This is a genomic window from Synechococcus sp. W65.1 (genome assembly GCF_047461615.1).
Classification (GTDB): domain Bacteria; phylum Cyanobacteriota; class Cyanobacteriia; order Thermostichales; family Thermostichaceae; genus Thermostichus.
In genome coordinates, this window is record NZ_JANSHI010000003.1 from 1 (window position 1) to 54,502 (window position 54,502).

The 54,502-nt window shown below is 60.7% G+C and carries 58 protein-coding genes, 1 tRNA gene and 1 riboswitch; of the genes, 23 read left to right on the forward strand and 36 right to left on the reverse strand.

The genetic code is table 11. The features are described 5' to 3' along the window. The 9 genes from thiD to NW806_RS02360 all read right to left on the reverse strand — a co-directional run. Positions 1–657: bifunctional hydroxymethylpyrimidine kinase/phosphomethylpyrimidine kinase (gene thiD / locus NW806_RS02320; RefSeq protein WP_414409864.1), on the reverse strand; the 657-nt coding region annotated here is incomplete at its 3' end. A 98-nt stretch (positions 658–755) separates the two neighbouring features. Then, a complete protein-coding gene (locus tag NW806_RS02325; RefSeq protein ID WP_414409865.1) occupies positions 756–950 on the reverse strand; it encodes a hypothetical protein in 195 nt (64 codons plus the stop codon). A gap of 42 nt (positions 951–992) precedes the next feature. Continuing rightward, complete coding sequence (locus NW806_RS02330; RefSeq protein WP_414409966.1) at positions 993–1,298, reverse strand: 2Fe-2S iron-sulfur cluster-binding protein; 306 nt, start codon at positions 1,296–1,298, stop codon at positions 993–995. An 8-nt stretch (positions 1,299–1,306) separates the two neighbouring features. Then, a complete protein-coding gene (locus NW806_RS02335) occupies positions 1,307–1,564 on the reverse strand; it encodes a DUF1816 domain-containing protein (RefSeq protein WP_414409866.1) in 258 nt (85 codons plus the stop codon). A 64-nt stretch (positions 1,565–1,628) separates the two neighbouring features. After that, positions 1,629–2,489: a 23S rRNA (guanosine(2251)-2'-O)-methyltransferase RlmB gene (rlmB, locus tag NW806_RS02340; protein WP_414409867.1), complete on the reverse strand. Its 861-nt coding sequence runs from the start codon at positions 2,487–2,489 to the stop codon at positions 1,629–1,631. Positions 2,490–2,500: 11 nt separating this feature from the next. Beyond that, positions 2,501–2,923, reverse strand: a complete 423-nt coding sequence (locus tag NW806_RS02345) for a ribonuclease III domain-containing protein (RefSeq protein ID WP_414409868.1) — start codon at positions 2,921–2,923, stop codon at positions 2,501–2,503. A gap of 22 nt (positions 2,924–2,945) precedes the next feature. Continuing rightward, positions 2,946–3,422, reverse strand: coding sequence for a photosystem I reaction center subunit XI (locus NW806_RS02350; protein ID WP_414409869.1), 477 nt, complete (start codon positions 3,420–3,422; stop codon positions 2,946–2,948). Positions 3,423–3,493: 71 nt separating this feature from the next. Beyond that, a complete protein-coding gene (locus NW806_RS02355; protein ID WP_099812540.1) occupies positions 3,494–3,613 on the reverse strand; it encodes a Photosystem I reaction center subunit IX in 120 nt (39 codons plus the stop codon). 40 nt (positions 3,614–3,653) lie between these two features. Further along, positions 3,654–4,199: a Photosystem I reaction center subunit III gene (locus NW806_RS02360; protein WP_414409870.1), complete on the reverse strand. Its 546-nt coding sequence runs from the start codon at positions 4,197–4,199 to the stop codon at positions 3,654–3,656. Positions 4,200–4,365: 166 nt separating this feature from the next. Between NW806_RS02360 and tsaD the strand changes: the two genes are divergently transcribed. Then, complete coding sequence (tsaD, locus tag NW806_RS02365) at positions 4,366–5,463, forward strand: tRNA (adenosine(37)-N6)-threonylcarbamoyltransferase complex transferase subunit TsaD (RefSeq protein ID WP_414409871.1); 1,098 nt, start codon at positions 4,366–4,368, stop codon at positions 5,461–5,463. On the opposite strand, the gene mnmG is transcribed toward tsaD, so the two are convergent. Continuing rightward, the gene (gene mnmG, locus NW806_RS02370) at positions 5,424–7,358 is read right to left on the reverse strand and encodes a tRNA uridine-5-carboxymethylaminomethyl(34) synthesis enzyme MnmG (RefSeq protein ID WP_414409872.1); all 1,935 of its coding nucleotides are present in this window, start codon (positions 7,356–7,358) and stop codon (positions 5,424–5,426) included. The genes tsaD and mnmG overlap by 40 nt on opposite strands. A 295-nt stretch (positions 7,359–7,653) precedes the next feature. Between mnmG and thrC the strand changes: the two genes are divergently transcribed. The 3 genes from thrC (at position 7,654) to NW806_RS02385 (ending at position 10,014) form a co-directional block, all read left to right on the forward strand. Beyond that, positions 7,654–8,994 carry a threonine synthase gene (gene thrC, locus NW806_RS02375; RefSeq protein ID WP_414409873.1) on the forward strand — a complete coding sequence of 447 codons (1,341 nt, stop codon included), beginning with the start codon at positions 7,654–7,656 and terminating at the stop codon, positions 8,992–8,994. A gap of 139 nt (positions 8,995–9,133) precedes the next feature. After that, complete coding sequence (locus NW806_RS02380) at positions 9,134–9,409, forward strand: ubiquitin-like small modifier protein 1 (protein WP_414394685.1); 276 nt, start codon at positions 9,134–9,136, stop codon at positions 9,407–9,409. A gap of 17 nt (positions 9,410–9,426) precedes the next feature. Next, positions 9,427–10,014: a DNA-3-methyladenine glycosylase gene (locus NW806_RS02385; RefSeq protein ID WP_414409874.1), complete on the forward strand. Its 588-nt coding sequence runs from the start codon at positions 9,427–9,429 to the stop codon at positions 10,012–10,014. Here NW806_RS02385 and NW806_RS02390 read toward each other — a convergent pair. Further along, a complete protein-coding gene (locus NW806_RS02390) occupies positions 10,011–10,271 on the reverse strand; it encodes a hypothetical protein (protein ID WP_414409875.1) in 261 nt (86 codons plus the stop codon). The genes NW806_RS02385 and NW806_RS02390 overlap by 4 nt on opposite strands. Before the next feature lie 278 nt (positions 10,272–10,549). Between NW806_RS02390 and NW806_RS02395 the strand changes: the two genes are divergently transcribed. Further along, positions 10,550–12,445, forward strand: coding sequence for a hypothetical protein (locus tag NW806_RS02395; RefSeq protein ID WP_414409876.1), 1,896 nt, complete (start codon positions 10,550–10,552; stop codon positions 12,443–12,445). Here the strand turns inward: NW806_RS02395 and NW806_RS02400 are convergent. The 3 genes from NW806_RS02400 to NW806_RS02410 all read right to left on the reverse strand — a co-directional run bounded on the left by NW806_RS02400 (position 12,442) and on the right by NW806_RS02410 (position 14,581). Beyond that, positions 12,442–13,908 carry a DASH family cryptochrome gene (locus NW806_RS02400; RefSeq protein ID WP_414409877.1) on the reverse strand — a complete coding sequence of 489 codons (1,467 nt, stop codon included), beginning with the start codon at positions 13,906–13,908 and terminating at the stop codon, positions 12,442–12,444. The genes NW806_RS02395 and NW806_RS02400 overlap by 4 nt on opposite strands. Positions 13,909–13,930: 22 nt before the next feature. After that, on the reverse strand, positions 13,931–14,257 hold the full coding sequence (locus NW806_RS02405) for an HU family DNA-binding protein (RefSeq protein WP_414409878.1): 327 nt from the start codon (positions 14,255–14,257) through the stop codon (positions 13,931–13,933). A 96-nt stretch (positions 14,258–14,353) separates the two neighbouring features. Then, entirely contained in the window at positions 14,354–14,581 is a 228-nt protein-coding gene (locus tag NW806_RS02410; RefSeq protein WP_414405707.1) for a cytochrome b6f subunit family protein, read from the reverse strand. Between the two features lie 148 nt (positions 14,582–14,729). Here NW806_RS02410 and NW806_RS02415 point away from each other — a divergent pair, with 148 nt between their 5' ends. Next, on the forward strand, positions 14,730–15,173 hold the full coding sequence (locus tag NW806_RS02415; RefSeq protein WP_414409879.1) for an ATP-binding protein: 444 nt from the start codon (positions 14,730–14,732) through the stop codon (positions 15,171–15,173). Here NW806_RS02415 and NW806_RS02420 read toward each other — a convergent pair. Further along, positions 15,170–16,774 (reverse strand): DUF3352 domain-containing protein, encoded by a 1,605-nt coding sequence (locus tag NW806_RS02420; RefSeq protein WP_414409880.1) that lies wholly within the window; start codon positions 16,772–16,774, stop codon positions 15,170–15,172. The two genes, NW806_RS02415 and NW806_RS02420, sit on opposite strands and share 4 nt — an antisense overlap. Before the next feature lie 338 nt (positions 16,775–17,112). On the opposite strand from NW806_RS02420, the gene tatC reads away from it, so the two are divergent. From tatC to NW806_RS02435, 3 genes are all read left to right on the forward strand, one after another. After that, a complete protein-coding gene (gene tatC / locus NW806_RS02425) occupies positions 17,113–17,799 on the forward strand; it encodes a twin-arginine translocase subunit TatC (protein ID WP_414409967.1) in 687 nt (228 codons plus the stop codon). 610 nt (positions 17,800–18,409) lie between these two features. Beyond that, entirely contained in the window at positions 18,410–19,633 is a 1,224-nt protein-coding gene (locus tag NW806_RS02430; protein WP_414394673.1) for an NAD(P)/FAD-dependent oxidoreductase, read from the forward strand. Between the two features lie 125 nt (positions 19,634–19,758). Then, positions 19,759–20,613 (forward strand): DUF2993 domain-containing protein, encoded by an 855-nt coding sequence (locus NW806_RS02435; RefSeq protein ID WP_414409881.1) that lies wholly within the window; start codon positions 19,759–19,761, stop codon positions 20,611–20,613. A gap of 443 nt (positions 20,614–21,056) precedes the next feature. Here the strand turns inward: NW806_RS02435 and NW806_RS02440 are convergent, their stop codons facing one another. Beyond that, the gene (locus NW806_RS02440) at positions 21,057–22,931 is read right to left on the reverse strand and encodes a cation:proton antiporter (RefSeq protein ID WP_414409882.1); all 1,875 of its coding nucleotides are present in this window, start codon (positions 22,929–22,931) and stop codon (positions 21,057–21,059) included. Positions 22,932–23,129: 198 nt separating this feature from the next. Next, positions 23,130–23,209, forward strand: a riboswitch (Glutamine riboswitch). Positions 23,210–23,302: 93 nt separating this feature from the next. Here NW806_RS02440 and NW806_RS02445 point away from each other — a divergent pair. From NW806_RS02445 to NW806_RS02455, 3 genes are all read left to right on the forward strand, one after another. Further along, positions 23,303–23,755, forward strand: a complete 453-nt coding sequence (locus NW806_RS02445; RefSeq protein WP_414409883.1) for a DUF4278 domain-containing protein — start codon at positions 23,303–23,305, stop codon at positions 23,753–23,755. Positions 23,756–23,985: 230 nt separating this feature from the next. Next, positions 23,986–24,969, forward strand: a complete 984-nt coding sequence (locus NW806_RS02450) for a methyltransferase domain-containing protein (RefSeq protein ID WP_414409884.1) — start codon at positions 23,986–23,988, stop codon at positions 24,967–24,969. Between the two features lie 15 nt (positions 24,970–24,984). Further along, on the forward strand, positions 24,985–26,229 hold the full coding sequence (locus NW806_RS02455) for an FAD-dependent hydroxylase (protein ID WP_414409885.1): 1,245 nt from the start codon (positions 24,985–24,987) through the stop codon (positions 26,227–26,229). Here the strand turns inward: NW806_RS02455 and NW806_RS02460 are convergent. Beyond that, entirely contained in the window at positions 26,199–26,417 is a 219-nt protein-coding gene (locus NW806_RS02460) for a hypothetical protein (protein ID WP_414394663.1), read from the reverse strand. The two genes, NW806_RS02455 and NW806_RS02460, sit on opposite strands and share 31 nt — an antisense overlap. A gap of 500 nt (positions 26,418–26,917) precedes the next feature. Continuing rightward, the gene (locus NW806_RS02465) at positions 26,918–27,223 is read right to left on the reverse strand and encodes an AbrB family transcriptional regulator (RefSeq protein WP_414394661.1); all 306 of its coding nucleotides are present in this window, start codon (positions 27,221–27,223) and stop codon (positions 26,918–26,920) included. Positions 27,224–27,652: 429 nt separating this feature from the next. Between NW806_RS02465 and coaBC the strand changes: the two genes are divergently transcribed. Together coaBC and cax are read left to right on the forward strand one after the other, a co-directional pair. Beyond that, entirely contained in the window at positions 27,653–28,882 is a 1,230-nt protein-coding gene (gene coaBC, locus NW806_RS02470) for a bifunctional phosphopantothenoylcysteine decarboxylase/phosphopantothenate--cysteine ligase CoaBC (RefSeq protein WP_414409968.1), read from the forward strand. Between the two features lie 227 nt (positions 28,883–29,109). Then, a complete protein-coding gene (gene cax, locus NW806_RS02475; RefSeq protein ID WP_414409886.1) occupies positions 29,110–30,297 on the forward strand; it encodes a calcium/proton exchanger in 1,188 nt (395 codons plus the stop codon). A 57-nt stretch (positions 30,298–30,354) separates the two neighbouring features. Here cax and NW806_RS02480 read toward each other — a convergent pair whose 3' ends face one another. The 4 genes from NW806_RS02480 to NW806_RS02495 form a co-directional block, all read right to left on the reverse strand. Further along, a complete protein-coding gene (locus NW806_RS02480) occupies positions 30,355–30,594 on the reverse strand; it encodes a DNA-directed RNA polymerase subunit omega (RefSeq protein ID WP_414405696.1) in 240 nt (79 codons plus the stop codon). Positions 30,595–30,667: 73 nt separating this feature from the next. Further along, on the reverse strand, positions 30,668–31,573 hold the full coding sequence (locus NW806_RS02485; RefSeq protein WP_414409887.1) for a cell division protein FtsX: 906 nt from the start codon (positions 31,571–31,573) through the stop codon (positions 30,668–30,670). Positions 31,574–31,653: 80 nt separating this feature from the next. After that, on the reverse strand, positions 31,654–32,340 hold the full coding sequence (locus NW806_RS02490) for a cell division ATP-binding protein FtsE (protein WP_414409888.1): 687 nt from the start codon (positions 32,338–32,340) through the stop codon (positions 31,654–31,656). A 309-nt stretch (positions 32,341–32,649) separates the two neighbouring features. Further along, entirely contained in the window at positions 32,650–33,402 is a 753-nt protein-coding gene (locus tag NW806_RS02495) for a WecB/TagA/CpsF family glycosyltransferase (RefSeq protein ID WP_414409889.1), read from the reverse strand. A 72-nt stretch (positions 33,403–33,474) separates the two neighbouring features. On the opposite strand from NW806_RS02495, the gene NW806_RS02500 reads away from it, so the two are divergent. Beyond that, positions 33,475–34,395 carry an alpha/beta fold hydrolase gene (locus NW806_RS02500; RefSeq protein ID WP_414409969.1) on the forward strand — a complete coding sequence of 307 codons (921 nt, stop codon included), beginning with the start codon at positions 33,475–33,477 and terminating at the stop codon, positions 34,393–34,395. Here NW806_RS02500 and NW806_RS02505 read toward each other — a convergent pair. Then, positions 34,372–34,854 carry a pyridoxamine 5'-phosphate oxidase family protein gene (locus tag NW806_RS02505; RefSeq protein ID WP_414409890.1) on the reverse strand — a complete coding sequence of 161 codons (483 nt, stop codon included), beginning with the start codon at positions 34,852–34,854 and terminating at the stop codon, positions 34,372–34,374. The two genes, NW806_RS02500 and NW806_RS02505, sit on opposite strands and share 24 nt — an antisense overlap. Positions 34,855–35,085: 231 nt before the next feature. On the opposite strand from NW806_RS02505, the gene NW806_RS02510 reads away from it, so the two are divergent. Next, positions 35,086–35,307, forward strand: coding sequence for a high light inducible protein (locus tag NW806_RS02510; protein WP_414394644.1), 222 nt, complete (start codon positions 35,086–35,088; stop codon positions 35,305–35,307). Between the two features lie 76 nt (positions 35,308–35,383). Here NW806_RS02510 and NW806_RS02515 read toward each other — a convergent pair whose 3' ends face one another. Both NW806_RS02515 and NW806_RS02520 read right to left on the reverse strand, forming a co-directional pair. Beyond that, entirely contained in the window at positions 35,384–37,399 is a 2,016-nt protein-coding gene (locus NW806_RS02515) for a CHASE2 domain-containing protein (RefSeq protein WP_414409891.1), read from the reverse strand. A 43-nt stretch (positions 37,400–37,442) separates the two neighbouring features. Continuing rightward, the gene (locus tag NW806_RS02520; protein ID WP_414409892.1) at positions 37,443–39,581 is read right to left on the reverse strand and encodes a polyribonucleotide nucleotidyltransferase; all 2,139 of its coding nucleotides are present in this window, start codon (positions 39,579–39,581) and stop codon (positions 37,443–37,445) included. 310 nt (positions 39,582–39,891) lie between these two features. Here NW806_RS02520 and NW806_RS02525 point away from each other — a divergent pair, with 310 nt between their 5' ends. Continuing rightward, positions 39,892–41,541, forward strand: coding sequence for a 2-isopropylmalate synthase (locus NW806_RS02525; RefSeq protein WP_414394640.1), 1,650 nt, complete (start codon positions 39,892–39,894; stop codon positions 41,539–41,541). Positions 41,542–41,605: 64 nt separating this feature from the next. Here the strand turns inward: NW806_RS02525 and NW806_RS02530 are convergent, their stop codons facing one another. The 5 genes from NW806_RS02530 to NW806_RS02550 form a co-directional block, all read right to left on the reverse strand. Next, complete coding sequence (locus NW806_RS02530) at positions 41,606–42,613, reverse strand: ABC transporter ATP-binding protein (RefSeq protein WP_414409893.1); 1,008 nt, start codon at positions 42,611–42,613, stop codon at positions 41,606–41,608. A gap of 103 nt (positions 42,614–42,716) precedes the next feature. After that, positions 42,717–42,920: a phycobilisome linker polypeptide gene (locus NW806_RS02535; RefSeq protein ID WP_011431036.1), complete on the reverse strand. Its 204-nt coding sequence runs from the start codon at positions 42,918–42,920 to the stop codon at positions 42,717–42,719. Positions 42,921–43,077: 157 nt separating this feature from the next. Beyond that, entirely contained in the window at positions 43,078–43,563 is a 486-nt protein-coding gene (gene apcB, locus NW806_RS02540; RefSeq protein ID WP_414394636.1) for an allophycocyanin subunit beta, read from the reverse strand. 53 nt (positions 43,564–43,616) lie between these two features. Beyond that, positions 43,617–44,102, reverse strand: coding sequence for an allophycocyanin (locus tag NW806_RS02545; RefSeq protein WP_414359834.1), 486 nt, complete (start codon positions 44,100–44,102; stop codon positions 43,617–43,619). A 142-nt stretch (positions 44,103–44,244) separates the two neighbouring features. Continuing rightward, positions 44,245–44,937, reverse strand: a complete 693-nt coding sequence (locus NW806_RS02550; RefSeq protein ID WP_414409894.1) for a hypothetical protein — start codon at positions 44,935–44,937, stop codon at positions 44,245–44,247. A gap of 428 nt (positions 44,938–45,365) precedes the next feature. Between NW806_RS02550 and NW806_RS02555 the strand changes: the two genes are divergently transcribed. From NW806_RS02555 to NW806_RS02565, 3 genes are all read left to right on the forward strand, one after another. Continuing rightward, the gene (locus tag NW806_RS02555) at positions 45,366–46,469 is read left to right on the forward strand and encodes an HhoA/HhoB/HtrA family serine endopeptidase (protein ID WP_414409970.1); all 1,104 of its coding nucleotides are present in this window, start codon (positions 45,366–45,368) and stop codon (positions 46,467–46,469) included. 48 nt (positions 46,470–46,517) lie between these two features. Continuing rightward, the gene (locus NW806_RS02560; RefSeq protein WP_414409895.1) at positions 46,518–47,123 is read left to right on the forward strand and encodes a sigma-70 family RNA polymerase sigma factor; all 606 of its coding nucleotides are present in this window, start codon (positions 46,518–46,520) and stop codon (positions 47,121–47,123) included. A 368-nt stretch (positions 47,124–47,491) separates the two neighbouring features. Next, a complete protein-coding gene (locus NW806_RS02565) occupies positions 47,492–48,256 on the forward strand; it encodes an anti-sigma factor domain-containing protein (RefSeq protein ID WP_414409896.1) in 765 nt (254 codons plus the stop codon). On the opposite strand, the gene ubiE is transcribed toward NW806_RS02565, so the two are convergent. The 3 genes from ubiE to NW806_RS02580 form a co-directional block, all read right to left on the reverse strand. Next, positions 48,253–48,966: a bifunctional demethylmenaquinone methyltransferase/2-methoxy-6-polyprenyl-1,4-benzoquinol methylase UbiE gene (gene ubiE / locus NW806_RS02570; RefSeq protein ID WP_414409897.1), complete on the reverse strand. Its 714-nt coding sequence runs from the start codon at positions 48,964–48,966 to the stop codon at positions 48,253–48,255. The two genes, NW806_RS02565 and ubiE, sit on opposite strands and share 4 nt — an antisense overlap. Positions 48,967–48,997: 31 nt before the next feature. Next, positions 48,998–49,786 (reverse strand): hypothetical protein, encoded by a 789-nt coding sequence (locus tag NW806_RS02575; RefSeq protein ID WP_414409898.1) that lies wholly within the window; start codon positions 49,784–49,786, stop codon positions 48,998–49,000. A gap of 61 nt (positions 49,787–49,847) precedes the next feature. Beyond that, positions 49,848–50,120, reverse strand: a complete 273-nt coding sequence (locus NW806_RS02580; RefSeq protein WP_414409899.1) for a hypothetical protein — start codon at positions 50,118–50,120, stop codon at positions 49,848–49,850. A gap of 132 nt (positions 50,121–50,252) precedes the next feature. Here NW806_RS02580 and cobU point away from each other — a divergent pair, with 132 nt between their 5' ends. The 3 genes from cobU (at position 50,253) to NW806_RS02595 (ending at position 51,928) form a co-directional block, all read left to right on the forward strand. Beyond that, complete coding sequence (gene cobU / locus NW806_RS02585) at positions 50,253–50,816, forward strand: bifunctional adenosylcobinamide kinase/adenosylcobinamide-phosphate guanylyltransferase (RefSeq protein ID WP_414394623.1); 564 nt, start codon at positions 50,253–50,255, stop codon at positions 50,814–50,816. A gap of 69 nt (positions 50,817–50,885) precedes the next feature. After that, the gene (locus NW806_RS02590; RefSeq protein ID WP_414394621.1) at positions 50,886–51,374 is read left to right on the forward strand and encodes a CRR6 family NdhI maturation factor; all 489 of its coding nucleotides are present in this window, start codon (positions 50,886–50,888) and stop codon (positions 51,372–51,374) included. A 5-nt stretch (positions 51,375–51,379) separates the two neighbouring features. Next, complete coding sequence (locus NW806_RS02595) at positions 51,380–51,928, forward strand: hypothetical protein (protein ID WP_414409900.1); 549 nt, start codon at positions 51,380–51,382, stop codon at positions 51,926–51,928. Here NW806_RS02595 and NW806_RS02600 read toward each other — a convergent pair. The 3 genes from NW806_RS02600 to NW806_RS02610 all read right to left on the reverse strand — a co-directional run bounded on the left by NW806_RS02600 (position 51,904) and on the right by NW806_RS02610 (position 54,496). Next, positions 51,904–53,679 (reverse strand): YbhB/YbcL family Raf kinase inhibitor-like protein, encoded by a 1,776-nt coding sequence (locus NW806_RS02600; RefSeq protein WP_414409971.1) that lies wholly within the window; start codon positions 53,677–53,679, stop codon positions 51,904–51,906. The genes NW806_RS02595 and NW806_RS02600 overlap by 25 nt on opposite strands. A gap of 311 nt (positions 53,680–53,990) precedes the next feature. Further along, positions 53,991–54,075: transfer RNA gene (locus NW806_RS02605), tRNA-Ser, on the reverse strand. Between the two features lie 202 nt (positions 54,076–54,277). Then, entirely contained in the window at positions 54,278–54,496 is a 219-nt protein-coding gene (locus tag NW806_RS02610) for a DUF2358 domain-containing protein (RefSeq protein WP_414409901.1), read from the reverse strand. Positions 54,497–54,502: the final 6 nt, after the last annotated feature.

A 54,502-nucleotide genomic window follows, 5' to 3' on the forward strand; every position in this document is an offset into this window, starting at 1 on the left:
GGGGATCCGCTTGCTTTTGAGCACCTCGAGCCGCTCGCCGTCAAACCACACGTCCACCCCCTGCAGTTCTCCCGGCATGCCTCCCCCCTTGACAAGTACAGCCTTACAGCCTAGGGCGTGGATGCGGCGGGCCGCCGTCTCCATATCCGCCAGCGACTGCAGTTCCATCCCTGCCAAAATCTGGGCTTCGTAGCGGTTGGGGGTAACAACCTGAGCCAGGGGAATTAGCCGCTCGCGGATGGCCTGGATGGCCTCCTCCGCCAGCAGCTTGGCCCCCGTGCGGGAGACCATTACCGGATCTACCACCAGTGGCTGCAGCGCCCAGCGCTCCACTTGGCGGGCCACCTCGCGCACGATCTCAGCATTGAGCAACATGCCGGTTTTGATCCCTTGCACCCCAATGTCCTGCACCACCGCTTCAATTTGAGCAGCCACTGCCTCTGGCGGCAGCGCATCCACGCGGTTGACCCCCAGGGTATTTTGGGCAGTTACGCAGGTGAGGGCGGAAGTGCCATGAACCCGCTGGAAGGCAAAAGTGCGCAGATCCGCTTGAATGCCGGCTCCGCCGCCGCTATCGGATCCGGCAATGGTGAGGGCGACAGGGGGGCGCTGCTCGGCCAAAGTTGGAGCTGGTGAAGCTGGTTCAGATACAGACATTGGCTAAACGAGAAAAGCTAACGAGGGCACTGCTGGTAGCTATCAGCTTGCTGGCTCCCAACCCCCTAGAGGGGGCTAGAAGCTGGCTAAGCGTGAATCTAGTAGCCATTGTCGGTAGTAGCCACCACCTCTACCCAAACCCTATCCCCCTCCACCGCCGTCAGACTCCAGCGCAGGAGGCGGGCCGTTTGCCCCAGCTCTCGGGCGACTTGGTGGAGAAGGGATCCCTCCAGTTGAGCAGCAGAAAGCGGCAAACTCAGGGGCAAAGCTAGACGCAGAAAATGTAGCCTCACAGTCTTCTCACGCTGAACTCACGCCAACCAGGGAGGGCAGAGCTAGCGGCCAAACTGCAAACGATAGACTTCTTCCTCCTGATCTGTTTCCACCTCCAGATCGGAGGTAGGATAGGCCACGCACAGCAGGACAAACCCCTGAGCCTTGAGCTCGGGCCCGATCATGGCGTTAGGCTGGGCCACGGATCCCGACTTCAGTCGCCCTGCACAGGTGGTGCAGACACCTGCTTGGCAGGAAGAGGGCAGCTCTAAGCCGTGTTCAAGAGCCGCCTGTAAAACCGTCTGCTCCGCCGCCGCAGGAAAGCGGTAGGTTTGGCCCCGGTGGTGGACAGTTATCTGGTAAACCATGACGGCCCTCAAGAACCCGCCTGCGAAGAGGTGCGAGCCACTGTTAGCGTCTGCGGCTGGCGCATTTTCTTTATCTGAACCTCGATCTTCTGAACCCCTTCCGCCTTCAGGTCGGCGATATAGCTGCCTTTGTGCGCTTCTGCTTCTTCCAGGCTAGTGAAGGGGCCGTAATAGTAGGTGCAGTCGTCGGTGGCAATCTCGATCCAAACCGCTAAGCCGCGCAGCCTATCCAAGAGGCTGATCAACCTCTTCAGAAGACTAGTCAAAGGGTTGCTCACAGGATCGATCCCCCGCTAAGAAGTGCCAGCAAACATTCGGAACTGCCTGCAGTCACTTAGATTCTACTGCGTTTGTTGAGAATTTGTTGAGAAATGTTTCAGTGCGCTTGAGCTGGTGAGGGGAGCGCTGCCGGTGGATCTCGTAGAGGACGATGCCCGCTGCTACCGAAGCATTCAAGCTTTCCGTGCGGCCCGATAAGGGAATCGACAGCAGTTGGTCGCAGTGGCGCTGGGTAAGCAGGCTAATGCCTTCCCCTTCCGATCCAATCACCAAGGCGACGGGTCGGCGAAAGTCGGCGCTATAGACGGGGGCAGCTCCCTGGCTGGTGGTGCCATAGATCCAAAACCCTTGCTCTTTAAGGTACTCTAGAGCGCGATTTAAGTTCACCACCCGCGCCACGGGCAGGGTGGAGAGAGCGCCAGCTGCCACCTTCATCACTGTCGCGGTCACCCCTGCCGCCCGCCGCTGCGGGATCACCATCCCCTGCATGCCAAACGCCTCCACGCTACGGGCAATAGCTCCCAGGTTGTGGGGATCCTGAATCCCGTCTAGCACCACCAGCACCGGCTGGGGGCTAGCCTGGCGGCTGCGCTCCACCAGCTCTTCTAGATCCACGTATCGATAAGGGGTAGCCTGGGCGGCGATCCCCTGATGGTTGGCTCCACCCGTAAGGAGGTTTAGCCGCTGGGGAGAGACCTCATCAATAACCGTGCCGCGCGCTTTGGCCTCCTCCAAGAGCGACAAAAACTGGGGGCTATACCGTAGCCTCGGCACCACCCAAACCCGGTTGAGGGTAGCACCGCTCCGCAGGGCCGCAAGTAAAGTCTGGCGACCGTAGATGATCTCTTGTTCCGCTTCGGGCTTGGGCTCCATGGGTCGCCGCAACTTGCGTAGGCGAGAAGGCTTAGGCATGAGAGGAAGACCTAAATCATCTCAGCCAAAACATCGGTGAGGGCAAGAATGGAGCGCAAGCGGTCGGGATTGGTGAGGTAGAGGTAGCCCAGGATGGTTTCCAGGCCACTGGCATTTTGATAGTCGGCTAGGGGCAGATGCCGAGGTGGGCGACCGCAACCATTGCGGCCCCAGCAGACAATAGCCTGCTCTTCAGGGCTGAGATATGGTAGCAGCGCTAACAGCAGCTTGGCCTGAGCCGAGCCGCACACCCGCCTCACCACCCGCTGATGGTAGCGCTCTAAGCGATCTGGGGGAAACAACTGTTGCCGCCGCACGTGGAGTTCGTAAATGGCATCCCCCAAGTAAGCTAAGGCGGCCGGCGACAGGCGACGGATCTCGGTCGACGGCAATCTTTCGGAACTGGGATCAAGTCCAAGGAGTGGATCGCTCACGGCTGCTGACAAAAATTGGAAATTAGCGAAAGGGGGGAAACAGGAGATCGCCATTGAGCAAAAGCAGGTAGGCAACGATGGCTCCCCCCACTCCCCCTATTAAAAAGCCGGCAGCCAATTCGCTCCAGGCCTGGGATCCCTGGACTGGCCCGCCATGGCGCGGCGAGGAGACGGTGCCGTAGAGAGAGAGGGCCGCCGTCAGGATCAAAATGAGGCCACAGGCTCCCAAGAAGCCACTCAGCAGGCCAATAGGCTCGTTGCGCAAAGGCCCGAGCTTGGCAAAGGGCCCCACCAGCCAATAGCCGTGGGCCATACCAATTTCCAGACCCCGCCAGATAGGACTGGCTCCCGGTCGGTTGATCGGCAGCCAACTTAGGAAGAGACGAACGGCAGGCGCGTGGTTAATCGGTGTCTGGAGGTTGCCAATTTGCGGATCCCCTTCTGGGGCCGTGATGTATTCCTTGCCAGAGGGAGCAGTGTCGACAGGGGACTCAGGCATGAGGCAATCTTGTGTCCAGGCTAAGAGAAGCAGGGATCCCCGAGGCTCTGTGGGGATCCCTACCCCTTTATTTAGAACGTCAAAATGTCAGGGAAGAAGCGATTGATCTCAATAAACAGGGCAAGGAAGAAGCTGGAAAACAAAATGAGGGCTACCGGAGCGGTGGTGAGAAATTTGGTGAAGTCAGCCATATCGACCTCTCACAGGGAATGGGTTGACTCAGTTCCTTCCTCAGCGAGGAGAGACGGGAACAGCCTCCTCTGGGGCTTGAATTTCACCGCTGGCAATTTCCTTGAAAGCAGCGGCAGGCCAGGCCAAAGCCGTGAGGAAACAGCGCAGCGCCAAGGGAACGTCGATGATACTTTCTTTCATCTCCGGCTCCTCGCTATCGCGAACGGCAATTAGGTAGGAGCGGCCTGCCCAGCCCAACCAGCCGGCAAGGTAGAGGAAAAGTAAGCCAGGGATGAGAAACTCACCTGCATGGCTCCAGCGGCCATCGGTAACCAGGTGAGGCAAGCCTTCTTCGCCACAGAGCAGCTTGCTGTAGCGCTCAAAACGCTTTTCGGTTTGGACCAACTTTTGCTGGTAAAGGGGAGCCAACTCAGGGCTAGCGTTGCGGATTTTCTCTTCGAGGCTGCTCAGGCGCTGATCTCGTAGAGCCTGGAAAGCAGGAACTTCGCTACAAGGCTTCAAGCCAATCAAAGGCTCTGCCTGCACTGCCTGGGTAAAACCAAGCACTAGGCAAAGGGCCAAAAGGAGACTCAAAAGGGTTCGCATGGCAGGATGTGTCCTTGAGCTAGGGACTCAATGGGGAGGAATGCTCAGTGAAGCAACGAGCACCAAACGGTTAGTATCATACTCCTGAGCGCCTTATCCGGAGGGATCCCGGGTTTTAGCTCACACAATTCTTAAGGATCCTGAGGCATTCCCACCCCTTTTTCCCATGGCCTGTGTCCTTGCCATTGAAACCAGTTGCGACGAAACGGCTGTGGCGGTGGTGGAGGCGGAGCCAACCTGGCCAACCTTTGCCCCGCGGCAGCTCAGCTCGGTGGTAGCTAGCCAGATCGACCTCCATGCAGCCTACGGAGGTGTGGTGCCGGAGGTGGCCTCCCGCCGCCATGTGGAAACTTTGCCATTTGTACTGGAGTCAGCGCTGCAGCAGGCCGGGCTAGGCGTAGCCGAGGTGGATGCCATTGCCGTAACTTGTGCGCCGGGCCTGGTGGGATCCCTGCTGGTGGGGCTGATGGCGGCCAAGACCTTGGCGCTACTCTACGATAAGCCCTTGATTGGGGTACATCACCTGGAGGGCCATCTCTTCAGCGGCTTTTTGGCCACAACCGACTTGCAACCTCCCTGCCTGTGCCTTTTGGTTTCGGGAGGCCACACCAGCTTGATCTGGATGAAGGATTACGGAGAGTACCAGACGATGGGCCGCACCCGCGACGATGCTGCCGGCGAAGCCTTTGATAAGGTGGCGCGGCTGTTGGGGCTGGGCTACCCGGGGGGGCCCCAGATCGACCGCTGGGCGCAACAAGGGGATCCCCATCGCTTTCCCCTGCCGGAAGGCAAGCTAGACCGCCCCTACGACACCAGCTTCAGTGGCCTGAAGACGGCTGTGCTGCGCCTCGTCCAGCACTTGCAGCAGGAAGGCCAGGAGCTGCCCATTGCCGACATTGCCGCCAGCTTTCAGGCCTGCCTAACGCGCGTCCTCACGGAAAAAGCAGTGGCCTGCGCCGAAGCTCTTGGCCTCTCAACCCTGCTGCTGACTGGCGGGGTGGCTGCCAACCGGGAGCTGCGCGCTCGCCTTCTGGAAGCGGGTCAGCAAAAGGGCCTGCGGGTGGTGATCCCGCCTGTTGCCCTCTGTACCGACAACGCCGCCATGATTGGGGCAGCCGGCCTCTGTCACTGGCTGCGCGGGGAGGTCTCCCCCTTGGATTTGGGCGTGGCTTCGCGCATGGCGCTGGAGGAGATCCCTGCTCTCTACACGGCTGGGCGCAAAGATTACCGCGAGCTGCCAACAGGTTCTGCCGTCGCTCTCTGACGCTGTCTCACCTCGAGGTAGATGAGCAAGGCGTTGATGTCGGCAGGGTTGACGCCGCCAATGCGAGCGGCCTGGCCTACGGTCAGAGGCCGGACTGCTGCCAGTTTCTCCCGCGACTCTTTGGAGAGGGTGGGAATGGAGTGGTAGTCCAGATCGGGAGGAAGAGGGCGGTGGTACTGCTTGCTCACCTGCTCGATCTGGGCTTGTTGCCGCTGGATGTAGCCGCTGTATTTGACGGCAATTTCCGCTGCCTCCTGCTCAAAGGGATCCAGCTCCTCATTTCCCAACCCCAGCTCCAGCAGGTTGGCGTAGTGGATCTGGTTGCGGCGCAGGAGCTCAGCTAAGGTGGCGGATCCTTTGATCCCCTGGCCAGTCAGTTGGCTGAGGTGGATCCCGGCGGGGTCGTGGGCCTTAACCCGCTGGGTTTCCAGGCGCTCAATCTCGGCGGCAATACGAGCCTGTTTAGCCTGGAAGAGAGCCCAGCGGCGGTCGTCGATGAGGCCCAACTCTCGCCCTAAAGGAGTGAGGCGCTGGTCAGCGTTGTCGGCGCGCAGGATAAGGCGGTATTCGGAGCGGCTGGTGAGCATGCGGTAGGGCTCCCGCAGCTCTTTGGTGCAGAGGTCGTCGATAAGGGTGCCGATGTAGCTGGACTCGCGCGGCAGCGTGACTAAGGGTTTGCCTTGCACCAACCGGGCGGCGTTGATCCCGGCAATGAGCCCCTGGGCTGCTGCTTCTTCGTAGCCGGTGGTGCCGTTGATCTGGCCGGCGCAGAAGAGCCCCTGCACCTTCTTGGTCATCAGGGTGGGATAGAGCTGGGTGGCCGGCAGATAGTCGTATTCCACCGCGTAGGCAGGCCGCAGCATCACGCACCGCTCCAGGCCGGGCAAGGAGCGCAACATTTGGATCTGGATCTTCTCGGGCATCCCCGTCGAGAACCCTTGGATGTAGAGCTCCGGCAGATCCCGCCCCTCGGGTTCGATAAAGACAGGGTGTCTCTCCTTGTCGGCAAAGCGCACGATCTTGTCTTCAATGCTGGGGCAGTAGCGCGGCCCTTTGGCCTCCACCCATCCGCCGTAGACAGGAGTCTCGTGGAGGTTCTCCCGGATGATGCGGTGCGTCTCCGGCGTGGTGTAGGTGAGGTAGCAGTCCATCTGCTCCCGCGGCACCCACACTTCTGGGTCAAAGCTAAACCAGCGTAGGTCTGGATCCCCTGGCTGCCGCTCCATCACGGAGAAATCAACGCTGCGGCGATCCACGCGGGCAGGGGTGCCCGTCTTCAGCCGGCCTGTCTCAAAGCCCAGTTGGCGCAGGGTGTCAGTCAGGCCTTCGACGGCAAATTCCCCCGCACGTCCAGCAGGTTGCCAGTGGCGGCCAATCCAGATGCGCCCTCCCAGAAAGGTGCCCGTGGTCAGGATCACCGCCCGACAGCCGAAGACGCTGCCGAAATGGGTAACCACGCCCACCACTTCCTCGTTGAGCCCCAGCACCAGGTCGGTGACGGTGCCCTCTCGAAGAGTCAGGTTGGGCTGGTTTTCTACCACCGAGCGCATCACCCGCGCGTACTCCCGCTTGTCGGTTTGCGCCCGCAAGGCCCATACTGCTGGGCCCCGCGAGCGATTGAGCACCCGCTTTTGCAAATAGGTGCGGTCGGTAACTTTGCCCATCTCACCGCCGAGGGCGTCAATCTCATGCACCAGTTGCGACTTGGCCGGGCCACCCACGGCGGGGTTACAAGGCTGCCAGGCAATCTTGTCCAAGTTCAACGTCAGCATCAAGGTCCTACAGCCCAGTCGCGCTGACGCTAGGGCCGCTTCACAGCCGGCGTGCCCCCCACCCACGACGATCACGTCGTAGTGGTCAAGAAAGTCCACGTTGTCCCGTCCGACTTTGAGCATACGCTGGCTTCTGCTGGTGAGTACCGGGATCCCAAAGGGCATCAGATTGTTTCAGCTTGTTTTTCCAGTTTAGCGAGAGGGGCAACGCCTGAGATTGTGGGGGCCCTTGACCCCAGCAGCGCCAGCCAGTCCCTTGCTCGTCACTTGACACTCCAGGGTAGGAACCTTCCTGCCTCTTGGCCAGAGCCAAATCCAGACTATTTTAGTCGGGTTTGGTTGACGGGCTAGATCGCGGGTGATAGGATTGACCTCGGGCTGGGTAAGCCAGATCCATTTCTCCCGCTGAAGGCTTCCTATGACGCCAACCCTTTCCCAACGCCTGCTCGGCTCTGCTGATTTGCCCTCCAACTCTGCCTTGCGCAACCCGCAGGTGGGCTTTAGCCGTTTGCGCTGCCGCGAATGTGGGGCCGAGTACGAGCCGGTCGCCAAGCACGTGTGCGACCTGTGTTTTGGCCCCCTGGAAGTGGTCTACGACTACGACTGGCTCAAGAGCGTCGTCAGCCGGCAGAGCATCCAAGCCGGGCCGCTGTCTATCTGGCGCTATCGGCCTTTCCTGCCGGTGGTTTCGGAGCGCCCTATCGATGTCGGCACCGGCATGACTCCCCTAGTGAAAGCGGAGCGGCTGGGGCGGCGACTGGGGTTAAAAAACCTCTACCTCAAGAACGATGCCGTCAACATGCCCACCCTCAGCTTCAAGGATCGGGTGGTGTCGGTAGCCTTGACCCGCGCCAAGGAGCTGGGCTTTACCACGGTCTCTTGCGCCAGCACGGGCAATTTGGCCAACTCCACGGCTGCCATTGCCGCCCATGCCGGCCTGGAGTGCACTATCTTCATCCCGGCGGATCTGGAGGCAGGCAAGGTACTAGGGTCCCTCATCTACAGGCCCACCGTCATGGCCGTGGAGGGCAACTACGACCAGGTGAACCGCCTCTGCGCCGAGGTGGCGGATCGCTACGGCTGGGGCTTTGTCAACATCAACCTGCGCCCCTACTACGCAGAAGGCTCGAAAACCTTGGCCTACGAGGTGGCGGAGCAACTAGGTTGGCAACTGCCGGATCAGGTAGTGATCCCGCTGGCGTCGGGATCCCTGTACACTAAGGTTTACAAAGGTTTTCAGGAGTTCGTGAAGGTGGGCCTAGTGGCAGAAAAGCCGGTTATTTTCCACGGCGCCCAGGCCCGGGGCTGTGCGCCCATCGCCCAGGCCTTCCGCGAGGGGCGGGATTTTGTTACTCCCGTTAAGCCGAACACCATCGCCAAATCCATTGCCATCGGCAACCCCGCTGATGGCATCTACGCCCTGGAGATTGCCCGCAAGACCGGCGGCCAGATCGAGACGGCCACGGATCCCGAGATCATTGCCGGCATCAAGCTCCTGGCCGAGACTGAGGGCATCTTCACCGAGACGGCTGGCGGCACCACCATTGCCGTGCTCAAACGCCTGGCCGAAGCCGGCCAGCTCGATCCCGAGGCGATTACGGTAGCCTATATTACCGGTAATGGCTTGAAAACCCAGGAGGCGGTGCAGGCGCATGTGGGCCACCCGCTGGTAATTTCGCCCAAGCTGGAGAGCTTTGAACAGGCGCTGGAGCGGGCCCGCACCCTGGAGCGGCTGGACTGGCAGGAGGCCTCGGTTTGAAGAGGGGGGATCCCCCAAGAACTTTCCTGGTACAGACCCGCCTTCGGGTCAAGGGGGTCAACGTGAACAATTCACGGCATTGACAGGGTGCTGCTACCTTGGTCTTCTAATGTTGGTCGATGGACGAAGCACTGGGCTTATGGCAGTCAAGGTGTTAATTCCCACCACGCTGCGGGCGCTCACCCGGAACCAGGAGGTGGTGAGTTGCGAGGGATCCACCATCCGTGAACTGCTGGAGGCTCTGGAGCAAAGCTATCCAGGCATCAAGGCGCGGCTGTGCGATGAGAGGGGAGAATTGCGCCGCTTTGTCAATCTTTACGTTAACAGCGAAGACATTCGCTTCCTGAAGGGATCCGACACCCCTCTGCAGGATGGAGATGAGGTGAGCATTGTCCCTGCTGTGGCAGGGGGCTGAGGGCTAGTGAGCCTACGGTGGACGCTAGGGACTGGCTGAGCCAGCCGGCGCCGATGGTGGCGCCTGCTCTGCTGGGCATGGTGCTGGTGCGGCAATTTGCCGATGGGCTGCAGGTGCGGGCTCAGATTGTGGAAACAGAAGCCTATACAGCCGGGGATCCGGCCTGCCACGCCTATCGCCGTAAGACCCGCCGCAACCAGGTGATGTTTGGGCCGCCAGGGCATCTCTACGTCTATCGCATCTACGGCCTCTACCACTGCCTGAACATCGTCACCGACGCGGAGGGGATCGCGTCAGCCGTTCTAATCCGCGCAGCCCAGTTGGATTGCCTGCCGGAGTGGATCCCGGCCAATAAGCGCATGAAACCGGCGCGGGTGGCGGCGGGTCCGGGCCTACTCTGTCAGGCGTTGCGCATTGACGGATCCCACAACGGCTGGCGGCTGGAGCCGGTGGTAGTCGGCCAGGAAGGCATTTGGCTGGAGGGATCCCCTGCCTGGGAGGCACAGTTCCCCATTGTCCAGACCACCCGCATCGGCATTACCCGCGGGGTGGAGCTCCCGTGGCGCTGGTACATTAAGGGGCATCCGGCGGTATCTTGCTACTAGGAAGGCAAGATGAACCCAAGCCCTTCGCCGGTGGGGGAGCTTGTTGCTTCTGGCTGCTCTGCCGCTTGGGGCAGCCCCACCTCTTTGGCAGCAGAAACCTGGATTGCGCTAGGGGTGCCGGTAGTCCTCAGCTCTGCCTGGGGCGGAGGCAAGCTGGAGGGGTGTCGATCCCCAGAAGCGACGGCAGCGAAAGCTTCTGCTCGGGATCCCGTCTCTGACCGTTGGGCGAACAAAAACAGACCTGGCTTAGGAAGCATCAGATTGCAGCTGGCTTTTCGAAAGGGATTTGCGTAAGGATAGAGGGAGTGAGGGGTGCAACTCACCCTTGGGTGAGACAGGTTAAGCATGAATAGAGTTAGGGTTAAAGGCCCAGGACGGTGGTTCGGGGGCTTCTCCTTGCCCAATAGACGCTGGGGCGCGGCTGTCCAAAAGAAGGCAGCGGAGCGATTTCTGCCGGCTTTTAGGTAGTCGGTGTCAACATGGGGGGTTTGGGTTGCTGCCACTTCCCAGCTTGTGGGAGAGGATGAGCTGCACGATGCCACGACGGGTTTCCCCTGCGCTGCTCTCCCTGCCTGCACTCAGTGCCTTGGTGCTGGCCCTCTCAGCCTGCGGCGAGCTCTCTTCCTCGAATGTCTCTCCCAGCCTTGTTCCCCCTTCTACCCTGCAGCCAGTTTTCACGCCAACTCCCCTTGGTCTTTCCACCTTTGCCCTCACACTCGAACAGGCCCGCCAATCGGGTTTGGCGGTGCCCAGCAACCGCATCGTTTTGCTGCTCCAAGAACAGGGATCCGATCTGGTGGCCCAGCTGCCGGCTTCTGAGGTGGAGCGCTGGCTGGCCCGCACCCCTACCTGGCCGGGGGTGGAAGGGATCGACCTGAGCATTAACCTGGGCAGCTATCGCCAGACTGCCAACGCGCCCCTACGCCCGGGGCAACCAGCCACCTTCACCTTTACCGACCCGCCCGCTGGCGAAGCCGAGCTTAGGGCTGTTGCCTATCGGGGATCCACCACCTTGGCACAAGGAAAGGGATCCCTGACTCTTTCTGCCCGCTCTGGAAGCGCTGACAGCAGCAGTCGCCGCCTGAGCCTGCTGGTGCTCTCCGAGGTGGAAGTGCCGCTGCTGCACGCAGGGGCAGGGGTGCCGGCGCCTGGCCAGCCGTTGTTGCTGTCGGGGGAAAATCTGGAGCGGGTGGAAAGCGTTCTTTTTGCCTCAGCCGCCAATCCGGAGCGCATCCTGAGGGGGGAAATTCGCTCGCGCAGCCGCAACAGTCTGACGGTGATGCCGCCAGCCTCCCTTTCCGGCACGGTCTGGGTGGCGGTGGCCGACGCTGAAGGACAAGGACTGGGAACCTGGATTGACGAGTGGCCCACTCCCACCCCCACTCCTACAGCAGCCTCGGGCTGGCGAGTGGAGACCCTCCTCGATGGCCGCACCGCTGCGGCAGCCAAGCCGGAGGGCAGCAGCTCCGATAACGAGGGGGAGGCCGGGATCTCCCTGCAGCAGATCGGCGGCATTGCCGCAGACCCCGAGGGGTTCTTTTACTTAGCCGACCCGGCCCAGCACCGCATTTTCCGGCTTTCCCCCGAAGGGGAACTGGAGGTGTGGGCGGGCAGCGGCAAGGCCGGCCACCGGGATGGGGTGGCGGAGCAGGCCCAGTTTCACTCCCCCCAAGGGCTACTTTGGGATCCCAAGGGGGGGTTGTGGGTGGCCGACAGCGGCAACCATTGCCTGCGCTACATCAGCCGACAGCGGCGGGTGAGCACCTTTGCCGGCACCTGTTCAGCCGGCCACCGAGATGGAGAGCGCGACGAGGCGCAGTTTCGCGAACCCTTTGGCCTGGCCCTGGGTCTGGACGGCAGCCTTTACGTGGCCGATCGCGCCAACCGCCGCATCCGCCGCATCACTCCCACGGGCAAGGTGACGACGGCCGCTGGCACCGGCCAGCCGGGATCCGCCGATGGGCCGGCAGACCAAGCCCAGCTTCTGGAGCCGACAGCTCTGGCAGTGGACAAGGCGGGTAACCTCTGGATTGCCGATAGGCATCTCCTGCGCCGGCTCTCTGCCGACGGACACCTGACCACCCTCTCCCAGGCGGAAGCAGGCTACCGCGATGGCCCTCTGGCGGAGGCCCGTTTTCAAACCCTTGCAGGGCTGGCCTTCGACAGTGCGGGGGTCCTCTGGCTGGCCGACCAAGACAACCGCCGCATTCGCCGTCTTCAGCCCAGCGGGCAGGTCTCTACCCTGGCCGGGGGGGATGAGCCTGGCTGGCAGGATGGCCCGGTGGTCTCAGCTCGCTTCCAGCGGCCTGGCTCTCTGCTTGCCTTGCCAGACGGCAGCTTGGTGGTGGTGGATGCTGGCCTGCCTGGCTTGCGGCGTCTTAGCCGCGTCGTCCCCCAGCCCGCCACTCCCGTTTCGGGGGGATCCCCCTAGGTGCGACGGTGACGGGCCAGGGCCGCTTCGTAAGCCCGCCGACTGGCCTGCAGGGACTTTTCCAAATCCACCACGGGGCGGGGATAGTCTACCCCCAGCCGCACGCCAAACTGCTTTTGCTCAGCGGCGCTGAGACGGTAGGGCTCGTGGATCTTGTCCCCCGGGATTCCGGCCAGCTCCGGCAGCCAGTGGCGTAGGTAGTGGCCCTGGGGATCGTAGGCGCGAGATTGCTTGGGAATGTGGAAGTAGCGAAAGCCGCGCGCATCGTTGCCCACGCCGGCGGTGTAGTTCCAGTTGCCGTAGTTGCTAGCCACGTCGTAGTCAATCAGCAGCGACTCAAACCATTCCGCCCCCAAGCGCCAGTCGATCCCCAGGTTCTTGGTGAGAAAGCTGGCCACATTCTGCCGCCCGCGGTTGGACATAAAGCCAGTGGCGGCCAGCTCCCGCATGTTGGCATCCACCAGAGGGTAGCCGGTCTCGCCGCGGCACCAAGCCTGAAAGCGGTCCCAGTCCTGCTGCCAGGGGATGGGGATCCCTTGGATCCCCGAGGGACGAAACAGCTTGGCGCCATGCTTGGCCAGGATGAAGCGAAAGTAATCCCGCCACAGCAGCTCGAAGACCAGCCAGTAGGTGGATTCGTTGCGCACCCGCTCCTCCTCGTAGCGCTTGACTTCGGCATACACCGTGCGAGGAGAAAGGCAACCCAACGCCAACCAGGCAGAAAGACGCGAGCTGTCGTTGGGATCCAGCATGCCGTTGCGGGTTTCTTTGTAGACGCGCAGCCGATCCAGATCCCAGATATAGGTCTGCAGGCGCGCCTGGGCAGCGGTGCTGCCGCCGGTATAGACAAAGCGGGCGCGGGGATCCGGCGGCGGCAAGCTCAACCCCAGCTCCGCCAGAGTGGGCAGAGGGCCAGGGTCCAGCCCTGGCGGCAGGGGCGGCAGGGAGGGGATGGGCAGGGGAGCGCGAATGGCGGCCTTGGCTTCCACCTGCTGGCGGAAGCGGGTGAACACCTCCGGCAGGTCTGCCAGGGCAAAGGGGAGGTCAGCAGGATGGTAGAGGGTGTGGCCCCACTCCAGGTGCAGCGGGATCCCTAAGGGCTGAAGCGCTTGCTGCAGGGCCCTGGCAACCGCCTCCTCCTCCGTGCCCACCTCTTCGTGGGCATAGACAGCCTTCACCCCCCACTCCCGCGCCAGGGCCGGGATCACCTGCTCCGGCTGGCCTTGGCGGATGACCAGATCAGAGCCGCGGGCCCGAAGCTGCTGCCGCAGGTCAGCCAGGCTTTCCAGCAGGAACTGGGCGCGGAAAGGACCGGTCTTAGGAAAGCCAAAGGCCGTCCGGCCAAAGTGGCGCGGATCCAGGCAGTAGAGGGGAATGAGGAAGGATCCCTGCTGGCAAGCGCGCGTCAGCGGCTGGTGATCCAGCAGGCGCAAATCGGTGCGAAACCAAACCAGAACGGCCATTCTAGACGGATGCCGGCGCTTCTCAATCCCCTCGGCGTTTTCTCCTAGGGCGTCCCAGCTCCGGGCTGGGGACAAAATAGGGCACTTGGGCAGCCGGGATGTGGACAGGAGCCTTAGTGCGGGGGTGATAGGTTTGCCGGGCCGGACGGGGCCGCAGCAAGAAGGTGCCAAAGCGCGCCAGCCGCACGGATCCTCCTTCCGCCAGACATTGGCTGATGCTGTCTAGCATTGCCTCTAGGGCAGCGGCAGCCATTTTGACGGTCAGGCCATCCACTTGCGCAGCCATCTGGCGGGCCAACAAACGGCGATTTAGATGGGGAGAAGCCACAGCCACCTCCCAAAACGGCAAGATATTATAAGCTTCCCTAGCTCTACAACGGCGCCGAAGCTGGCTACCAAGCCGAAACACCAGCATAGGGAAACTTGCTAGGCCACCTCCAGCGCTTCAGCGAGCCTTCTCCTGCGTCGGGTTAGAATCGACCTCCTCCACCTCACTCTCGAAAAACCAGTGCCGCGAGCGGTCAGGAAACTCCAGGATATAGCCAATGCCGCTGCCATCGACCACCCGCCGCGCCAGGACCACGCCCTCCTTGCCCACCAAGGCGCTCACCTCTTCCTGCCCGCGATCGCGAATGGAGCGCACCCTAACTTTATCGCCAACTTTGATCGCCATAACACCAGAGGTAACCGCGAAGAGCTTCACCACTCAAGATGGTACGGCAAAAGTAGCTATCCCTTTCCCCAAACTGGCCTGCGCCGGCCGACGCAGACGGCCATTGCTAAGATCGACAAGAGCGTTGTGCGCCGGGAAGACCGCCCCTGTGATTGCCCTGTCCCTAAAACCCGCCCATTGCTCCTGGAGCGTTATCAGCTTTCCCTCCACCCTCTACACTCAGCCGATTCTGGATCTGTTGGTTGCCAAAGTTCCTCCTCCCTGGAGGGCAGAGGTACGCCTGGGCCTGCAAGAAGCCCTCATCAACGCTGTCCGCCATGGCAATGGTCTGGATCCCAACAAGAGGGTGATCGTCGAATACACCAGCTCCGAGCGCTTCTACCAGTGGCTAGTGCGGGATCAGGGATCCGGCTTCTGTCCCCAGCAGGAGCTGCAGCGCTGCCGCTGCGGCCTCTTGGAAACAGAGGAATCGGGCCGGGGGGTGCTCCTGCTGACCCAAATCTTTGACTTTGTGGAATGGAACGAGACGGGCAACCAAGTCTATTTGGCCAAGTTCATCTACCCCGGCTGCCGCGATCCCTGGATAGTCTAATACCACTGCCAAAACAGCTTGCCCCTCTGGAGAAGCCAGCAGCCCCGATCGGGGTAGGGAGCTTCAGAGAACTTCAGGGCAGTAGTGGCAAAGGCAAAGCGAGTGGATGACCAGCGGGATCCCGAAAGCTGAGGCAGCCAGGTTTCCAGTAAGCCTAAGGATCCATATCCATAACCCAGGTTGCGGTGAGGCAGGGGAGCCACCAGGCGGCGCCAGGCACGAGTGGCGCTCAAGGGGGGATCTGCCAGGGCCGCTTCCAGAGCCGCCAAAGACGAAGCCAGATAGGAATAGCCGTCCCGGTCAGCGTGATACACCTGGGCTAGCGGCGGCGGCTTTGGGATCGCGGGCAGGTTCTGAGGCACCAACTCTGCTAGGGGCTGGACTACGGGTTTGCTCCAGGCGGTGGCGACGCCGTGTTTTGTTGCCATCGACACCACCTGCCAGCCCTGGGCAATTGCCCGCTCATCCAGCGTCGGTGCCTCCGGCCTCTTGCCAACCCAGAGCCAGGCCGGTTTCCCATCCGCGGGTAGAAGGGCAAGGGCAAACTCTCCCGTTTCCGGCACCAGCCGCTGCCAGTCCAGGTCGACCTGGGCTGGCCCCCACTGACCCGGATCCAGCGGCAATCCCAGAAGGCGGAGGGGCTGCACCTGGCCCAGGCTTTGCCAAAAGACAGCCCAGTTGCGGCCGGACACCAGCGCCAGCGTCTCGTCGGGCAGCTGACCAATAACCTGGGGACGAAAAGCTTCGCTCCTAGGCAGGGCAAAGTTGGCAGGCGTATGCCAAAGGGCAGCCGTTTCTGCTAGCAAACCCTGAAAGCTCACCCCTAGCCCCAGCCCCACCGCCTGTAAGGTCAACCCTTCGGCGGAGGCCGGCTGCGGATTTTGCCAGAAGGCCCAACCTACCTGCGCCGGTGGCAGCGCCTGGATGACCTGCCGAAACTGCGGCTCGGCCATGAGCGACAACTGCGGCACCTGCCAGGCATCGATAGCGGCGCGAAGGGCTGCTGCCTTCTCTGCCAACAGCACGTAGCGCTCCCCGAAAAGGGCTGCCGCAAACCCCGGCAACCCTGGCAGCGGACTGGAGACTACCTGGATGCCCTTGTAGGTGTCCACCTGGACCGGCAGACCGGCCAAACTCTGCCGCTCCCACAACAGGTTGAGCTCAAACTGCGCCAGCGCTGGCTTGCGGATTTCCAGGGCAACCAAGGTGCCCCACTCCGGCAAGCTGGCCAAGAGGGTGCTTTTTCCCAGCCAGGGCTGCACCTCCCGCTCGAAATTCAGGGATCCCCCCGCCAAGAGGGATCCCAGCCATCCTGGACCTTCGCTGGAGAAAAATTTGCGCCACTGCTGGCGGGTAGCGCGTCGCTGGGAGGCGGGGGTTGCCGCTTGCCAAAACGCCTGCAGATTTTCCAGGGGAACAGCTAGCAGCAGCAGCGCCTGGGTGGAGCGGGGGGCCAGGCCCACAATCGGCGGCAGCTCATGGCGAACCAGCAACAAGGCCAGCGGACTTTGGGTGAGCAGCCAAGCGATTACCCACACGCTCATGGCCGCCAGCAGGCCCAGACCAATTAGGATGCCGCGCCGGAGTTGCCCTTGTCCCATACCTCCATCCCCAGTCTGGAATAGACGCTGTCTTGCCGCAAAGCTGGCAGTTAGCACCGCGTAACCATCTTACCTGGGAGGGGAAGTTGGCTCCCCTCGCTTGCCGTTAACCGCCACCTAAAAGAGTTTCCTGGGACAGCGGTGCGCTGACCCATGCTGAGGGGGGCGTGTTGGGCGGGCGCTTTTCCTTGAGGCTGGGGCAAGGCTAAGATAGCGGGAAAGGTTGTGTTGCCAGCCGGCTCATGCCCCTCGCCTCTGAGACTGACTCCTCGCAGCAAGCTGCGCCAGCGCAAGCGCCCACGCGGGTGCCCAATCCAGAGTTTCCCTACGAGGTCGAGATGACCTTGGTGGAGCACCTGGAGGAGCTGCGCCGCCGCCTCTTGGCCAGCCTCATTGCTGTGGGCCTGTGCATCGTCGCCTGTTTTTTGGGGGTAAACCGCCTTGTTGCCTTTCTGGAGGTGCCAGCCCGGGGGGTAACCTTCCTGCAACTGGCGCCGGGCGAGTACTTCTTCGTTTCCCTCAAGGTAGCGGCCTATGCCGGCTTGCTCTTGGCCACGCCCTTTTTGCTCTACCAAATCGTCCGCTTTGTGTTGCCAGGGCTAAGCGTCAGGGAGATCAGGCTGCTGGGACCGGCGGTGCTGGGATCCAGCCTCTTGTTTGTGGCGGGCTTAGCCTTTGCCTACTACCTTCTCCTTCCGGCAGCGCTGAACTTCTTTATTCGCTATGGGGAAGGGGTAGTGGAGCAGGCTTGGTCCATCGATCGCTACTTTGAGTTTGTGCTGCTGTTGATGTTCAGCACTGGCTTGGCCTTTCAGGTGCCAATTCTGCAGGCACTGCTGGGGGCTTTGGGGCTGGTAACTGCCGAGCAGATGCTCAAGGGCTGGCGCTACGTCGTTGTGGCTTCAGTGGTGGCGGGGGCCATTCTTACCCCTTCCACGGATCCCCTTACCCAGAGCCTCCTAGCCGGCGCGATCACGTTCCTGTACGGGTTGGGCGTTTTGCTGGTGAAGCTACTGGGTCGGTGACACGGGCGCTGGCTTGGGCAGCCTGGCTTCCCCGTGCGGGGAAAGCGGTTTGACCTTGGAAAGAAAGATGGACAAGCTCTACCTGCTCACCAAAATCCTTAGCGGTAACAGTCGAGACTGCAGCCCTGGTTAGGGCTGGAATACCAGCCTTTGGCAACAGCCGCACCCTTTGGCCAGCAGAAAGGCTCATTGGGGCAGAGGGAAAGTTTGTCCAATTTGTCTATCCCGGCAGGGGATCCGCCCCGCCCCTACCCTAGCTCAGGCGAGGGGGGTAGCTAGCTAGCTATGCGCCCCTAGTAAGGGGTGTGGGCAACAGTTGCTGCTGTTTTCCATCTTCAGTAGCTGCTGCAGGGCCTTGGCCAGCGGGGACAGGCAGCAAAGCTTCCTACTGCTGCTCGCTGCCGAAGAGGCTGCTGCTGCAGAAGCGGATTTTCTGAACTTTCTAGAACGAGTTCTTGACCTCAGGGCTTCTATGCTTTCTTGGAGTTTTTGCCCCAAAACAAACCCCTATCCTGCTAGAACCTACGATCCTTCCTATCCAGTTGGCAGTTACTGGGACAGCACGATAGCAGACTCCAGTTGGCGACACCCAGCACCTCTGCAAGGGCAGGTGGAGGCTGAGGTAGCCATCATTGGGGGCGGGTTCACAGGGCTTTCGACAGCCCTGCACCTAGTCCGCGATCACGGCATTTCCGCCTGCCTGCTGGAGGCGGGATCCCTGGGCTGGGGAGCCTCGGGGCGTAATGGCGGTTTCTGCGGCGTGGGGGCAAGCTGCCTGACTCACGCCCAGATGGTACGGCGGGTAGGGCTAGCGGAGACGGAGCGCTACTACCGGGATCAATGGCAGGCAGTGGAAACCGTCCAAGAGCTGGCTGCTACCGAGGGCTTTTCCCTGGATGCCCAGGGCCAGGGCTGGTACGCGGTGGCCCATCGCCCCAGTGCTTGGCAGGAGTTGGAGGCGGAATACCAGATCTACACCCAGGTGGCCGGCTACCCCGTTCAGCTCCTTAGCCCCAAAGAGCTGCGGGAGCGGGGCTTCGACAGTCGGGAGAACTACGGCGCTCTCCACATTGGCATTGGTTTTGGCCTCAACCCCCTCAAGCTTACCCAGGGGCTAGCTCAGGCTGCCCGCCGGTGGGGAGCCCAGCTATACAGTGCTAGCCCGGTTATCGCCTGGGAGAAAGTGGGATCCTACCACCTTTGCCATACACCGGGGGGGACGGTGCGGGCGCGCCACCTAGTGATTGCCACCAACGGCTACACGCCAGCCCACCTCTATCCCCAACTGGCGGGATCCCTGCTGCCGGTGCTTTCCAACATCGTGGTGACCCGCCCCCTGACGCCAGCGGAGCAAAAAGCTCAGGGCTGGTGGGATCCGACCCCTGTCTACGACACGCGGCGGCTTCTGTTCTACTACCGTCTCTTGCCCGATGGGCGGCTGCTGTTTGGGGGGCGGGATGGCACCTGCGACGACCCAGCGCAACGGCAGCGCCTGCAAGCTTGGATGGTGCAGCGGCTCTACCGCCTCTTTCCCGCCTGGGAGGGGGTGGAGATTGAGTACGCCTGGAATGGCTTGGTTTGCCTCTCCCGCCAGCTTCACCCTCACATCGGCCCTTCGCCAACGGATCCCAGCCTGTGGTACGGCCTAGCCTACCATGGCAGCGGTGTGGCCACAGGGGTGTGGGCGGGCAAAATCTTGGCTCAGGATATCGCCGGTAATCGACCCCAGATCAGTGCCCTCTTTCGTCAGCCGCCGCGGGTTTTCCCTTTCCCTGGCTTGCGGCTTCACTACCTGCGGTTGGGGTATCTTTGGTGGCAGTTGATAGACGGCTAGCTTCCCCAAGAGTGCGCGAGAAGCCCCTGGGCGCTGCCACCGCCCTGTCGTAATCTAGTCCTAGCCTGGCCCGAGAAAGCCCCCTAGCTTCTCGCCTTTTGGTTCTTATTCCCCTGAGGTGCCTCGTGCTGTCCCCATCTTGGCCTGAACAGGACTCTCTCCCCCTGAAGCCAACAACTAGCCGCCAACAACAGCCCTCCGCCGGGGGGCAGCGGCTGGGGTTTGCTCTGCTGCTTGGCCTGCCTGCTATGTTTTTGCCCTGGCCTGCCTTTGCCCAAATTGCCGGATCCCTGCTCAATCCTCTGGTGGCTGCCTGGATTCGCTCTGAGGTGCAGCAGGTGGACAACTTGCAGGTGCAAATTGCCGGTTCCGACGCCCAGATTCTCAAGGGTCAGATCCCTCAAGCTCAGGTCTCAGGAGACAACCTCATCTACCAAGGCTTCCAGATCAGCCATCTGCGGCTGCGGGGCCAAGATATTCGCCTCAATGTGGGGGAAGCTATTCAAGGGCGCAGCCCCCTGCGGCTGTTGGCCCCTGTGCCAGTGCAGGTAAGCTTGCGCCTCACGGAAGCAGACTTGAATCGCACCCTGCAGGCTCCCCTCATCCAGTCGCAACTGGCCCAAGCGCGGGTGCAACTGCCCTTTGGAGAGCAAACGGTTCCCTTTTTGATCCGCCAGCCCCAGGTTGCCCTAGAGCCAGGGCGGCTGCGCATCCGGGCCCAACTGGTTACTCCTGAGGGGGCGGAGGTGCCCGTTACGGTGGTGACTGGGCTGCAGGCTCAGGGCCCTAGCCAGTTGCGGCTGGTTAACCCTGTGTGGATAAGTAAAGGTCAGGAGATCCCTATCCCTGGCCTGGCAGATTTTCCCATCCAGTTGGATCCAGGTGTGCGCATTGATCGCTTGGAGCTGCAGCCCGGCCAGATCCTCTACGAGGGGATGTTGGTTATCTACCCGGAAGCGGCAACGCCACCGCGGGGGTAGTTGCTGCTGCTGAATTCTCTCCCCCGCAAGCTGCAGGTAGCCAGATACCACTTGACCAAGTTGAGGGCAGCGTTGAAACTACCCTATAACCGAGCTGGCCCCAGCCACGCCTATCGCCACAATCCCTTCTCTCCAACTTCTCAAGGTGGGGTGACGCCTGTTCTCTGGGCCGGTGAGCCAATGATGGACGTAGGCAACAAGGCACGCCATGACACCCAAGTCGTGGCAAAGGCTACCCCCAGAAGTGCCTTGTTCTCGAAAATAGCGCTGGCTACTGCTCCCCAAAATAGAAGAGTCCTCCCTACCCCTGCCACGAGAGCCGAAAGGGCAAGCAGAGCAAAGGCTCTCAACCAAGCGAGTGGTCTGGGTAGCCAAACAGGCCAGCGCATAGAGACCTCCCAGAGAGTAAGTCACTCAGCTTAATCTTGCCCCAGCTTGTGTTCTCACTCAGCCGAGCTAGGGATCCCTGCCCATTCCGGCTGCCCGGGGCGCCGCCACTGCTCCCACCAAGCCAGCACCGATTCCGAGGGACTAGCGTCATGGCTGCCGTTAGCAGGAGGTGGTGGCGGCCAGCTGACAGACGTGGGGATTAGGCAACTGGGGGGGAGAGGTCGCAGGTTGCGGTAGTGGCTGCTGCGGATGGCTAGGATCTCCTGCTGGACAACCTCCAGGGGCTCGCCCAGCTGGAGCAACAGGTGACTGCACAGCCCCAAGCTGGCCTCAAATTCCGGGTGGACGACTTCTCTAGCCCCCAACTGGTAGAGCTGTTCGACTTCCTCTTCGTGAGTGGCCCGCACCACTACCTCCAAGTGGGGCGCCAGTTCTAGCGCTTGTTTGAGGCAGAGGCGGGTGCTTAGGCAATCTGGCAAGGCAATGACCAGGGCGCGAGCTTGGTTCAGGCGAGCTTTCTCCAGCACCAGGGCGCTGGCAGCATTGCCGTAGAGGTAGGGGATCCCCTGCGAGCGCAGCTGTTGGATGACCTGTTCCGAGGAGTCAACTACCAAGAGGGGATAGCGACGGGCCTGCAGAATGCGCACCACATCCTGCCCCACCCGACCATAGCCGCACACCACCACGTGGCCCTCTTGAGGAGCCCTGGCATCCAGGTCGCGAGGCCGCTCGTCTGCTGCTAGCCAGCGAGACAAGAAGGGGATCCCTTGCAGTTTCCTCAGCAGCCCCGGCGCGCCCTTAAGCAAAAAGGGAGTGACAAGCAAGGTAACAGCAGTGGTGCTGACAATGAGCAAATACAGCTGCCGCGACACCAGTCCCAGGGCCTGCCCCTCGCTGGCCAGGACAAAGGAAAACTCGCCAATCTGAGAAAGGCCCAGCCCTACCAACACCGCCGCCGGGAGGGGGTAGCCAAACAGCCCAGCCAGAGGCGCCACCAGGCAAAACTTGCCCACCATCACTAGCCCCACCAGCCCCAGAATCAGCGTCAGGTGGTCAGCAATGAAGCGGGGATCGATGAGCATGCCAATGGCAGCAAAAAAGAGGGCAGCAAACACATCCCGCAAGGGCTCTACGTAGGCCAGGGTTTGGTCGGCGTATTCCACTTCCGAAATCATCAGCCCCGCAATGAAAGCCCCGATCTCGCTGGAAAGGCCCAGCCGCTCGGTTAGGAGAGCAATCCCCACGCAGAGGCTGATGACCCCCAGTAGGAATACCTCTTTGTTCTCCTGCTGGGCCAATAGCCGCAGCAAGGCGGGCACCAGCCAAATACCCCCCAGCACTGCTCCTACTGCCACCAGGCCAATTTCCGCTACTGACTTAGCCAGGGATCCCGCCAGCTCTGGCAGGGGAGCATCCAAAGCTGGCAACACCGCCAGCATTAGCCCTACCGCCAAATCCTGCACGATCAAGATCCCCAGCATGGCCTGGGCCTGGGGCGTGCCCATCTGGTTGGTCTCGGTGAGGCTTTTGAGCACCACCGCCGTGGAAGACAAGGAGAGCACCGCTCCCAAAAAGATCCCCTGCACCGGCGTCAGCCAGCCACTGGCCATCGCTAGCACCGCTGTGACTGCAATCGTTAGGCCAATCTGCAAAAGGCCGCCTAGAGCAATCCCGCGCACTTGGCGCAGCTCTTTGAGGGAAAACTCCACCCCCAAGGTAAACAGCAAAAAGGTCACGCCAAACTGGGCCAGGGTTTCCACCTGCACCACCTCTTTAATCCACCCCAGCCCTGTCGGCCCCACTAGGATCCCGGCTAGCAAGTAACCCAAAAGCACTGGCTGCCGCAGCAGTGCCGCTAGAAGCCCTCCTGCTGCCGCTGCCGCCAGTACTGTGGCAATGTCCAGAATCAGGCGAAAGTCTTCCTGCACAGGGACACCCACCCCGAAATATGAACTTTTGTAGCCGATCCTAAGGGCTCTTCCACGATACTGCTTCCCTCAGCCGCGTGGACAGATCCCCGCGCACTCCAGTCCAGCAGGGGTAGCCCCGGGGGAGAGCGGCCAAAATTTTTGTTAAAGGTTACCTAGAAAACCTCAAAACCGTAGCTTATAATACGAAATGAAGACATCGTTCATCCTCTGGCGGGTTCAAGAGCAACCCCACAGCCAGAGGACGGAAGTAGGGAGCTATCCCGAAGGAACGCGCCTCAACCCCTGTAGCTGTTTGCAAAATATCCCAGCTCACCTCTCACCTTGGGAGGTGAAGGGGATACCAACAACTCTCAACTTTGGAGGCGAAGATGATGAAACTCTCTTACCGTGGTGTCGGTTACACCTTCTCACCGGCGACCGTGACCGTTTCCCCTGGCAAGGTGGGGGGCCGTTATCGAGGGCTGGACTGGCGGTTCCGCCACCTAACCAAGCCGCTGGTTTTGTCCACCAACTTGGACTTTCTCTACCGGGGAGTAGCCTATCGTCCCAAAGCTGCTGAGGCAGTGGCTCAAGAGATTCCAGCAGTAGCCTCCGAGGCGGCAGCAACCCCTGGCCGTTCCCACGTTTTGGATGAGCTAGCTCGTCGGCTGATGGCGGGCCACCAACGCGCTATTCGAATTCGGCAGCAGGCGATGCTGGTACGCGGTACAGAGCGGGTTGGCCTGCACACCAATGTGCGCAACTTCTGGAATCGTATCCAAGGGAAAGTGCATCCCACCTTCCGCTTGACTTACGACCGTACGCGAGTTAGCATGAGCTGACCTCCAAGCAAGTGCTTTGGGGGGATCCTCAAAGAGGCCCCTTGCAAGAAGCGCCAGAAGTCTTCCTGCTGCTAGCAGGGAGAAGGGCGCTGTTTTTTGTATCTCTCAGACTCGCGAGGAGGAGCCTAGTAACCTCCGCGGGGTCAAGAAAACTGGCTCTCCAAGGCTATAATGCCCTAGTGAGCTTTTGGGATTCTGTCTGTCTTAACTCGAGCAGCCTCTAGTTATTCATGCGCCCAATGCTTTGGATTTTGGCCCCAGTTTTGCTCCTAGGCGTAGGTCTAGCGGCCTACGTGCTGACTGCTCGCAAGTATCGCTCTCCTGAGTCGGTAGCCCGCGCCTACGACGAGTGGACGCGGGACGGGATCCTGGAGTTTTACTGGGGCGAACACATCCACCTGGGCCACTACGGATCCCCGCCGCGGCGGAAAAACTTCATCCAGGCTAAGCACGACTTTGTCCATGAGATGGTGCGCTGGGGCGGGCTGGATCGGCTGCCGTCGGGGTCAACAGTGCTGGATGTAGGCTGCGGCATTGGCGGCAGCTGCCGCATCTTGGCTCGCGACTATGGCTTTGTGGTAACCGGCATTACCATCAGTCCGCAGCAGGTGAAGCGGGCCCAAGAGCTCACCCCTCCTGATCTGCCTGTGCGGTTTCAGGTAGCCGACGCCCTCGACCTCCCCTTTCCCGACGCCAGCTTCGATGTCGTCTGGTCCATTGAGGCCGGCCCCCACATGCCAGACAAGGCCCGCTATGCTAGCGAGATGCTGCGGGTGCTCAAGCCAGGTGGCATTCTAGTGGTGGCAGACTGGAACCAGCGCGACGACCGCCAAAAGCCCCTCAACTTTTGGGAGCGCCTGGTGATGCGGCAGTTGCTGGACCAGTGGGCGCACCCCGCTTTTTCCAGCATCGAAGGCTTTGTGGAAGCGTTGGAAGCCACAGGGCTGGTAGAGGGGGGAGTGGAGACTGCTGACTGGACCCAAGAGACCCTTCCTTCTTGGTTAGATTCCATCTGGCAGGGGGTTGTCCGGCCGGAGGGGTTGCTAAAGTTTGGCTTGGTGGGCCTGATCAAGTCGCTGCGGGAGGTGCCCACTTTCTTACTCATGCACCTGGCCTTCAGTACCGGCCTCTGCCGCTTTGGCATGTTCCGAGCCGTGCGAGCGGCCACGCCAGCTAACTCGAGTTGCGTGGAGGCAGTGGCCTACAGCACCTGACTACCCAAGTGGGAAATGACAGCCCTTGCTTCCCCTTTAGATACCTTGGAAGCCTTCTACGATGTGGTGATTGTCGGCGGAGGCATCACGGGTCTAACCCTAGCCTGTGCCCTCCGAGCCTCCGGCCTGCGTTTAGCCCTCGTTGAGGCCCAGTCGTCTGAGGCTGTTCGGCAACGCCCCCTGGCCTACGCCCTTTCTCCCCTGTCAATCCGCATCTTCCGGTCAATTGGTGTGTGGGAGGCCCTAGCTCCCCACATTACCCCCTTTGCCCAAGTCATTTTGACAGATGCCGACGCTCCCCAGCGGGTGACGTTTAGACCGGAGGATGTGGGGGAAACAGCAGTTTTCTACTGCGGCGAACATGCCTGGCTGCAGCAGGTGCTCCAGGAGCAGGTGGCTGCCGATCCCTGCATTACCTGCTACTACGAAGCCAGGGTGGAGCGAGTTACCTACGGGAAAAGCGTGGCTGAGGTGGAGCTGACAACAGCCCAGGGTCAGCGCCGACTGGCGACCTCGCTGGTAGTAGCCGCCGATGGTCTGCGCTCCCAGGTGCGGCAGTGGGCAGGGATCCCAAGCGACGGCTGGGACTACTGGCAGTCGTGTATCACTGCCCTGGTGGCCCCTGCCCAAGACCACCAAAACATCGCCTACGAACGCTTTTGGCCTGCTGGGCCCTTTGCCATCCTGCCCTTGCCTGGCAATCGCTGCCAGGTAGTTTGGATCTTGCCCCATGAGCAGGCCAAAGCCACGCTGGCTCTTTCTCAGGCTGACTTCTTGGCCGAGATGCAGCGCTACTATGGTTCCCAGGGCGGCTGCCTGACCTTGCTGAACCCGCCTCAGCTCTTCCCCGCTCGTCTGCGCCAGAGTCGCCGCTACTATCAGCACCGCTTGGCCTTGGTGGGAGATGCGGCTCACCACTGCCATCCGGTGGCTGGCCAAGGGCTAAACCTCGGTATCCGCGATGCTGCCGCCCTGGCCCAAGTGTTGCTGGAGGCTCGCAGGCGGCAGGAGGATCTGGGGGATGTTAGAGTCCTGCGGCGCTACGGCCGCCGTCGCCGTTGGGAAAACTGGGTGGTGCTGCTCTTTACCGACCTGCTCACCCGCACCTTCTCCAACTCCTACTGGCCCGTAGTGGTTGGGCGGCGCTGGGTTCTCCAGGGGATGATAGTTTTCCCGCCACTGCGGCGCTTTCTGCTGCGCCTGATGACTGGCCTGTGGGGGAGTCCTCCCTATAACCCCAGCTCCTCCTTGGCTTTTTGAGCTGCCCAAAGCACCTCCGCATCCTCGACCTGCAACCGGTTGGGCTTGGCAATCTCAGCGTAGAACTTTTCGTCGTAGGGGCGGGTTCGCACCACCACCGGCATGGGTACAGCATGGCCAAGGATCAGGGGCTGCTGCTTCGAATCCAGCTTAACTAGCACCGTCTTCAGGTTCTGGTTGCCTGCCACTCGTGGGAGCACGGCCTTGACGACAGGACAAGTGCAGCTTGTAGGTGTCCTGCGGCTCAGGGCGAAAGCGCAGCTGACTAACCTGCTGCAGGGGCAGCCCTGGCTGCATCGGGATGGTGAGGGCAGAGTTGGTGCTGAAGCGCAAGAGCTCCTGCGGTTTAAGCAGCAGCTCGCTGCCCTACCCTACACGTCGAAAACGACCGCTGTCAGCGGCTCCAACTGAACCGTCAGCCGTTGTTCAAATTGCAGCCAAATGCGTCCTGCTGCCCAGGGGCTGGCTGAGAGGAGACCCACTGCAGCAACTCCCTTGGCAGTGACCCAACCTGCGGATCCGTTGCCCTCATGAACCCTCTACGCTGGAGCCCTCAACAATTGCAACTAGGGATCCTCAACAGATGTGAGGATCCCTTCTCTGCCTCAAGGAGGGGGAAGATTTCCCACCCACTGTACCTCCCTGAAACGCTGGCATAGAGAACCTCGACAAGGTAGGTGATGGGAAATCAGTCGACGCGCTCCAGCTTGATGTTGTGGTGGCCCAACTTGATCTCAAACTGATCTCCGGGCTTGAGTCCCATTTTCTTTGTATAGGCGGCCCCAATTAGGATGTTGCCGTTCTTATGAACCGAAACCCGGAAGGTAGGAGCGCGACCGCGGGAACCGTTCTCATCACTGGTACCGAGATCTACCCCAATAGCCTTGAGCAAGGCGTTGTTGAACTGCATCAGATTTACTCGCTCCTGCCCGTTCTTGGTATAGGTGACGTAACCGCAAGCGCGAGCTTTCTCCTTGGGATCTGCGTTTCCCATGGAGGTTACCTTGTCGAGGAGCTCTTGGCCAGTGAGTGGCTTCGGCTTTCCGGTCGTAGTCATATCAAGCGCGTTTAAGGACAACAGTTAGTGTAGCCAAAAACAAATAGCGATTGCAATAGAGTTGCCTTCAGCTCTTTCTTATCTTGTTAGACTTGTTAGAAGGGATAAGTTTGGCAACCGAGTAGGATCTAAGGAGGCGGGTGCGCAAAGCCGCAGTAGTGAATTCTGTCTAGGGGACGGAGCCTGTAGAGTTGGGTTGGACTTTTGCAAAGAGGGGTTCTCCGCAGGCAAGCCATAGGCTTGCAAGTGCTATTCTCAGCTAGGTCTACTGTCGGAGTACTAGCGCCTTTGGGCGAGGGATTTGTGTCGCTGGCAGGAGGCAAAAGTAGGGAAACTGGAAGCAAGGCTGTTTGAGTGTTCACTGATATGGATCTCTTTTGGTCGGGGCGGCGTCTTTTGGTTGGGGTGAGCGGGGGAATTGCAGCCTACAAAACGGCAGCCTTGGTGTCAGCTCTGGCGCAGCAGGGGGCAGAAGTAAGGGTGGTTTTAACCAGAGCCGCCGAGCAGTTTATCTCCCCGCTGACCTTTGCTACCCTGTCCCGTCAGCCAGTTTTTACGGATGCCGAGTTTTGGCAAGCTACGCGGGGGCGACCGCTGCACATCGAGCTGGGGGAATGGGCCGAGGCTCTCCTGATTGCGCCGCTTTCGGCCAACACCTTAGGCAAGCTAGCCCAGGGGCTGGCGGACAATTTGCTCACCAATGTGGTTTTGGCTTCCCGCTGTCCGGTGGCCTTGGCGCCGGCCATGAATACACACATGTGGAAGGCTGAGGCGGTGGCGGAGAATTGGCAGCGACTGCAACGGGATCCCCGCTTTTGGGCCTTGCCTACTGCCAGTGGCCGCCTGGCCTGCGATGCAGTGGGGGAAGGACGGATGCTGGAGCCGGAGGTGTTGCAGGAGTACGTGCGGGCTTTGTTTTGGACAGGGGGGAAAAAAGATTGGCAGGGCAAGCGGGTGTTGGTGACAGGGGGGGGTACACGGGAGCCCATTGACGCCGTGCGTTTCATCGGCAACCCGGCCAGTGGACGGATGGGGGTGGCGCTGGCGGTGGCTGCCGCCTGCCGAGGTGCCAAGGTTACCCTGGTGCATGGGCCACTGGGAATCCCCTTTGATCCAGCACCCTTCGCCATTCGGGCCATCCCTGTGCAGACAGCAGCCCAACTGGAGCAGGTTTTGCAGGCCGAGTTTCCCCAGGCCGATCTCCTGTGGATGGCAGCAGCGGTGGGGGATGTGCGACCTGTGCAGACCTACACGGGCAAGCTGGCTAAGACTGAGCTGCCGTCGCTACTGCCTTTGGAACCCGTTCCTGATCTGGTGGCAGCTTTGGCCCGCCAGCGACGTCCCGGCCAGCGCCTGATTGGCTTTGCTGCCCAGAGCGGGGATCCCCTCCCCCTAGCCCGCAAGAAGCTCCAGCAAAAAGGGCTAGACGCCATCGTAGCCAACCCCATTGACCAGCCGGAGAGCGGCTTTGGCAGCAGCCACAACCAAGGCTATTGGATCCCGCGTCAGGGAGATCCCGAGCGGCTCCCCCTGGCTCCCAAGGCTACCCTGGCCCATCGGCTGCTGGATCTGGCCCTGCAACTGGACCTAAGCTGAAAGCTACCTCTGGCACTCCTCGTTTTGAAAGGCTGGAGAGAGCTCCTGGCAGGGGAAGCTCAGCAGCCCCTATTCAAGCCTCCCCAGCAACGGCTAGACTGCTTCGGGAGATGTCCAGACGGTGGCTCTTGCTTTGGGCAGTCCTATTTTCCGCAAAGTCTCAAAGCTGCAGCGGCAGCCGCTTTATCTGAAAATGGAACTAGCTATTGGTCTTCATCTTTGGAGCTATGACTCTGGCGGATGCAAATTTCCCGGCTCGTTCTGCAGCAGGTTGGCAGAAAGTCCTAAACGTCTTGCCGTTTCTGCTGCTGGCGGGGGTTCCCCTCTCCTGGATAGGCCACCTTCGGGGTTGGGATCCCAACCTAATCTTCCTCTGCGCCGCTTTGGCAGTGGTGGCTTTGGCCAAGTTTACTGGCCAGGCCACAGAAGAGATTGCTGCCTTGACGGGGCCGACGATTGGGGGGCTGGTCAACGCCACCTTTGGCAATGCCACCGAGCTCATCCTCGGCCTGGTGGCCCTGCGGGCTGGCCTAGTGGAGGTGGTCAAGGCTTCCATCACTGGCGCCATCATCAGCAACCTGCTCCTGGTGGCTGGCTTGGCCATGCTTCTGGGCGGGATCAAGTTTCGCGAGCAGAGCTTTCGGCCTGAGGTAGCGCGCATGAACGCCTCAGTAATGAACCTGGCGGTGGTGGCGCTGATCCTACCCAGCGTGGTTACCTATGCCGATGCCAATTTGGGCGAGATCTCGATTCAGGAGCTCTCGACGGCAGTGGCTCTGGTGTTGCTAGTCGTCTACGGTCTCACCTTGCTCTTTTCCCTCAAAACCCACAGTTACCTCTACAGCATTCACGAAGCTGAAGCCGCAGAAGAGGAAGCTGCTGCCCGTCTTGCCCCCAATCCGGTTCCGCAGGCAGAGGGATCCATCCCCCAGATCTTGACGGCCTCGTCGGAGCAAAGTCGGCTGTGGCCCTGGGTGCTCGCTCTTTTGGGGCTAACAGTGCTAGTGGCCCTTGAGTCGGAGTTGCTGGTGGATACCCTAGAGACCGCCCTCGAGCAGTTGCAAGTCACGCCTCTGTTTATGGGGGTGATCCTGCTGCCAATCATCGGCAATGCGGCCGAACACGCGACGGCAATCACAGTGGCCTTGAAAAACAAGATGGATCTCTCCTTCTCGGTGGCCCTGGGCTCGACGATGCAGATTGCCCTGTTCGTGGCTCCTCTCTTGGTGCTGGCCGGTAGCCTCCTCGGCCAACCGATGAACTTTAACTTCGGGCCAGTGGAGTTGGTGGCAATTGCCGTCTCCGTGCTGCTGGTTAACTCCGTTACCAGCGACGGGCGTTCCAATTGGTTGGAGGGGCTTTTGCTCTTGGCCACCTATGCCATTCTTGGGATTGCCTTTTTCTTCTTGGAGTAACTGCGCCTGCCTACGGACAAAAAACCCTCTCTCCCGCTCAAGGGGTTGGGCCGACTTCTACTCATCGCCAATGATTTCTGGCTGGGTCAGCTCATCCGACATCTCGAGGATGGCGCGGCGAATGGGCTTCATCCAGCCTTCTTCGACATCGTCGGGATCCTCATAGCGGCGACGCTTGGCACGATTAGCCACCTGCACGGTAATGCGATAGCGATTTTTGGAAGCGTTAATCAATGCCTCTACCCGACGCATGAGCTCGTCGTTGTCAATGGCCAAGTGAGGGTTGCGGGACACCATAGTTGGAGTCTTCCTGTTCCTGAGTAAATCGTAGCGTAAGGGGGCCGAGTAGACTGGCACAGAAGTCCCAAGCTTAGAACCCGCGACCTGCTGACTTGTGCACTGCAATGAGGCTGCTGCTGGTGCCTAGGGAAATTCCCATCCCCAACAGCAAAAGCGGCAAGAACCAAGCCTTCAGGGGATCCGAACCTGCCTGGAACCCTTTGATCAAGGGCAGGGCAATGAGCTGCTCCAGTGCCTCCTGCAGCAACTGCCGGGATCCCAGAACCAAGCCCCAAGCCCCCAGGGCACTGATCAACCCAAACAGGCAGCCCTGCAAAACAAAGGGCAGGTAGATCCAGGCTGCCGTTGCCCCCACCAGCTGCATCACCTCAATCTCCCGCCGCCGGGCGATGACGACAAGGCGAATGGTAGTAGTGGTTACAGCCACCGCGGCCAGGGTCAGCACCCCAAGGACGCCCAGGGATCCCAGCCGCAGCAGCTCCTGAAGCTGGGCCAGTTCCTCCACAACACGGCTGCCGTAGTATACCTCGTCCACCCCTTCCAGGCGACGGATCTGCTCAGCCACTTGAGCCAGGGTTGCGGCAGAATCCGCCTTGACCCGCAGGGTATCTACGAGGGGGTTTTCTCCCAACTGGGTTTCCAGGGCCGCCTCCTCTTGGATCCCCATCTCCAGCAAAAGGTCGCGCCAGGCCTGCTCTTTGGTGATCACCCTCACCGCTTCTACATGAGGCAGTTGGGCAATTTGCGGCTCCAGCTCCACCCCTCGGCGCCCCGGCTCCAGATAAACGGAGATCTCCAGTTGTCCTCCCAGGGAGCGCACCGCCGCCTCCACGCCCCAAGACAGCTCCACGCCGATCCCGACCAAAAACAGCAACACCAGCAGGGTGCTGATAGCAGCCCAGTTCAGCCAGCCTCCCCGCCGCAACCCCAAAAGGGTCTCCTGCAGGAGATAGCGAATCTTATAGAGAAATGGCATGCTGCCTACCGCCACCTGAACCCAGCTTGGGATTCCAGCCCTCTGGAGCGCCGCCTTGCGTTGGGAATCCCGGCAGCTCCTCAGCCCATATCATACAGACGTCCTCCTTCTATGCGCACCACCCGGTGGCCGGCCCGCTCCACAAGATAGGGGTCGTGGCTGGTCATGATGACAGTCACCCCAAAAGAATTGAGCCGCTCCAAAATCTGAAGGACCAACAGCGAGTTTTCCGGATCCAGGTTGCCCGTTGGCTCGTCTGCTAGCAGCAGCACCGGCAGGTTGACAATGGCACGGGCCAGGCTGAGGCGCTGCTGTTCTCCCCCTGAAAGTTCGTGGGGAAAGCGATCCTCCTTGTCAGCCAGCCCCACCATCTTCAGGGTTGGCCCGAGGCGGCGGCGAATTTCTGCTGGGGAGAGCCCTTGGGCGCGCAGGACAAAGGCCACGTTTTCCGCTAGAGTGCGATTGGCCAACAGGCGATAGTCTTGAAAGACCACTCCCAAACGCCGCCGCAACATCGCCAGGGGACGGGAGGAAATCCGGTAGGGCCGCTGCCGACCTTCCGAAGAAAACAGGCACACCCCATCCACCATCACCGTGCCTTTGGTGGCCTGTTCAGCCCCGTAGAGCAGCCGCAGGAGGGTGGATTTGCCCGCTCCCGAGGCCCCCGTTAGGAAGACAAACTCGCCGCGGCGCACCTCCCAGTCTACCTCCCGCAAGATCCACTCGCCGTTGGGAAAGACTTTGCTCACACCCCGCAGCAACACCATGCTCTCGGAGCCGCTTGGCAGGGATCGCGGGCGAGGTTGAAGGCCTAAGTCCGTTAAAGCTGGAAGAGAGAGGCTTGGGCTTGGATTGGCCAAGTAGCAAGAAGCATAGCCAACGGGCTGACCAGCCATATGGAAAAACGCGGCGCACAGATCCCCAAACTTAGCCGTGGCAAGGAGCGCCACCCTCTACAACCCTGGCCTGCAAGCGAGCCACTGCTTCTTCCGGGAGCCGTTTGCCCTGCTTGTGCCAGCGGAGCGGCGTCCTTAGAGCTCCCGGCTTTAGCCGTAGGGTAGTTTACAGCAAAGCACCTACAAGGAGGAAGCCGGAGAGGAGGAAGACCACAGCACTTGCCAGGCAAACCTGGGCAGAGCCAGCATGCGTCGCCAGCGCCAGGGTTCCTGATAGAGACGATACAGCCATTCCAGGTGATGGTCGCGCCACCAGCGGGGGGCCCGTCGTTTTTGCCCAGCCCAAATGTCGAAGCTGCCGCCCACTCCCATCCAGATGGCTTGGGGCAACAGAGCTCGCCAGCGAGCAATCCACAGCTCTTGGCGCGGGGAGCCCAGCCCTACCCACACCAGTTGCGGCTGAAAAGCCTGGAGAGCTGGCAGCAGGTTTTCCTCCTCAGCGGGGGAGAAGTAGCCGTGGTGGCCCCAGATGGCCAAGGAAGAAAAGCGGGCTTGCCAATGCTGAATCGCGGCCCGGTTGACCTCCGGCTTCCCCCCCACCAAAGCCAGGCGCCACCCCCGCGCGGCTGCCTTCGAGATTAGGGCTTCGGCCAGCTCGATCCCTGGCACCCGCTGGACGCGGATCCCCTGCCGCCGCAACGCCCACACTACCCCAATGCCGTCTGGGATCACCAGCTCGGCCTCCTGCAGCACTTGGGCAAAGGCTGGATCCCGCTGCGCCTGCACGATCATCTCCGGGTTGCAGGTAACCACCTGGGCGCCCAGACCCTGGCTGATGCGCGCTTCAATCCAGGCAGCGTAGCTCTGCAGGTGGGCTTCCGGCAGGGTAAGGTGCAGGTTGACGCCCAAGAGGGGGCAGGTGACCAGCGACATGCCACGAGGGGGGAGAGGACTTGCTTCCCAATTCAAATTGTGCCAGCAAAAAAGAGCGCCATCCTAATCCCCATGCTCCCCGAACAGCCTTCTCCAAGCGGTGTTGCTCCTTGCGAGGGGCGCTGGCTCTGGCGGGGCCAGTCCATCCGCTACCAGCAGGCGGGATCTGCTGGCCCAGCGGTGGTGCTCATCCACGGTTTTGGCGCCAGCAGCGACCACTGGCGGAAGAATTTGCCGGAGCTGGGGCGGCACTGCCGCGTGTACGCCCTTGATCTCCTGGGATTTGGGGGATCCGCCAAGCCCTTGCCCGGATCCCCGCTCCCCTACACCTTCGAAACCTGGGGTGCCCAGGTGGCCGATTTTGGGCGGGAGGTGGTGGGGGAGCCGGCTTATCTGGTGGGCAACTCCATTGGCTGCATTGTGGCCTTGCAGGCGGCTGTTTTGGAGCCAGCCCAGGTCTTGGGAGTGGCGATGTTGGATCCCTCGCTGCGGCTGCTGCACGAGCGCAAGCGACACCAGCTCCCCTGGCTGCGCCGCTGGACTGCTTCTCTGCTGCAGTTCCTGCTGGGGTGGCCCCCCTTTGGGCGGTTTTTCTTTGCCCAGCTAGCTCAGCCCCGGGCCATTCGCCAGATCCTCCTCCAAGCCTATGGGCGCAAGGAGGCAGTTACGGAGGATCTAGTGCAGCTTTTGCTGCAACCGGCTCTCGACCCAGGGGCGGCAGAGGTCTTCTTGGCTTTTGTCCGCTACTCCCAGGGGCCCTTGGCCGAAGATCTCCTGCGGCAGGTCACCTGCCCCGTCCTCATCCTCTGGGGGGAGGCAGATCCCTGGGAGCCCATTGCCCTAGGGCGGGCCCTGGCCGAGTTTCCCTGCGTGGTGGGGTTTATCCCCCTGCCGGGGGTGGGCCACTGCCCCCAAGATGAGGCGCCGGAGCTAGTCAACCCCCTGCTCCTGGCCTGGATCCGGGATCCCCTACGCACGCCCTGGGTGCTCTAGGTGATCCAAGTTGGGTCCACTCAGCCGGAAGGCCTGGCCAAACCCCTGGATGAAGCTGCCCCCAGTGGGGGTGATCTGACAGAAGTGGAAGTCCGCTAGCCCCAGGATTATCTCGGCAATCTCGTACTTGGAGCGGTAGAGGGCCTCGAACCCCTGGACTTGGGCCTCCTCGCGGCTGAGGAACTGGGCTGTTCCACTGACCATTAGCCGCGGCAAGGCGTGGTTGCTGCGCGGATCCCCTGCCGTGGGCGGCTCGTGGATGAGCAGGCCGACCCGCGGATCCTCCCGCAGGGCCTGAGTGTGGGGGGAAAGGTCGCTAATGACGATGGCAAAACGCAGGGGATCCCACTGCACCACAAACGGCACCAGCGACACCGCCGGCGCTCCCCGCTCCAGCACTGCCAGACTGGCTACTGGCTGGGTCTCCAGCAGTGCTCGCAACTTTTCCTGGGCTGACATGGCTGCTCCCATAGCCGCTGCTATTATCCCTAACCTGGCTTGGCTTGAGAAGAGTGGGATGTAGTCTTCGGGTTGCAGGGGAGCGGGAGGGAGCAAAATCCCGCGTCTCAGTCACCGAGCTCGCACCTCTTCACGAAAGCCACAACCCTGCTTACCCAGCTTTCTCAACAAAACTTTACAATCCTCCATAGAGCAGGCTACACTCCATAAAGAAGGGATAAGGAGAACTCCATGAGCAGATATCGCTCCGTGGTTGTCGAAGACGGTGGCCGCCTCAACAACTACGCCATTGAGCCAGAGATGTACGTAGATCCCGTTCCACGGGTGGGCTTTACCGAGTATGCGGAGCGCTTGAACGGGCGCTTGGCGATGATTGGCTTTGTGGCGCTGATTTTGTTTGAAGCGCTGTCCGGCACCACCCTCATCGGCTGGCTACAGGCCTTGGGTCGCTAGGAGAAGGGAAGGCAGGCGGGAGCTTGTAGGGAGCAAGAGGCTTGCCGAAGAGCTTCCCTTGCCTTCCTGACTGTAGCTAGGGACCAGGCATCTCCCAGCGTAGCTCTACATGGGTGTAGCCTTCCGGGGTTTGGGTGCGGTGCCAAGAGCCCTTGGGTAGGTAGCGGGCAATGGTATTCATGGCCTTGCTGCCGTAGCCGCCGCCCGGGGTAGGGGCGTACTCTATGCCGTCGTTGATAATTGACAGACAGCAGAGGCGATCCCTTTGAACCAGCGACACCTTGACGAAGGAAGCGTTGCCCTTGGGAGGCTGGACATGGGCAATGACGTTGCCAATGGCCTCCCGCAAAAAGCGCAAGATGTCCTCCCGCTGGTCAAACCACTCACTGGTATTGGGCTCCGCTAAGGGCTGTAGGTGGCGCTCCACAGGTAAAGTCAGGCTGCCCGTTTGGATAAGCTCGTCCAGGTAGGTGTCGATGCCCCGGTGCAGCCCTTCCCGCAAGCTAGGGGAAATGTGCAGCTTGGTGGCCAGGGTGCGCACGTCGTTGAGCTGGGCGCGAATGCCCCGCCCAATTTGCTCCAGTTGCTCCAGCAGACGATCGTAAATAGCCGGATCGGGAGCCCTGCCCTGCTGCTGTTGCCATTGCAAGCTCTCCAGCTCGTCCATGACCACCTTCAGCTCCTGCAGCTCGCGATCGTGAATGTCGGTGGCTACCCGGTAAAGGAGCTTACGGGCTTGGTCAATGGCTGCCTCCTGCTCAGCCCGGCGCAGGCGCTCCAACTCCTGCTGTTGAGCCAAAAGCCGCTGGTGGTTTTCCAAGATCACCAGGGTCAGCAGCAAGCTCACCCCCGTCAGGCCAACGGCCAAAGCTGGCAAGGTCAGCGGCCAAATCCAACGCCCCAGCAAGAATTGGGCCACAGTCCAGCCCTCGTAAACGGCTAGCCCTAGCAGCGACAAGAGGAGAGAGCGCGCCTGTTTCCAGCGGTTTTCGCGCGAAGAGGAGCGATAGCGCACCAAGAGCAGGCCCGTTGCCACGCCTAGGAGGAAGACAACTCCCGCTGCTAGCTCCGCCGGCAGGGATCGGTACACCTGGCCAGTGAGCAGGCTGGACAGGATTTGCGCCTGGAGTTCTACTGCCGCAATCTGGGATCCGTCCGCTGTCCGCACGGGAAAGGTCTCGGGGTAGCCGCCCACAAAGCCGACCAGAACAATCTTGTCCCGCAGTTGACGAGCTACCTCGGGCTTGAGGGGAGGGATCCCTTCATGAGCGCCGCAAGTCTGGCCGAGGTTGAGCTGGAGGGGCGGACAAACCTGTTCGATAGGGAGGATGGGAATGGAGTGTTGGGCGCCGAGAGGGTTGAATTGCACCGGCCGGAAGCCCCGCTCGCGCAGCCAGCGGCTGGCCCGCTCTGGATCGTACTTGGCAAAAGCCAAGGCCTCCACCGAGGCAAACATCTGCTCCTTTTGGCTGTCGCGGCGCAGGTAGAGCCCTCGCAACTGGGCCTGGCGCAGGATCCCAGCCCCATCCAGGCGGTGTTGCACCACTCCCTGAACATGTTCTGGTGCTACCAAATACTCCAGCCGTAGGGAGGAAAAAGGCAAGAAGTGGTTGTAGATGGTGATCTCAGGGCGGCCAAAGCTCTCACTGCTGCGGGTAGCCAGAACTACGCGATCTGGGTAGCGCTGGACTACCTGACGCAGGGGAGCATCCAGATCCTCGTCACCCAGCGTCTGGGGCACCACAAAGCTACTGGGCAGATTCAGCACCACCACCCTGGCTTCTGCTTCTTCCAGTAAGCGCAGGGTCAGGGCAGCGTAGTTGGAGCGCTCCAGGAGAAAGTCAACATGGGGATGAGGCTTGCTCTCTCCACTTTCCCCCTGTCCTTCGAGGCGGCCATCGATGCCAACGATTGCCACCTCCGGGGAAGGCTGCTGGGGGCCGCGCAGGGCATAGAGCCATTCTTGGGCATCGCTCTCAAGCCGCACCAGCAAGGGGTGCTGAGCGGAAAGGTTGAGCAAGGCAGCCCACCCCAGCCCCCAAGCCAAGGCCCAGCCCACTTCGCCGCGGGAGGCAGCTAGTTGAGCGAGCAAGCCAGAACCTTGGCCGCTACGGGACTGGGGAGAAACCCTAGCCTCAACGGCGGTGGCTGCGCACCCGCGCCGCTTCCTCAGGGCTAATGCCAAGCCGAGTGAGGTTGACCCGGCCCTTGTGATCAATGCTGCGAACCTTGACCACCACTTCGTCCTCCACGGCAACTTCATCTTCTACTCGGGTGACACGGTACTCCGCCAGCTGCGAGATGTGGATCATGCCCTCCTTACCGGGCAGGAACTCCACAAAAGCGCCAATGGGGAGGATGCGGGTCACCCGGCCCAGGTAAACTTGCCCCTCCTCCACTCGCCGCACCAGGTTTTCAATCATCGCCCGCGCCGCTTCGGCCTGTCCGCTGACGGTGGAAGACACTGTGATCGTGCCGTCGTCGCTAATGTCTACCTTGGCTCCTGTGGCTTCAGTAATGCTGCGCACCATCTTGCCGCCAGGGCCGATGATCTTGCCGATGTCTTCTGGATCCACCTTGAAGGTGAGCAGACGGGGAGCCGTTTTGGCCAACTGCGGCCGGGGGGCAGGAATGACCTCCAGCATCTTGTCGAGGATGGAGTCGCGCCCAGCCTTGGCTTGCAGGAGAGCCTTCTCGAGGATGTCAACAGTGATGCCGGTAATTTTCATGTCCATTTGCAAGGCGGTGATCCCTGCCCGCGTGCCGGCCACCTTGAAGTCCATGTCGCCCAAAAAGTCCTCGATCCCTTGGATGTCCGTGAGGATGCGCACCTCATCCCCTTCTTTGATGAGGCCCATGGCCACGCCGCTGACCGGTGCCTTGATCGGCACCCCGGCATCCATCAAAGACAGGGTAGAGCCGCAGACCGAAGCCATTGAGGTGGAGCCATTGGAAGAGAGCACCTCCGAGACCACCCGCACCACGTAGGGAAACTCCTCCTCCTTGGGCAACACGGGCACCAGGGCCCGCTCCGCCAGCGCCCCATGGCCAATCTCCCGCCGCCCTGGCGAACGAGAGGGCCGCACCTCTCCCACGGAAAAGCCAGGGAAGTTGTAGTGGTGCATGTAGCGCTTTTCGTCTACGGGGTGGAGGTCGTCCAACTCCTGGGCATCGCCAGGGGTGCCAAGAGTGGTAATGGAAAGAACCTGAGTGAGGCCGCGGTTGAACAGAGCACTGCCGTGGACTCGCGGGATCAAGCCCACTCGGCAAGAGACTGGTCGCACCTCATCCAGCTTGCGCCCATCTACCCGCACCCCCTCTTCCAGGATCTGTCGGCGCATCAGCTTCTTGAGGAGAGCCTTGAACTGGTTGTCCAACTCCTTGGGGTTTTCCAGCAGGTAAAGCCGCAAGGGATCCCCCTCTGGCCGTTCTTGGATTTGGGCCGCCAGCTTGGCCTTGATGGCCTCCAGTTGCTGCTCGCGGCTGGTCTTGTCCAAAAACTGCTTGAGGACAGCGCGAATCTCCTCCTGGGCCTGTTCTGCTACGAAGGCAACCAGCTCCTCATTGACGGGGGGTGGAGGTAGCTCTACACGAGGGATGTTGAGATCGGCAAAGACTTGCTGTTGAGCTTTGAGGAGCTCCTGAACAGCCTCGAATCCAAACTCGATAGCCTCGACCATGTCCTTTTCCGGCAGCTGCTTGGCGCCTGCCTCGACCATGATCACGCCGTCGGCGCAGCCAGCTACCACCAGATCCAGGTCGCCAGCCTCGATTTCGGCGTAGGTGGGGTTGAGGATAAACTCATCTTGAAGTAAGCCCACCCGCACCGCTGCCACCGGGCCGTTGAAGGGAATGCGGGCGCCGTGGAGGGCCAGCGAGGCTCCTAAGATGCACAGCACGTCAGGGGGCACCTTGTCGTCCACAGAGAGGGTAGTGGCTACAATTTGTACGTCATCCCGCAGCCACTCCGGGAACAAGGGCCGCAGGGGTCGGTCGATGAGACGCGAGATCAGAGTAGCCCGCTCCGGGGGCCGACCCTCGCGCCGCAGATAGCTCCCTGGGATCCGACCGGCAGCGTAGAGGCGCTCCTCGTAGTCCACCAGCAACGGCAAAAAGTCAGCCCCCTCGCGATTTGCCTGGCGGGTAGCCGTGACCAAGACGGAAGTTTCCCCACAGGTTAACCAGACTCCACAGCCTGCCTGGGGGGCCATCAAGCCAATATTGATGTCAATTTCCCGTCCGTAAAAGGAAATCGACCGAGTATATTCTGCCATGTAACGCTTTGCCTTCCTTTTTTCCTTGCCGCTATCGTAGCACTTTGGCTTGCTGGAGAAGGCAACCCTTGTCCAGCCAGGGGTTGGTCTGCAGCTACTTCTTTTGTATTGGCTAGCTCAGCCTCACCCCCTCCCCTTCTCCCTCGGTCGAGTACCGCCAAAGGCGGTCGGCAATGCCTCCTCCCGAGGCCACCCAACGGGTTTTGCCTTTGCCAGCCGCTGACCTGTCCCCGGTGGCTCTTTACGCCGCTTCTAGGAATGCCAAAATAAAAAGCACTGCCTACTGTCCCCTTCTTCAATCGAACAAGTTATGAACGCTGCCGCATCTTCTCCCTCTTCTTCATTCGATGGCCAAGCTTTGGATCATGTGCTTATTCTCGACACTACTCTGCGCGATGGGGAGCAGTGTCCTGGCGCAACCCTCAACGCTGAGGAGAAACTGGCCATTGCCCGGCAATTGGCTCGGCTAGGGGTCGACATCATTGAGGCGGGGTTTGCCTACGCCAGCCCCGGCGACTTTGAGGCGGTGCAGAAGATAGCGGAACACGTGGGCACCCCCGATGGCCCCGTCATCTGCAGCCTGGCTCGTGCCTGCAAGGCTGATATTGAAGCGGCAGCTGAAGCCCTCAAGCCTGCTGCCAAGCCCCGCATCCATACCTTCATCTCCACCTCTGACATCCACCTCAAATATCAGTTGCGCAAAACCCGCGCTGAGGTGCTGCAGATTGCCGAGGAGATGGTGGCCTATGCCAAATCCTTCGTCGACGATGTGGAGTTCTCCGCCATGGACGCCACCCGCTCCGATCCCGAATTCCTCTACCAGGTTCTTGAAGCAGCCATCCGGGCCGGGGCCAAAACCGTCAACATCCCTGACACGGTCGGCTACAGCATGCCCGAGGAATTCGGCCAACTGATTAAAGGCATCCGTGAGAACGTGCCCAACATCAAGCAGGCCATCATCTCTGTCCACGGCCACGACGACCTGGGAGTCTCAGTAGCCAACTTCCTAGAGGCCATCAAGCAGGGTGCGCGCCAGGTGGAAGTGACCGTTAACGGCATTGGCGAGCGGGCCGGTAACGCGGCGCTGGAAGAGTTAGTGATGGCCCTGCACGTGCGCCGCAGCTACTTTAACCCCTACTTTGGCCTGCCAGTGGACTCTGAAAAACCTCTCACTCACATCAAGACTCAGGAGATCTACCGCACCTCGCGCCTAGTCTCCAACCTCACCGGCATGTTGGTGCAGCCCAACAAGGCAATCGTTGGGGCCAACGCCTTTGCCCACGAGTCCGGCATCCATCAAGACGGGATGCTCAAAAACCGCCAGACTTACGAGATCATGGACGCCCAAACCATCGGTCTGCAATCGAGCACCTTGGTGTTGGGCAAACACTCAGGCCGCCATGCCTTCCGTACCCGCCTCAAGGAGCTGGGCTTCGAGTTGTCAGAGCAAGAGCTCAACAAGGCTTTCTTGCGCTTTAAAGAGCTGGCCGACAAGAAGAAAGAGATCACCGATCTCGACCTGGAGGCCATTGTTAACGACGAAACCCGGCCAGTGCCGGATCTCTACCGGCTGGAGCATGTGCAAGTGGTGTGTGGCAATCACGAGACGCCCACAGCTACCGTGCGCCTGATTACCCCTGAAGGCGAGGAAAAGGTGGATGCAGCGGTGGGCACGGGACCGGTGGATGCGGTTTACAAAGCCATCAACCGCATTGTTAACATTCCTAACCAGCTCATTGAATTTTCCGTCCAGTCGGTTACCGCCGGCATTGACGCCATGGGGGAAGTCACTATCCGCCTGCGCCATGAGGATCGCATTTTCTCAGGACATGCTGCCAACACGGACATTATTGTTGCCTCTGCGCAAGCCTATATGAACGCCCTCAATAAGCTCTACGCCGCTCTGCACGCAGCTCGCTCGACGGCTGCCCAGCGGGAGGCTGCCACTCAGAAGGTTTGAGCGCAAGGCTAGGCTTCCCGGCTGCCTCCTCCCCAAGAGGAAGAGGAGTTGGCGGGGGAGCGGCCTAGATCTCTCCGGCAAACACTCGCCCGATGACCTCTTCAAGGGGCGGATCGGTTACCGCCAAGTCCAACACCTCCAGCTCCGCCAGGATCCTGGCTACCGTCTGGGTGAGGTGTTCCCGCCGTACCCACAGCCGCACCTCGCAGCTGCTGCCGGGATCCCCCTCGCTGCGCAGCTCGCCATAGGACTGCAGTTGCGCCAGGGGACAGGGGTGGGCCAATTCCAGCTTTACCTCTCGGTAGGGGGCAAAGCGCTGCCGCAGCTCTTCCAGGCCGCCATCGTAGATAAGCCGCCCGCCGCTAATCACCAACACCCGCTCACAGAGGGCGGTAATATCGGCCATGTAGTGGCTGGTCAGGAGCACTGTTGCCCCATAGCGGCGGTTGTAGTCGCGCAGAAATTGCCGCACCGCAGCCTGGGCGTTGATATCCAACCCCAAGGTGGGCTCGTCCAAAAACAAAACCTGCGGGCGGTGGAGCAGGGCCGCCAGCAGCTCTGCCTTCATCCGCTCCCCTAGGGAAAGCTTGCGCACCGGCTGCTTTAGCTTGTCCTTCAGGTTGAGCAGCTCCGCCAACTCCTCCACCCGCTCCTGAAACACTTTCTCCGGGATCTCGTAAACAGCGGCGTTAATGCGCAAGGAGTCCATCGCCGGTAGATCCCAAAGGAGCTGCTGCTTTTGCCCCATCACCAGGGTAATCTGCCGCAAAAAAGCTGGCTCGCGCCGGTAGGGCAAATGACCAACCACCTGTACCGTGCCACTGGAGGGGTAGATGAGACCCGTCAGCATTTTAAGGGTGGTGGTCTTGCCAGCCCCGTTCGGCCCTAGAAAGCCTACCACCTCCCCCGCTTGAATCTGAAAGCTCAAGGATTGCACTGCCGGGATGTAGCGATAGGTGCGGCGAAAAAAGTGGTGTAATGTACCCACTACCCCCGGCTCCTTGATGGCTACGGGGTAAACCTTGCTCAGGTTGTTAACAGTAATGACCGGCTCCCGCTCCGTCAACCTCATCCCCACAAAATAGCCAGCCTGGCCTCCCCAACCCCAGAGCCAAGTTCCCTGAAGCTGAGTCTGCCAGATCTGGCAAGGAGGCCACCGCAGATGGGCAGGGGCACTACAGCAGCCCCACGTCTATTCCTGGCTTGCCGGCAACGAGCTCTACTTTCAAGATGCGGCCACCCGACTTCTGAATGCGCTGCTGCTCGCGGAACCAGTTGTCGTAGGGCACCAACTTGGTGAAGTAGGTATTCTGCAGCTCCCGTTGGGTGCGAATTCGGGTTTGGCTAGGCACACAAGCGGTAATCTTAAACATGCGCATGGTGGAGGATCCCCCCTGGCAAGGATTAACTTGACCAGCAACACAGGCGACCCACCTCAGAAAGCTCGCGTACCTTAGTTAGCACACCAGATCCCTGGGGCAAGTCGCCTGTCGTGCTTGTTAGATGAACTTCACGCCAAGGCCACGAGGCTGGCAGTTAGCTGAGGCCAGAGCAGATGTAGTCGAAGTACACACCCATTTCTTTGCCGGCTTCAGGGCCCACCAAAGCAGCGGTTACTTCTTTCATAGCTTGGATGGCCTGAATCGTTGCCCCAATTGGCACCCCCAGCGAGTTGTAGGTTTCTTTGAGGCCGTTGAGCACCCGCTCGTCGAGGATGGAGGGATCCCCCGCCAACATCGCATAGGTGGCGTAACGCAGGTAGTAGTCCATGTCGCGAATGCAAGCAGCATAGCGACGGGTGGTGTACATGTTGCCACCAGGGCGGGTGAGATCGGAGTAGAGCAGGGCCTTGGCAGCAGCCTCCTTAATGATGTTGGAAGCGTTGGCGGCAATAGTGGCAGCCGCTCGCACCCGCAGCTCGCCTGTGGCGAAGAAAGCCCTTAGCTTGTCCATGGCCGAGCTGTCGAGGTACTTGCCTTGGACATCGTAGCTGTTGATAACAGCAGTAATGGCGTCTTGCATGATGAGCTTCCTAAATCAAACAACCTTAAACAGAGGGCAGTCGAAAAAAGAGACTAGCTCATGGCTCCCGCGACAAAGTCGAAGTAGTAGGCCGCTTCAGCCGCGTCCTCGGGAGACAAAAGACCCATGGCTACCTGCTTCATGAGGCGGATGCTCTCCGCCACTGCCGGGAGGGGCGTGCCCAGAGAGTTGTACATCTCCCGCACACCCACCAAGCCGATCTCTTCAATCGGGGTAACGTCGCCGGCAACGATCCCGTAGGTAATCAGGCGCAGGTAGTAGTCCATGTCCCGCAGGCAAGTTGCCGTCATTTCCTCCCCATAGGCGTTGCCCCCTGGAGAGACAATGTCGGGACGCTTCTGGAAGAGCTGATCAGCTGCTTGCTTAACGATGCGCTCGCGCGACTCCGTCAAGACCTGAGCGATGCGCAGCCGCTTCTCCCCCGAGGTAACAAAGGACTTAATCCGATCCAGTTCTCCCGGGCTGAGGTAGCGGGCCTCCGCATCCGCATTCACAATCGACTTCGTGATAACGCTCATGGATATCCATCCTCAAGTCGCTTTTTTAAAAAGAGTATGGCAGGCATACCCGCATGCTATTTTCCGATATGCCTGCCGTCTGCCATCTCAGATCTTCACACTTCTTAAGATCCTTCCCAGGAAAGGAGCTCTCCCTTTGCCGCTAGGGCAGATAGGGTTGAAAGTCTTGCGTAACCCTCAAGGTCAGGCTGGCGTTGGCCTCAATCACCGCCACTTCTGGCGCTGTTACATTGCCAATCACCGCCCCTGCGGCTGCTCCGCCCAGCACTTTCTCGGTTGAGATCACCCGGTCGCCCAAAAGGCCCCCCAAGAGAGCCCCTGCGGCTGCCCCAATCAGGGCATCTTGGACAATTGCTTCCGCGGAGGTGTGACGGGGATCCTTGCGCAGCGGGATCACCTGGCTTTGCGCATAGAGGGGGTAGGATCGGCCATTGAAAATCAAAGCTCGCGAGACAAACTGGGCGCCGCCGCTTACTGGCTGGAATTGGCCTTCTAGGAGGGCTCCTGCCGGAACAACCGTGTTGCCGTAGATATCCCGCAGGGGGGTTTCCAGAGTGAGTCTGACGGTGCGAGTTTCGCCAGGGGCCAAGAAAAGGGGCTCAGCAGAGCGATGCACCGCTTGGATCAAGTCTCCGGAGCGCAACAGCAGCGTGGCTCGCAGTTGAAAGGGCCGGCCAAAGCCGTTTCCGCCTGTCCCTGGATTTACAGGTCGCCATCCCTCGCCACGGGGCGGAGGTGGCAAGGGATCCCTCTGCGCCAGAACCGGCGTAGCCACCGGTAGCCAGAGCATCCCCCCCACTAGAGGGACCAACAGGCGACGGGCTAGGTTGGTCATGGTCTCAATCCCTGAGCTCCACTTCTACGTTAGCGGCAAGCTGGCCAAAGCCAAGGGCAAGAGCTACTTTGGCATTCCCCCTCCATCAAACCCCGTCCAAAAGTGGGGTGGACTACCCCAAACCAGTAGATTCTGCTGCTCTTTGGCCTTAATAGAAGTGCGGAAAAGCGCTGCCGTCGCCGCTTTGGGAACTCTGCTGTCCGTGCTAGATTAGGCCCTAGGTTTCTCCCTTCAGGTAGGGCTTACACCCTTTTCCTGTGGCCATGAAGCACAGCCCCTCCACACCAGAGCAACCCTCTCCCAGTTCAGGCACTTCTACCCAACCGCACTGTTTGTCGCAGGGGGAAGGAAGCCTTCCCTTTTTGCGGCCTTGGGCTGTCTCAGGGCTAAGGTCTCTTCTCTTGTCAGTGCTGCTGGTGCTCTTGGGCATGGGTCTGGGGGCAGCTCTGGTGGGAGGCAAGGGGGTATTGGCTCAAACGACGGCAACTCCGCCCCAGCCGAACCTGAACTTTATTGCCGAGGTGGCCCAGAAGGTGGGGCCGGCAGTAGTGCGCATCGACGCGGAGCGGACAGTGAACGTTCCTGGGGCTTTCCCAGAGGAGTTCTTTAGCGACCCGTTTTTCCGCGAGTTCTTTGGCCAGGTGATCCCTCCCCTGCCACGACAGCGGCGACAGCAAGGCACCGGCTCCGGCTTTATCATTAGCCCGGACGGCCAGATCATCACCAATGCCCACGTGGTGGAGGGATCTGACAAAGTAACGGTGACGCTGAAAGATAGCCGTAGCTTTGAGGGCAAGGTCATTGGCACGGATCCAGTTACGGACATTGCTGTGGTGAAGATTGACGCCCAAAACCTGCCAACGGTGAAGCTGGGCCGCTCCGAGCTTCTCGAGCCGGGCCAGTGGGCCATTGCCATTGGCAACCCGCTAGGGCTAGACAACACGGTAACCGCTGGGATCATCAGTGCCTTGGGCCGTTCCAGCAGCGAGATCCGCGTGCCCGACAAGCGGGTGTCTTTCATCCAGACCGATGCAGCCATTAACCCCGGCAACTCTGGCGGTCCGCTGCTCAACGCCCAAGGGGAAGTGATTGGGGTCAATACCGCCATCATCCAGGGAGCGCAGGGGCTGGGCTTTGCCATCCCTATTGAGACAGCCCAGCGGGTGGCCAAGCAGTTGATTGCCCGAGGCAGGGTGGATCACCCCTACTTGGGCATCCGCATGCTTACTCTCACTCCTGAGCTGAAGGAACGCCTCAACCAGGATCCCAACAGCCGCATTTTCGTAACGGTGGATCGGGGGGTGCTCATCGGCGAGGTTGTTCAGGGATCCCCAGCCGAGCGGGCCGGCCTGCGCGCTGGCGACATCATTCTCTCCATCAATGGCCGCCCCGTAACCACTGCCGACCAGGTGCAGCAAGAGGTGGAGCGCATGGAGGTAGGCAGCAAGCTGGAGCTGGAGATTGAGCGCGGTGGGCGGCGGCAGAAGATTCAGGCGGTCACCGGATCTTTCCCAACCCCGAAGCGCGGCTAGGCGGAGGCCTAGGCGTACTGCTTGTCAACTTCGGCGGCAGGGGGGCAAATGATGGACAAGCAGGTCGGTTTCCTCTGGCGCAAGCGGGTGAGGAATTGGCCAGCCTGCACCGATTTGGAGCTGATGGAAGGCCTCAAAGCGGGGCAGCCTGCTGCTCTAGCGGCTCTTTATGATCGCTACGCCAGCTTGGTCTATGGCCTGGCCCTCCAGATCCTGGGCTGTATGACTGAGGCGGAGGATCTAACTCAGGAGGTGTTTGCCCTTCTCTGGCGGAAGCCCAGCCACGATCCAAGGCAGGGATCCATCAACAGTCTTCTGTGTAGGTTGACTCGGGCGCAGGCCCTTGAGCGTCTGCGCTCTCGAGGCAGCCAGCGCCGCCTCGGGAAACCCTGGCAGCCTCTGCTGATTGCCAGCCATAGATCCCCAGCCCCCTTTGAGCAGCTCTCCGTCGAAGAGCGGCGGCAGCCCGTTCAGGAGGCTCTCAGTCAACTCTCGGAAAGCCAGCGCCAGCTGCTGGAGTTACTCTACTATCGAGGCCTAAGCGCGGCAGACATTGCCCAGGAGCTGGGGATGCCCCTGGCAACCGTCCAAGCCCGCTCTCGCCAAGCCCTCTGCAAGTTGCGGAGATCCCTGCGGCCTCTGCTTGACCAGTAAGGCGGCGGGGCTTTGGGATGGCCATGTCTACATGTCCGCTCTGAAAGACTTATACAACCCCGGACAAAGGTGAACCTCTGATCCAGGCTGAGGCTTTCTTCCGGCTTCCACAACCCGTAGCTAGTAGTAGGCTCAACACCTCCTACCCTGCCAGAGGGATCTCCACAGGCATAACTGCCCCGCGAGCTGCAGGTAGTTGCTCCTTGCTCTTGATCGAGCACACAGGCTAAAGACGGAGCCAGCTTTAGCCTAGGCAAGGTGCCTACCAGGTAGATAAAGTGCCTACCAGATAAAGATGTGCTTGCAAGTCTACTAGCTCAGCTAATCCACGTCAAGGCAGAAGGTTGGTTATGCCACAAGGTGGCGGATTGTCCAGTGAATCAAGGACTAGAGGAGAGCCCTCTGAGCTGGGAGAGGAAATTCTAGCTGACTATCTGCTGGGGATCTTGCCACCCGAGCAGGCAAGGGCCCTAGAGGCGCGCTTGGCTCAAGAGCCCCAGCTAGCGGCAGAATTGCAAGCCCTCCAAGAAGCCCTGCATCTGTTGCCCTATGGGCTGCCGGGGGTGATCCCGTCAGCCAGCGTGCGAAGCCAGGTGATGGCAGAAGCGGGCGCCCCGCCCATCCCCCCCCAGCCAGCCTTGCCCTCTCTAGGGCTGGCTCGCCTCAAAAAGCGCTGGTTGAGGGGCCTAGGGGCAGTGGCCCTGCTGTTGCTGGCTTTCGATAACTGGCGGCTACGGCAGACCCCGCAGCCAGCTCCCCTAGAAGCGGGGCAGGCGCTGGCCCAGTTGCTCCAACAGCCGGGATCTCGCCTAGTTACCTTGCAAGGGGAGGCAGGGTCAGCTAACTTGCTGTTTCGCCCGGGGGAGTGGCAGGCGGTGGTTTTGGCAGCAAGGGATCTGCCCCCTTTGCCTGAAGGGGAGCGCTACCACCTTTGGCTCAAGCTGGACACTGAGGAGATGCTCTATGGCGGCAGCTTTCAGGTAGATGCCCAGGGCACCGCCATTGTTGCCTTGCGCCTGGCGCAACCCCCCTCCGAGGAGGCGCGCGTCCAAGAAGTGCTGGTTACGGCCGCCCCTGCCCTGCCAGAACTTGGCGGCAAGGTTCTCCTCAGCGCTAGGGTGGTGGAAGACTAGCGAGCCACCAGCAGCACTCCCATCATGCCGCCGGCGAGAGGATAGAACTTGGCAGTAGAAAACCCCACCTGCAAGGCCATTTGCTGCTGTTGTTCTCCGGAGGGGAAGCGATCCAAGCTGGGGTCAATGTAGGCATATTCGGCTGCCAATCCCAAGGCTTTGGCCTGGGCCACAACCCAGCGGCTGAGGTACCAGCGCTGAAAGCTCTCCAGGAAAGGGATCCCCCTGGGGCGATGGAAATCCAAAATGGCAGCGCGGCGGCCAGGTTTGAGCACCCGGCAGATCTCTCGCAGGGCTTGAGGAATGTCGGTTACGTTGCGCAGGCCGTAGCCCATCGTAATGGCGTCAAAGCTGCCATCCGGAAAAGGCAAGGCCAGAGCATCGCCCAAGACCCACTTCAGGGAGTAGTCGGGGAACAATTGCCGGGCCCGGCGCTGGGCAATGGCCAGCATAGCGGGGGAGAAATCCAGTCCCACCACCAGTCCACTTCGTCCCACCCTCCGGGCCAGTTGCAGGGCCAGGTCGCCAGTGCCACAGCAGAGATCCAACACCCGCTCCCCCGCAGCCGCACCCGACCAGCGTACGGCCATGCGCTTCCAAACCTGATGCAGCCCTAGGCTTAGAGTTTGGTTAAGGGCGTCGTAGTGAGGAGCGATGCGGTCAAAGAGCTCCCGGATTTGCTCAGGGCGCTCAAAGGCTGGGCTGGGCACCGGTTCTCAACTCCACGGGCAGAAGAAGGGGCTAGGGTGGCACGGGGATCCCGCTGACCCCAACTTGGTGGCGGCGGCTGGGATAATCCGCTAGGCTCAAAGACAATGAGCGGGAGCCAGCTAGGCTAGAGGCAGGGATGCGGATCGTTCCCTGGAAAACTTGGCTGTTGGGAGGCAGCTCTCCAGGCAGGCCTTCAATGAGAGCGTCGATTGGCCGGCCGTTGTCGTCGGTAACGTTGAGGAAGCTGTAGAGAAAGCGCACCGTTTCCGGTGAATTGTTTTGCAGAGCAACGTTTAAAACCACCTGCCCTCCCTCGCGACGCACGGAGAGCACCTGCATAGCCACCTGCCCGCTGGCAGCCACTTGGAGAGGCGAAGGAGAGGGCGTGGACAGAGGTGGTGGCGAAGGACGCGGCGGCGGAGAGGGGGAAACAGGCTGCGGGGTAGACAAGGGAGAGGGAGCCGAGGCCAACTCGGGAGACAAGCGGCGTGGAGGAGTGGGGGTAGGAGGGGCAATGGCTACGGGTGGGGGTGTAAAAAGCGGAGTAGGAGTTGAAGGCGGGCGAAGAAGGGCTTCCGCTGCTGCAATCACCTCTGCCTCGTTGAGGAGGGGCACAGTGCGGGGATCGCGAATGACCCGCGAGGCAGAAGAAGTGCTGGTTTCGGTAACTGGGGAGGAGACCCCCGAGAGAGCACGTTGGCCGAAGAGGTAACCCACGCAGCCGCTCACCACTGCCGTAAAGAAAAAAGCCACTAGCCAACCCACCTCTCCCAAGAAGCTGGAGGTGAAATCTCGGGCTGGCCTAAGCGATCTCCGCAAAGACTGCTCACTCCTGCTAGGAACCTGTTCTACCTATGATGATATGCAGGCAACAGGCCAGCTACTTCACCGGCTCAGAATCAGGGTGCTCTTGCGCCTGGCAGCCGAGAGAGGCGCTGTCGAGGTTGGGCAGCCGTTCCCCCAACCACCAGCCCGGATCCTCCCAGTTCAGAGATCCCAGCCACTTCCCCGCCCGATCCGCCAAGACCAAGCCCAACAAAACCGGCGCGGTGGTGATCCCCAACGCCAGGCTCAGCCAAAGGGGAGGAAAGGTTGGCGAGGCAGCTGAAGCAGCATTTTGGCCAGGGGAAGATGCTGGCTTGGGATCCGTCATGCCTCTTGTAAAACTGCTCCTAATTGAGCTTTATCCTAGCTCCAAACTCACAGATCCAGAGAATGTGCCCGAGCTCCGCGCAGGGGTTTTCAACCGCTAAGCTAAGGCAATGGACTTCCCTCCTCCTGCCTGATGGCGATTGTACTTATCTGCGGCCCTGCCCGCTGCGGCAAAAGTCGGCTGGCGGAGAGCCTAGCTGCCGCTTCCGGCCTGCCGGTCTTCTACCTGGCCACGGGGCCCAAGCCGGATCCTGAGGCTGACCCAGAGTGGGCGGAGCGGGTTCGACAGCATCGGCAGCGGCGTCCTCCCACCTGGCAAACCTGGGAAACGGGGCCTGACCTGGGCGCCGAACTGCAGCAGCTACCTCAGCCCTGCTGTGCCCTAGTGGATTCGCTGGGGGGCTGGGTGGCCCAGAGCTTGGACTGCTCGCCTGGGGAATGGGATCCCTTGGCGCAATCCTTCTTGAGAGCGTTGCAAGGCTGCCGAGGAAAAGTGATCCTGGTTTCCGAAGAAGTAGGCTGGGGAGTGGTGCCTGCCTATCCGTTGGGGCGTCAGTTTCGCGATCGGATGGGGGAGCTCACCCAGAAGCTGGCCCCGCTGGCAGACCAGGTGTTCCTGGTGGCGGCAGGCTTTGTTCTCGACCTAACTCGGCTGGGGATCCCGCTGGCAGGGGTGAATAGCCCAGAGCTGAGATAAGCTGCAAGGGGTTGATGCTATCCACAGCCCTGACCAGGATTCAAGGCGTTAAGGTAACCGCTTGTCGTCGTGCCGATTACCTTCTACTTGCCGGCCAAAGCCATTCAAACCCTGGATTTAACGCCGGGCCATGAGTTGGTGAAAACCTTGATGGCGGATCCCGTTGGCGCCGCTCAGCAGGTTCAGTGCGCCATCGATTGGCCGCGCAGCCCCGACGATCCGCGCGAGCTCTCGGAGATCCCAGAAGTGCGCCTGTGGTTCATCCGCTGGGACACGGTTTACCCCTGGATGCCCTACTTTCTCGACTGGCGCAGTGGTGAGCTGGCCCGTTACGCCGCCATGCTGGTGCCCCACCAGTTCAACCCGCGCGAAGGGATCGTCTACAACCCGGAGGCATTGGAGATCTTCGTCTACCAGAAGATTTTTGTGCTGATGCGCTGGTTTAAGCAGCAGAAACTGGGATCGGTCTCGATGCTGCGCGACATGGCCTTGGTGTTTGGCTTTGAGGTGCAACCCGAGTTTCTAAGCCTCTGGGAAGCTGAGACAGGGGAGCCATGAGAGTGATGGTGGCAGACACCTGGCCTGGAAGTCGGGCAGCACTAGGAGTGGCAGAGGCTTGGCAGCAGGCGGTGCAAGCCCCTTGGGGCCTGCTCGAGGTGGATCCCAGCCCTTCTGAAGCCCAGCTTAGAACCCTCTGGCGGCAGATGGTTGCTTGGGAGGGAGAGAAGGCCCCGCTGCTGGTGGTGCCCCGAAGCCTTGCCGACCCTCTGGGGCCTGGCCAAACCTGGGCTGACCTAGCTGCTGCGTGGGGGTTCAAGGTACTTCTGACGCTGCCTGAAGAAGCTGCCCTTAGCCAAGCAGCCGCCTTTGCAGCTTTGCTGCGGCAAACCAAGGCCGACTGCCTAGGGTGGGTGCTCCTGGAAGCGGCACCAGCCCTCTCCTCCCAACTAGCGCCTGCCTTGGTCTGGCAGTTGCCGGCCCAGGTAGGGATCCCCGTTTTGGGTAGAAAAGCAGTGGCTGGCTCGGTGGTGTGGAGAGAAGAGCTGTGGGATCTCCTCAGTCTAAGATCTACGCAGGGATGGGGGGCCTACCCCGAGCTTCCCCTCCTTTGATAGGTGCCCATCAGCTGCGCCTGGGCGAGGATGTGGCCTTCCATGGCCCGTAGCAAGGCCTCTTTGTTGGCTCCTGGAGCCAAGGCTAGCTGCCTGTCCAGGGCGTAGAGGGTGAAGAAGTAGCGGTGAGGGCCCCTGGGAGGGCAAGGGCCGCCATAGTTGTTCCGACCGAAACTATTTCGCCCATGGACGGCCCCCTGGGGGAGATCGCTGTCGGAGCGGATCCCTTCTGGCAGACTCGTGACCCTGGCAGGCAAGTTGTAGACTACCCAATGGACAAAGGTGCCTCCAGGCGCGTCTGGGTCTTCCATGATCAAGGCAAAGCTTCGGGTTCCTACAGGTGCCCCCGACCAGGTCAAGGGGGGAGAAAGGTCTTCCCCTTCACAAGTGTAGCGGGAGGGGATGGGTTCTGAGGGGGCAAAAGCGGAGCTAACAAGCTGAAAAGTCACCGGTGTCGGAGTCGGCCTCGCTGTCGGCGTCGGAGCCGGAGTGGGTGTGGGCGTTACAGGCGGGGTGGGCGTCGGTGCCGGGGCTGGGCTGAAAAAGCTATCCAACCGAGTTTGAGTAACACTTACCCCCTGAACCTTCAGGGTGCCGGACACAAATTCGTTAACCCTGGCCGCATCTCTCCCCCTCGTGGCTACGGCAAACAGCACCGCTGCATCGCTGCAGTCAACTCTGCCGTCGCCCGTGAAGTCAGAGATGGCCGGACTGCGCGGGTCACCCAGCCTAGTAACATCACTAGCCGTAATCGGCACTTTGAGCGTGTTATTGACGAAGTTAACAATCCTCGCGGGGTCACTGGTGTTGAGGGTGCAGACGGCAAAGAGCACCGCTGCATCCTTGGCAGTGACCGAGGTCTTTACCCCGTCGTAGTAGAAGGCAATGCTCTCAGAACCCCGCTCCGCTATTTCCGGCACCTGAGCAGAAATTGTCGGTGGAACCTGAGTAACAGCCGGGGGATCAGAAGTAAGGGAACAAGCAGCCACGCCTCCCGCTAGGGAGGAAGCCAAAATCAGGGGGGCTAGCGGGTGACGAAGGCGAGGTTTTGAGTTGCGGGAAGCCATAGCAGATCTCCTTGCAAATACAAAACCTTGCCAGCGTCCACTTCCTTGGTAGGAGCTGCCCAGCTCACCCCAGGGAAACTCCAAGACAAACCCTGAGGCTAACCTCAAGATACACGAAAAGCGCTCATCAAAAAAGCACAGCGACGGTGCTTTTTCTAGGGGATCCCTGACCGTGTGTCCTAGTTGGTGCTCGATCAAATGGGGCAGGTAGCCCAAGACCTCATCCAACAAGGTACGGGCTGTAGCTCTCCAGCCGTGGCAGGTCATCTCCGCTTGGGTGATCCCTAGGGAGCGCAAGGCCGCCAGCATGGCCATGTTGCTCATGGGCCTGAGGTTCGAGCGGGCTGAGCTGAGGCAGCGGCGGGCCGTCTCGTGGGCTCCTCTGGCCTCAATTCGTCGGATAGCTTCCAGGATTTCCGAGGGGGTGATGATTCCTATCGGGCGGGATCCCAGCCAGGGCAGAATGTTTTTGTTCAAACGCTGCCGGATGGTCTTAGTATGGCTAGGAACCCACTTCTCCCGATTGATTTGCAGCCATTCTTCGGCCACCAAAGCAAACGTGTTGGCAGCAGCCAACTGCTGGGCCTGCCGTACCAGTTTTGGATCTTGGCCATGAGCTAGCTGCTGCCGCATGGTGAAGTGGATGCTGCGGGCCTCTCTCAGACTGATGTACCGGGTACTCACCAAGGCTGGGCCCTCTCTCCTGGCCTCGGAAGCGGTAGCGAAACCGCTAGAGCTTCGACCCGTTAGGCTTCACCTCCAAGTACAGCCTTCTTTTGTCCGGCAACTGGTAGGGCTTGTCCTTGGGTTTGGCATTCCTGATGACTACCTCCGACAGAGCCATGTCCCGCCCTGGCTTTTGTGTCCCTCGCCATGTCCCACTTCAGCCCGGATTACGGTGGATTTTGTCAGTCTATCTTGGGCACTGAAAAGCCCGGAAGCCCTTCTAGAAAAGGGCCTGCTATCTGGGTGGATGTCATCGGACTACGTGGTAACGGAGAGAGTGGGATTCGAACCCACGGTGAGTTGCCCCACACAGCATTTCCAGTGCTGCGCCTTCGACCACTCGGCCATCTCTCCAGTGCACCTATGCAACTACTTTTCAGCAGCGCCGAAAAGTGAGCTTTCTAATTCTAGCAAAGAAACTCCCCGCCCTCTAAAGCTTGCAGCAGTACCTGCCAGCGAGAGCAGCGCTAGGGATTGAGGGTGGCGTTGAATTGCATTGCTGTCTAGTTAGGGGTGCACAGGCGGGGACGCCAGGGCAAAAAAGACAGGGATCCCCTTAGCGTCCACTCGGTGCTGATATAGCGCCGACCTGTTGGATGTCGTGCAGCTCGAGATGGATATCTTGCAGCCACCGCCCCAGGCTGTCGATCATGGCTCGATAGCGATCCAGGCCGCAAAACTCGTTGAGGGGATCCCGGAAGTAAACTTGGGGATCGTAAATTGAGTAAGTTTGATTTTTGGGAAAGCGAGCGTAATCTGCCCGCAAAATAGCCACCAGATC

Bases quoted from the DNA above. Each gene is read 5' to 3' on its own strand.
- NW806_RS02330 (WP_414409966.1), bottom strand. From the start codon at position 1,298: ATGGTTTACCAGATAACTGTCCACCACCGGGGCCAAACCTACCGCTTT.
- rlmB (WP_414409867.1), bottom strand. From the start codon at position 2,489: ATGCCTAAGCCTTCTCGCCTACGCAAGTTGCGGCGACCCATGGAGCCC.
- NW806_RS02350 (WP_414409869.1), bottom strand. From the start codon at position 3,422: ATGCCTGAGTCCCCTGTCGACACTGCTCCCTCTGGCAAGGAATACATC.
- NW806_RS02355 (WP_099812540.1), bottom strand. From the start codon at position 3,613: ATGGCTGACTTCACCAAATTTCTCACCACCGCTCCGGTAGCCCTCATT.
- NW806_RS02360 (WP_414409870.1), bottom strand. From the start codon at position 4,199: ATGCGAACCCTTTTGAGTCTCCTTTTGGCCCTTTGCCTAGTGCTTGGT.
- tsaD (WP_414409871.1), top strand. From the start codon at position 4,366: ATGGCCTGTGTCCTTGCCATTGAAACCAGTTGCGACGAAACGGCTGTG.
- mnmG (WP_414409872.1), bottom strand. From the start codon at position 7,358: ATGCTCAAAGTCGGACGGGACAACGTGGACTTTCTTGACCACTACGAC.
- thrC (WP_414409873.1), top strand. From the start codon at position 7,654: ATGACGCCAACCCTTTCCCAACGCCTGCTCGGCTCTGCTGATTTGCCC.
- NW806_RS02380 (WP_414394685.1), top strand. From the start codon at position 9,134: ATGGCAGTCAAGGTGTTAATTCCCACCACGCTGCGGGCGCTCACCCGG.
- NW806_RS02390 (WP_414409875.1), bottom strand. From the start codon at position 10,271: ATGCTTCCTAAGCCAGGTCTGTTTTTGTTCGCCCAACGGTCAGAGACG.
- NW806_RS02395 (WP_414409876.1), top strand. From the start codon at position 10,550: ATGCCACGACGGGTTTCCCCTGCGCTGCTCTCCCTGCCTGCACTCAGT.
- NW806_RS02400 (WP_414409877.1), bottom strand. From the start codon at position 13,908: ATGGCCGTTCTGGTTTGGTTTCGCACCGATTTGCGCCTGCTGGATCAC.
- NW806_RS02410 (WP_414405707.1), bottom strand. From the start codon at position 14,581: ATGGCGATCAAAGTTGGCGATAAAGTTAGGGTGCGCTCCATTCGCGAT.
- NW806_RS02420 (WP_414409880.1), bottom strand. From the start codon at position 16,774: ATGGGACAAGGGCAACTCCGGCGCGGCATCCTAATTGGTCTGGGCCTG.
- tatC (WP_414409967.1), top strand. From the start codon at position 17,113: ATGACCTTGGTGGAGCACCTGGAGGAGCTGCGCCGCCGCCTCTTGGCC.
- NW806_RS02445 (WP_414409883.1), top strand. From the start codon at position 23,303: ATGATGAAACTCTCTTACCGTGGTGTCGGTTACACCTTCTCACCGGCG.
- NW806_RS02450 (WP_414409884.1), top strand. From the start codon at position 23,986: ATGCGCCCAATGCTTTGGATTTTGGCCCCAGTTTTGCTCCTAGGCGTA.
- NW806_RS02455 (WP_414409885.1), top strand. From the start codon at position 24,985: ATGACAGCCCTTGCTTCCCCTTTAGATACCTTGGAAGCCTTCTACGAT.
- NW806_RS02465 (WP_414394661.1), bottom strand. From the start codon at position 27,223: ATGGGAAACGCAGATCCCAAGGAGAAAGCTCGCGCTTGCGGTTACGTC.
- coaBC (WP_414409968.1), top strand. From the start codon at position 27,653: ATGGATCTCTTTTGGTCGGGGCGGCGTCTTTTGGTTGGGGTGAGCGGG.
- cax (WP_414409886.1), top strand. From the start codon at position 29,110: ATGACTCTGGCGGATGCAAATTTCCCGGCTCGTTCTGCAGCAGGTTGG.
- NW806_RS02480 (WP_414405696.1), bottom strand. From the start codon at position 30,594: ATGGTGTCCCGCAACCCTCACTTGGCCATTGACAACGACGAGCTCATG.
- NW806_RS02485 (WP_414409887.1), bottom strand. From the start codon at position 31,573: ATGCCATTTCTCTATAAGATTCGCTATCTCCTGCAGGAGACCCTTTTG.
- NW806_RS02490 (WP_414409888.1), bottom strand. From the start codon at position 32,340: ATGGTGTTGCTGCGGGGTGTGAGCAAAGTCTTTCCCAACGGCGAGTGG.
- NW806_RS02495 (WP_414409889.1), bottom strand. From the start codon at position 33,402: ATGTCGCTGGTCACCTGCCCCCTCTTGGGCGTCAACCTGCACCTTACC.
- NW806_RS02500 (WP_414409969.1), top strand. From the start codon at position 33,475: ATGCTCCCCGAACAGCCTTCTCCAAGCGGTGTTGCTCCTTGCGAGGGG.
- NW806_RS02505 (WP_414409890.1), bottom strand. From the start codon at position 34,854: ATGTCAGCCCAGGAAAAGTTGCGAGCACTGCTGGAGACCCAGCCAGTA.
- NW806_RS02510 (WP_414394644.1), top strand. From the start codon at position 35,086: ATGAGCAGATATCGCTCCGTGGTTGTCGAAGACGGTGGCCGCCTCAAC.
- NW806_RS02520 (WP_414409892.1), bottom strand. From the start codon at position 39,581: ATGGCAGAATATACTCGGTCGATTTCCTTTTACGGACGGGAAATTGAC.
- NW806_RS02525 (WP_414394640.1), top strand. From the start codon at position 39,892: ATGAACGCTGCCGCATCTTCTCCCTCTTCTTCATTCGATGGCCAAGCT.
- NW806_RS02530 (WP_414409893.1), bottom strand. From the start codon at position 42,613: ATGAGGTTGACGGAGCGGGAGCCGGTCATTACTGTTAACAACCTGAGC.
- NW806_RS02535 (WP_011431036.1), bottom strand. From the start codon at position 42,920: ATGCGCATGTTTAAGATTACCGCTTGTGTGCCTAGCCAAACCCGAATT.
- apcB (WP_414394636.1), bottom strand. From the start codon at position 43,563: ATGCAAGACGCCATTACTGCTGTTATCAACAGCTACGATGTCCAAGGC.
- NW806_RS02545 (WP_414359834.1), bottom strand. From the start codon at position 44,102: ATGAGCGTTATCACGAAGTCGATTGTGAATGCGGATGCGGAGGCCCGC.
- NW806_RS02550 (WP_414409894.1), bottom strand. From the start codon at position 44,937: ATGACCAACCTAGCCCGTCGCCTGTTGGTCCCTCTAGTGGGGGGGATG.
- NW806_RS02555 (WP_414409970.1), top strand. From the start codon at position 45,366: ATGGGTCTGGGGGCAGCTCTGGTGGGAGGCAAGGGGGTATTGGCTCAA.
- NW806_RS02560 (WP_414409895.1), top strand. From the start codon at position 46,518: ATGATGGACAAGCAGGTCGGTTTCCTCTGGCGCAAGCGGGTGAGGAAT.
- NW806_RS02580 (WP_414409899.1), bottom strand. From the start codon at position 50,120: ATGACGGATCCCAAGCCAGCATCTTCCCCTGGCCAAAATGCTGCTTCA.
- cobU (WP_414394623.1), top strand. From the start codon at position 50,253: ATGGCGATTGTACTTATCTGCGGCCCTGCCCGCTGCGGCAAAAGTCGG.
- NW806_RS02595 (WP_414409900.1), top strand. From the start codon at position 51,380: ATGGTGGCAGACACCTGGCCTGGAAGTCGGGCAGCACTAGGAGTGGCA.